Origin of the sequence: Streptomyces beigongshangae (assembly GCF_019710745.1) — a bacterium.
GTDB classification, from domain to species: Bacteria; Actinomycetota; Actinomycetes; order Streptomycetales; family Streptomycetaceae; genus Streptomyces; species Streptomyces beigongshangae.
Genome location: NZ_JAHKJW010000019.1, coordinates 57,672 through 112,347, shown reverse-complemented (window position 1 = coordinate 112,347; position 54,676 = coordinate 57,672). Strand labels below are relative to the sequence as shown.

The following is a 54,676-nucleotide window of genomic DNA, read 5'->3' as shown; positions in this document are numbered from 1 at the left end:
AGGAGGTCCAGCGCTACTGGGACCGCGGCCTGCGGGCGCCGGACGACGTGACGGTCGTCCTGACGGACGACAACTGGGGCAACATCCGCAAGCACCCGGATCCGGCGGAGGGCCCGCGGGCCGGCGGCTACGGCCTGTACTACCACTTCGACTACGTCGGCGTCGGCCGCAACTACAAGTGGGTGGACACCGCCTCGCTGCCGAACCTGTGGGACCAGCTCCACCAGGCGATCGCGTACGGCAACCGGGAGCTGTGGGTCACGAACGTCGGCGACCTGAAGGGCAACGAGCTGCCGACGGAGTTCTTCCTGAACTACGCCTGGCACCCGGAGCGCTGGCCGCTGGAGCGGCTGGGGGAGTGGGAGCGGCGGTACGCACGGCAGAACTTCGCCGGCGCGAGGGCGGGGGACCTTGCCAAGGACATCGCCGAGGTGCTGGCGCGGTACGGACAGCTCCAGTCGCGGCGCAAGCCCGAACTGCTGAACCGCCGCATCACGCTGGTGGACGGACGGGTCGTGTACGACGACCAGCAGACACCCTTCTACTTCGACCACCGCGAACTGGAGCGGGTCACGCGGGAGTGGCGGCGGCTGGGCGAGGAGGCGGAGCGGATCGGCCGACGCCTGCCGGCCGCGGACCAGGACGCGTGGTTCGAGCTGGTCGGCTACGAGGTGGCGGCGACGGCCAACCTGTACGAACTGAGGGAGGCGGAGTTCACCAACCTGCTGTACGCCCGCCAGGGCCGCGCCGCGACGAACGACCTGGCGGCCGCGGCGGAGGCGGGCCTGGCCCGCGATTTCGCGCTCGCCGACCACTTCAACAAGCGGGTGGCGGGCGGCAAGTGGCGGGGCTTCCAGACGCAGCCGCACATCGGGTACGGGGACGTGGCGCGGTACGGCCCGAACGCGCCCTGGCAGCAGCCCGAGCGGGACGACGTGGCGCTGCCGGACGAGATCTTCCCCGCGGTGAAGCGGATCGAGGTGCCGGAGAGGGCGGAGCTGGGGGTGGCGGTGGACGGCTCGGAGGAGTGGTGGCCGGGGACCGGGCCCGGTCCGGACCGGCCCGTGCTTCCACCGTTCAGCCCGTACCAGACGCGGCCCGACCAGTACGTCGAGGTCTTCAACCGGGGGCGTACGCCCTTCGACTACCGGATCACGGCGTCCGTGCCGTGGCTCCGGGTCGACCGCCCGCGGGGCCGGGTACGGCAGCAGGTGCGGGCCGTGCTGACAGTGGACTGGGCGAGGGCCCCACGGGGGCGGGCGGAGGCGTCGGTGACCGTGGAGGGGGCGGGCGCGGAGGTGACGGTCGGGGTGGTGACCGAGCGCCCGGCGGCGCGGGACCCGCAAGGGCTCGGGCTGTGGCGTCGCGGCCTGCGGGGCTTCGTGGAGGCGGGCGGTTACGTCGCCGTGGACGCCGAGCACTTCGCGCGCTCGGTGGGGAAGTGGCGGCGTATCGACGGCATCGGGCGCACGGGGGCCGGGATGACACCGTGGCCGGTGACGGCGCCGCGGCGGATTCCGGGGGGTTCGTCGCCGCACCTGGAGTACGAGGTGAGCCTGCTGTCGGCGGGGCAGGTCACGGTGTGGGCGTACCTGTCGCCACGGAACCCGACGCTGCCGACGGGCGGGATGAAGGGGACGGGCGGGCTGAAGTACGCGGTGTCGTTCGACGCCGACGCCCCGCAGATCGTCGACATCCACACGGCGACGGGCGCCGACGACGGCCTGATGAACATGGAGTGGGCCCGCAACACGTCGGACAACGTCAACCGCACGGCAACGCGTCACACGATCAGGGCGGCCGGGGTGCACCGGCTGAAGTTCTGGACGGTGGATCCGACGGTGGTGGTGCAGCGGCTGGTGATCGACACGGGCGGGCTGACGCCGACGTATCTGGGGCCGCGGGAGAGCTACCGCGTGCGCTGAGCAGGCCCCGCTCGCCTGGCTGGTCAGCCGTCACTCGTGGGTCGCCTCCTGTCCTCGTAGCGCGGCAGGCCGGCGGTCGGGATGGCCCACTCCGCGATGGTGACGTCCTCGCCGTAGAGGAAGTCCTTGCGGGTCGCGTAGCGCGGGCCGTCGGGGGTGGAATGGATGTCGGTGAGAACGGCGCCGGTGCCGGTACGGGGGTCGAAGATCGCGTACACAGGAATGCCGAGCAGGGGGTAGTCGCGCATCTTGCCGTCCCAGTCGTTGTCCGGGTTGGAACGGCTGACCACCTCGACGGCGGCGATGAGCGTACGGGGGTCGAAGGGGCCATCGCCCTCCATGTCCGCCATCGCGATCACCATCACGTCGGGGTGGCGCATGATGCCCTCGGGCTCGGCCTCCACGTCGGGTTCTCCCGTGTGGGCCACCAGCTCCTCCGGCATGACCTTCTCAAGGCGTTTCCGGAGATGCAGCACCGTGAGGCCGTGCTGCTTCACCGGCGACATCATGTCGTGGACGATCCCTTGCTTGGTGATCTCGAATTTCCCAGGAAGCGTGTCGTCCATCGCCGCAAGGAACTCGCGCATTGCCAGGTAACGGTGGTGAGCGCTGGACCGTGTGCCGTCCGAGAAGATGGCCATGGAGTTCGCTCCCTGAGTTTGGTGCCCGGTGAGGAGCTCGTTGTCGTTGTGCCGGGCGGCCTTTCCATGTCGGCCAGGAAAGCGGTAGGAGCAGTGCGGGCGGCTTCCTCCGCGCCGGAGGCGTACTCCCACTTCCAGCTCACGCGCGGACTGCCGTCATCGCCTCGTCCAGGACGGCGCTGAGTTTTCTCAGGGCTTCCTGCGCGACCGTGGAGTCCTCGTGTTCCAGGTTGTTCTTCGCGTCGGCGTAGCGGGCCGACAGATCAGGGCGGCGGATGATCTCGATCTCCCTGGCCCACATCAGGACCCAGCTCTGCACCGGAGTCAGGGACTGCCACTCCACCGCTTTCGCGAAGGCTTCGTCCTTCGTCAGCTGCATCTCCTCCAGACGATGGGGGCGATGACGGCGAGGGCCGCGCGCAGGGCTTCGGGAGTTTTCTCGGGGCGAGGGATCAGTTCGTGGTGAGCATTCACGCTAAGCGGCCTCCAGGAGATCGGACGCGGTGGAACGGCAGTCGCGGCAGCGGAGGCCGGGCTCCGGGGAGCGGAAGGCGCGGTCGCAGCCGTCGCAGTTCCGGAGGGGGAGCGGGCGTGCGGCTGCCGGTACGGGCGGCGGGGCCGGTGGCAGTGGGGGCGGGAGCAGTTCGGCGAGGCGGTGGGCCAGGAGGCCGGCCGGATGGTGGAGGGGCCCTTCGGGGAGGCCCGCAGTGAGCGTGCGGCGTACGACTTCGGGGGCGGCGCCGCGGTCCAGCCAGGTGCTGACGGCGGGGGCGAGGCGGTGTACGTCCCGTTGGGAGAGGAGCAGCCGGGGGTCGTCGCGGTGCAGGCCGGCGAGGAGGATGGTGGCGGGGACCGGGGGCACGTCGGTGTCCGGCGGCTGTACGACGGGACCGGGGGCGGGAACGGTCGCGGCGGGGGATGGGCGCGCGTCGCTGTCCGGCGGCTGTACGACGGGATCGGGGGCGGGGGCGGGGGCGGGAGCGGTCGCGGCGGCGGGCGTGGGGCCGGGGTTCGGCTCCGTGCGGGGAGCCGGACGAGGTGGGGGCTCCTCGGAGGGGGTGGCTCCCGGCTGGTTGTACGACACCGTCCGTGTGACGACCTGGCCGCTCGGCAGGCGGTGCCGGGTGCGGGAGAAGTAGCCGTGCGCCTCCAGCTCCCGCAGGGCCGCCGCGATCCTGTCCTCGCCCTCGGGGAACCGGTCCGTGAGCGTCCTGATGTCGACGCGGGCCCCGGCGGGCAGCGACTGGATGTGGACGCCGAGCCCGATCGCCAGCCCTGACAGATGCGCGTGCTGGGCGAGGTGGTTGCCGATCACCGTGAAACGGGAGGTGTGGGGGACGTTGACGTGCGTGATGCCTCGCGCATGCGGACGTGAATCCGGATGCGGAATGCGGGGCTGGGAGCAAGGAGGCGCGCTAGGGTTCTGCTTATCCATGGGGAAGGCTCTTCTCTTCCTCGGTGGTCAGGCCCTCGACCGGGATTGCAGTCCCGGCCGGGGGCCGTCGCATGTTCTGGGGTGGTCCGGGCGAGCATATGCCCGGCAACCGGATGGAAATCCAGCCGAGTTGGCGATTGTCACCCTTGTGGGCGACGCGGGTTCGCGGTGCTGACGGGACCCGCTACGGGTCAGGTGAAAGCCGGGCGGGGTTGGGTTGGGTCGGGTTCTTTCCTGGAGTTCTTGAAAAGCTTTTTGATGCCGTGCGGCACCGGGCGGCGAATTACCGGGACGGGAGAATCCGGGGACCGGGGCCGACGGGGCCGGCGGGACCGGTGGGGGCGGATGCCGGGGCCGGCTGCGGTACGACGTTGATCTCGGCCCAGACCGTCTTGCGCGGGGGCCTGCCGGAGGTGACGCCCCAGCGGTCGGAGAGTGCCTCGACGATGACGAGGCCGCGCCCCGACTCGTCGGCAGGGCTTCCGTGGCGGGAGTGGAGCACGGGCCGGTCGCCGCGGCTGTCGGTCACCTCGATGCGGAGGGTGCCGCCGACCACGTACAGCGTGAGCCGGAAGTCGCGGCCGGGCACGCGGCCGTGCGTGGCGGCGTTGGCGGCCAGTTCGGCCACGATGTGCTCCGCGCGGTCCGGGTCCACCGGCAGTTCCCAGGTGCGCAGTTGCTCCGCCGTGAGCCGCCGGGCCAGGCGGGCGCCGCGAGGGGTGGCGGAGAGGAGCAGGCTGAAGTTGCGGACGGTTTCTTCATTCACGTCACTCAGCGTGTCGGAGCGTGTCTACTCTGAACTGGGATGACGACTGTGCGTATCGCAAGAGTCCCGCCGTTGTCTCGTTCTGTCTCGGCTGTCTGAGTGCCGTACGGGGGCGGGTGGGCGTTGGAGGTGGGTGGGCATGAGCAGCGAAGGTGTGGACGAGGCGGGCTGGGACCTCGAACCGGGGGACGAGAGCGCGCCGTTGGTGGAGGCCGTGGGACGCCTGGTCAGGATGTGCCGGGAGGCGGCCGGGATGCGGGTCGCAGACCTCGGCGAGGTCCTTGGGTACGGCGAGGACATGGTCCGCAAGATCGAGCGCGGGGCGCGGATTCCCCGGCCGGAGTTCCTGGACCGGGCGGACGAGGTCCTGAAGGCGGGCGGGCATCTCAAGGCGTTCAGGGAGGACGTGGAGAAGGCCCGATATCCGAAGAAGGTGCGGGAGCTGAAGAAGCTGGAGGATCGGTCGGTTGAGGTGTTGTTGTACAGCAGCCACAACATCCACGGCTTGTTGCAGACACCGGAGTACGCACGGACTCTGTTCGAGATGACACAGCCCGCTCTCGCTCCGGAGGTGGTGGAGCGGGAAACCGCCGCGCGTATGGCGCGAAAGTCGATCTTTGACCGGGAGCCTGCCCCGACAATGAGTTTCGTGCAGGAGCAGGTGACGCTTGAACGCCCCCTTGGTGGGAAAATGGTGCTTCGCCGCCAGCTCGAACACCTGTTGCAGGTAGGCCGGTTGAGGCAGGTCACGCTTCAGGTCATGCCGACTGATCGGGAGGAGCACGCCGGAACGCAGGGGTTGATCGAGGTCTTGAAGTTCGTCGACGGCACGGCAGTCGGACGTTCGGACGGAGCATTCAATGGCCGTCCGGTCTCCAATCTCAGGGATCTTCGTATCCTTGAACTGAGGTACGGAATGATCCGGGCGCAGGCTCTCCCGCCGAGGGAGTCTCTGGCCTTCATCGAAAGAGCGCTGGGAGAACTATGAGCGCCAGAGAACTCCGTTGGTTCAAGAGCAGCTACAGCAGCAGTGGCGAGCCTGGCGACTGTGTTGAGGTGGCGTTGGAGTGGTTCAAGAGCAGCTACAGCGACAGCGGCGACATCAACGACTGCGTCGAGATAGCCGCAACCCCCGCCACCATCCATGTCCGCGACTCCAAGAATCCCGTCGGTCCCCGGCTGACGCTCGGCCTCTCCGCCTGGTCGTCGTTCGTGAGGACCCTGCCGACGGCATCGTGAAGAAGGCGGACAGGCAGGGCGAACGAGTGACACGGTGAACGAGAACGCCCAAGACATCGAGGACCTCCAGAGGGAAGTGGCTGGCCTCTTGCTGGACCATGTCTACGCATCCTTGTTGGAGGACCAGCACGTACGGGGAGTCCTGCCCGCACCGTCGAGGGCCCCGGCGGTCCGAGTCGTCCTCGGGGATAGGAACGAGTGCGTGCCGTCCCGGCTGACCGCGTACGAGATCCCTCTCGGGGCCGGTGAGGAACTGCGTACCGCGCACGACGTCGTCGCCCTGCTGCGCGCCGTGCACACCGGCACGCACATCTACTCGTCGGACCGGGTCACCAGCGTCATGGGGATGGACCTGTACCTGATCGACCCGGCGCAGGTGGAAGAGGCGCCGTTCACCACGGACGACTGGGCTTCCACCCTCCTGCGGTGCCTCGCCCATCCCTGGGCTCGCTCCTTCGCGGAACCGCCGGAGGTGCGTCTGCGTGGGTTCCTGTTCAGGGAAGGGGGCCTGTTGCGCCTTTACCTGGACAGCGAGGAGGCAGTGGGAGTGATCGCTGCCGACGTACGGCCGGGCGGTGCACTGACAGCCCTCCTGGCGGCGCTGCCTTCACTGCTGGGTGAGGAATGGCGGACCTCGGACGCGGTGGACGATCCGCACTGCCGGTATTCGGTGGATCTCACCGGCTGGTGAGCGATCGTCCTCCGGGGCATTCCGTCCTCCCCGGCCGTCCCGTCACCCCGAAGCCAACTGCTCCGCTATCTCCTGGATCCACCCGGCGGTCTTCGCCGGGTCGTTGAGGGACTCGGCCCATGCCTCCGCATCCAGCTTGTGCTGGGCGGGGCCGGATTTGAGAGCGTTGAGCAGGGCCCTGGCGGACGCCCGCATCTCGTCCGTCGTACCGCCGCTCCCGGCGATGTCGGGACCCGCCGCCAGGGCGTAGATCTCGCGCGCCATGGCCTGGCGTTCGCCCTTCGAGACCTTCTTCCAGAACTTCAGGGCGTGCTTCAGAGACTCCTTGCGGGAGGCGGCCTCCGCCGGGGTCTCGCCCTCCGGCGCCCAGCGGTCGGGGTGGTGGACCTCCTCGTAGCGCTTCGTGGCGGCGCGGAGCGCCTTGTACACGGTGACGCCGAGGACGAGACCGGCCCCGGCCCCGGCGAGACCCCAGCCGACCGGGTTGCTCGCCAGTCCGGCTGTTCCCGCCGCGACCGCCGTCACGACGACGGCCGCGGCCTTGGTGGACTCGCCCACCGCGCCGCCGACCGTCTCCTTGCCGATCTTGGTGAGCTGCTTCTTCTTCGCGTACGCCTGCGCCGTGCTCAGCTTCTCCACGTCCCTTTCGGCGCGCTGGAGGCTCTCGGTGGCGTCACGGGCTTCGCCCATCGCCTCCCAGGCGGCGTCGATGGCCTCGGAGACGAGTTCCAGGCGTTCCCGACCGTCGTGGTTCCAGTAGGCGTCCAGCGCGACGTAGGCTTCCGCCGCGGCCCAGCCGGCCTGTTCCCTCGCCTCGTTCAGCCGGGCCAGGGACCCTGCCTGGACGAGGTGGGGGTCTCCCAGTTTCTTGATCTCGTTGTACTTGCGGGCCGTCTTGCCGACGCGGAAGACGGCCCGCGCGCCCTTGATCCCGCCGATGGAGGCGCTGGCGATACCGCTCGCCTCGGACGCCACCGCGGCGTCCGCCGCCTTCTGGACCTTGGTCACTTCCTTGGCGATGGCGGCGCTGTAACTTCCGGAACTGGCGGCGCCGACCACCGCGTCGGTCCCCTTGGTCTTGGCCTTCTTCTGCGCCGTGTGGTGGCGGGCCCCGGTCTCGTGCTTCTTGGCGTCCTTCATGTTCTTGTACGCGTCCATACCGCTGACCACGGTGCCGGCGGCCTCCGTGAGGAGGTTCCCCGACGCCGCAGAGGTCCCCGAAGCGGCGGCGGAGTGCTTGAGGCCCTCGTTGGCCGTGACGGCGGCCTGCTGGGTGAAGGCCGCGTTGGTGGGGGTCTGGAAGCCCTTGATGAAGGTGTCGATGGGTTCGAGGTTCTTCTTGAACCTGTCGAGGAGCCCGGCGATCCGGTCGCGGTAGTTCTTCTTCGCGCTGGCGCCCTTCGCTCCGGCGCTCTCTGCTCCGGTGTTCCGGGCGCGCTGCACCGTCGCGGTTGCCGGCGCGGGACTGCATGTCGAGGAGGGCGCGCTCGGCCGGGCGTACGGACGTGCTCCCGGCCCTCCCGGTCCCCGGTCCGGTTCCCTTCCCGGCGCTGCGAGGCCGACATCAGGACGGCCGTGGACTGCCGTGTCGGGGTGCGGTGGACCGGGGAGCTCATGGACGTGCCTCTCCTGTACCGGACCGGACCGGGCGGGGCGAAGGTAGCGGGACCCGGCCGACAGGAGGGGTGCGGCGGGGAAACTCCTCACGGCTGCTGTGGGGCGCGTGCGATGGGCCCGACAGGCAGCTCCTGGACGCGGTAGACAGCTACACCCAGGCGATTTCGTTTGGATCACTCCCGCTGAGCGAGGCTGTCGGTGATGATGTCCGTGTGACCAACCGCATCAGCGCTCTGATCTCGGCCTTCGGCGTTCTTGCCGGCACGGTGTTGCTCGCCGGCGCCGTTCGCGAGTACCGCTCCGGGGCATCGGTTCTCTGGACCGCGGCTGGAGCTGTGATCTTTCTCAGTACCTTGTACGCGCTCGTGCGGGACGTGCGACGACTGCGTACAGGCCCGGCGACCTGACGAACGACACCGATCCTGGACCGTGTCCTTCGGCCGTTGGTCCGGGTATGCCGTTGACCGATGCTCAGCGCGGTGATCCCGGAACGGGCCGACCTGGCGGGGCTCCACATCGCAGGCATCTTCCTGTGGTCTGCCTGATGATCTGAACGAAACCGCCTAGTAAATTCGCTGCCGCGTACGGTTTCGTGCGGGGTGGTTGTGACGGGGGTTGCGGCATGGCGGGGTATCGGCCGACGGACTGGCATGTGCTGGATCTGGAGAGGGATCCGACGCCTGGTGATCCGGTCCGGGTGAAGTCCCTGGCCAAGAGCCTGCACGATTTCGCCGACGACGTGCAGGACGCTCTCCGCCTGGTACAGGGCATGGCGGGCGAGGACGCCGTGCTGTCGATGGTGGGCAAGACGGCCGAGGTGTTCCGGGACGAGTTCTCGGGTGTGCCGAAGAACTTGAAGAAGCTGAAGAAGTCCTATGACCTGGCCGGGGATGCGCTGGCGGCGTACTGGCCCAAGCTGGAGCGTGCCCAGGCGCTGGCGGACAAGGCGCTGGTCAAGGGGCGCGAGGCCCAGGCCGACCTCGCCTCGGCCAAGACCCGGCTCTCCTCCGCCGACTCCTGGGTGACCCGCGCCACCAAGGAAGCGGACAAGTACAAGGACGATCCCACCGGCGGCAAGGACGTCGAGAAGCCGGATGAGGCGAAGGTGCGGGCCGCCACCCGGGACGCGCAGAGCGCCAAGGACGCCCACACCGCGGCCCAGTCGGAGGTGACCTCCGCGCAGAGCGCGCTGGACGCGGCGAAGAAGATGGCCGCCGACGCCCGCGCGATGCGTGAGGAGGCGGCAGGCGAGGCCAAGCGCAAGCTCGACGAGGCGTCCGACGCGGGGATTCGGAACCGTAAGTGGTACGAGGAGGTGGGGGACTGGTTCGTCGACAACTGGGACACCATCGTCGCCGTCTGCAAGGTCGTCGTCGCGGTCCTGGGGATCATCGCGCTGATCATTGGCGGGCCCATCCTGGGCGCCATCGTGCTCATCGCCGCCCTCGTCGTCCTCGCCGACACCCTCAACAAGTACATGAAGGGCCAGGCATCCCTATGGGAGGTGGCCTTCGCCGCGCTGGACTGCATCCCCGGAATGAAGGGCTTGACGTCCCTCGGTGGCCTCGCCAGAGGACTTGCAGGTCTCAAGGCCGGGATGAAAGGCATGGCCGCAGGGCTCAAGGGGCTCGGTCCGCGTATGAGGAACCTCTACAAGGGGTTGCGGTCGGGGGCCGGGGACGAGGCCAAGGCAGGCAAGGCGATGGACGGGCGCTGCAAGGGTGGCGACCCCGTCGACATGATCACCGGCGAGATGCTGATGTCGCAGACGGACGTGCGTCTGCCAGGACTGCTCCCTCTGGTGATCGAGCGCCATCACGTGTCGAGCTTTCGCTCCGGACTCTGGTTCGGTCCGGCGTGGATGTCGACCTTCGACGAGCGTCTCGAACTCGACGCCGAGGGTGCGGTCTGCGCCGGCGCGGACGGCATGCTCCAGGTCTATCCCGTGCCCGAACCCGGATCCCCGGTGCTGCCCGGCTACGGTCCGCAGCGTCCCCTGAACTGGGACGGAACCCCCGACAGCATCGTCACGATCAGCGATCCCGTCACCGGACTGACCCGGCATTACGGCCCTGCTCCCGTCCCGGACGCTGCCGGAGCCGGAAACGGGACAGCGGTCGTACTTCCGCTTCATGCGCTCACCGACCCGAACGGTCACCGTCTCGAACTCCGGCGGACCCCCGAAGGCGTGCCGGTCGCGATCTGCCACTCCGGTGGTTATCACATCGCCGTCGACACCGAGGACGGCCGGATCACAGCCCTGCGCCTCCTGGAACCTTCCGGAGGCGATCCCACCGGCAACGACTCCATCGGGGGCGAGTCCGCCGACCACGGGACCGGCACACTCCCCGGTACGCTCCTGCGCAGCTACTCCTACGAGGGACCCGACCGCCACCTCGCCGCCATAGCCGACTCCGAAGGCCGCCCCTACCGGCTGACGTACGACGAACTCGGTCGCATCACGGCCTGGACCGACCGGAACGACCGCTGGTACCGCTACGAGTACGACGGCGCCACCGACCGCGTGGTGCGCGGCACGGGCCAGGACGGCGCGATGTCGGCGCAGTTCGCGTACGACGCGGTGTGGGGCGTCACCACGATGACGGACAGTCTCGGCCACCGCACCGAGTACCACTACGACGAGCAACTGCAACTCACCCGTGTCGTGGATCCGTTGGGCTTTGCCGTACACACCCGGCACGACAGGTACGGGCGACTGCTGTCCCGTACCGATGAGCTGGGCAACACGACACGTTTCGCTCTGGACGCGTACGGCCAGCCACTGCGCATGGACCGGCCGGACGGCACCAGCATTCACGTGGAGTACGGGGACGGCGTCCTGCCGACAGCCGTCGTCCAGCCCGACGGGGCCCGCTGGGAGGGCACGTACGACGACCGGGGCAACCTGCTCACCAGCACCGACCCGTTGGGCGCGGTCAGTTCGTACGGCTACGACGAGCGCGGATACCGGATCTCCGAGACCGACGCGCTCGGCAACACCGTCCGCTTCGACAACGACAAGGCCGGTCTCCCGGTGCGGGTCGTCGATCCGCGTGGCAGCGTCGTCACCGTGCGCAGGGACGCTTTCGGCCGCGTCGTGGAGATGCGTGACGCGGTGGGCGGGACCGTCCGCCAGGGCTGGAACGCCGAGGGCCTGCTGCTGTGGCGGGAGCGCGCCGACGGGAGCCGCGAGTCCTGGTCGTACGACGCGGAGGGCAACCTCACCGAACACCGCGACGCGGGCGGGTTCACCACCGCGTTCGAGTACGGGGCGTTCGACCTGCCCAGTGCCAGGACCGACCCGGACGGCACCCGCTACCGCTTCAGGCACGACTCCGAGCTACGGCTCACCGGTGTGCTCGACCCACGGGGCGACGAGTGGAGTTACCGCTACGACGCGGCGGGCACCCTGATCGGCGAGACGGACTTCCAGGGCCGCGCCCTCACCTATCTCTGCGACCCGACGGGACGCCAGGTCGAGCGGACGAACGGCACCGGCCAGACAGTACGCGTGACCCGTGACGCCGCAGGCCGGGTGGTGACCTCGCGCACCGACGACGGTACGGTCACCTCGCTGCGTTACGACCCGTCCGGGCGTCTTCTCGAAGCCGCGAGTCCTCGTGGGAGCGTCGCCTACACATACGACAGGGCCGGCCGGATCGTCTCCGAGACCGTCGACGGCCGGACCGTCACCAGCGCGTACGACCCGCTGGGCAGACGGGTGCGGCGGACCACACCCTCCGGTGCCACCTCGCACTGGTCGTACGATTCCGCGGGCCTCCCCGCCTCGCTGGTCACCGCGGGCGGCGAGCTGACCTTCGCGTACGACGCAGCGGGCCGGGAGACAGTTCGAGGTCTGGGCGCGGCTGCCACGCTCACGCAGTCCTGGGACGCGGGTCACCGCCTCGTCGAGCAGACCGTCCGGGGAACCATCGGCGCCGGTCACACGGCCGTCCGGCAGTCCCGTTCCTACGCCTACCGCGCGGACGGTTTCCTGACCCGGGTCACGGACCGCTTGGCCGGCACCCGTACGTTCGGCCTCGACCCCGCGGGCCGCGTCACCCGGGTGTCGGCCCGGACCTGGACCGAGACCTACGCCTACGACGATCTCGGCAACCTCGTCGCAGCCAGCCACCCTGGCCCCGACGGACAGGACGCGCAGGGCCCGGCCCGGCATTCCGGGACGAAGATCACCGCTGTGGGCCGCAGCACGTACGAGCACGACGCCCAAGGGCGTGTGGTCCGCGTGATCCGACGGACCCTCTCCGGTCTTCGCCGGATCTGGACGTATGTGTGGGACGCCGAGGACCGGCTCACCGAGGCCGGGACGCCGGACAGGGGGGTGTGGCGCTACCGCTATGACGTACTCGGTCGGCGCACGGCCAAATTCCGGTCGAACGAGGACGGTTCGGTCACCGAGGAGACTCTCTTCACCTGGGACGGCACCAATCTCGTAGAGCAGCAGTCGCTCCGGGACGGCTTCACCGAGACCGACACCTGGGACTGGGAGCCGGGCACCCACCGTGCGGCGGCCCAGACGCGCAGCCGGTGGCGTACCGCCGACCCGGAAGAAGTCGGCAGGCAGTTCTACGCGATCGTCACCGACCTGGTCGGCACCCCCAGCGAACTCGTCGGGGAGGACGGCACGATCGCCTGGCGGTCCGCGACCAGCCTGTGGGGCAGGTCTCTGATCGACGGTGGCGACGGCCTGTGCCCGCTGGCCTTTCCGGGCCAGTACCGGGACCCGGAAACCGGCTTGCACTACAACCTGTCCCGCTACTACGACCCGGACACGGCGAGCTACCTCTCACCCGACCCGCTGGGCCTGCTCCCCGCCCCGAACCACCACGCGTACGTCGGCAATCCTCTGCGCTGGAGCGACCCGCTCGGTCTGGAGGGCGACGAGCCGGTCCGCATCTATGACGACTCGGAGTACGACAAGCATGGTTCGAGCAGCAGTTCGTCGGCCAAGGGCGAAATCGGTCGCGCTCCCGCGAACGGTCAGGCCGCGCTGGACCGGTCCCTCCCGCTGGGCGACCCGAACAACCCGGCCAAGTTCCGACGTGTTGGCGTCGATCATGTCAACAACGAGATCGTTGTCCTCGACCGGCACCGCTTCGAAACCGACAAGAACGGCAAGATCGTCAAAGAGATCTACCACGGCCACGTGCAGGCCTCGTACCCGTCGAACGCTGTCAAGGAGAACGACCTGACCAGGCTGGTCAGGGAAGGAATGATCAATAATAAGAAGAAGCAGAAAGTGCTTCCGCCCAAGTGCGACGGGTGACGGGTGGGGAGGAAGACCGGTCATGGCATCCGAGTGGGACTGGGAAAGCGGCGAGGGCTTGCTGGGTATCGACGACCCCGCTGAGGTGGACGCGGCGTTCGAGCGTGGCGAAGGGCATCTCGGAACAGCGGTGATCGGGTTGGCCTTCAACTGTCCGCTGGAGGATGCCTCGCCTCGGATCGTCCGGGCGATGCGGTTGCCGGATGTCGCCCAGCGTGGGTTCGCGTTCACCGCGGCAGGCACCGCGGCCCGCATCAACGGTGAGCTGACGCCGGAGCTGTACGCGGCGCTGCGGGCAGAGGGCCCCGGCCGCAGGAGCATGGCAGTGCATGCCATCGACGACACCCTCGACTACGTGCCGTTCAGGCAGCTCCCGCTGTGGCTGAAGTCGTGGAAGGTCGTGTCGAAGGTGCAGGACAAACTGAAGACCTGGCAACTGGAGGCCACGTACGCGGTCGGTGATGCCTGGAGGGCCCTGCGGCGGCGCCGTTGAGTGAGTCAGGGATATGAAGGCCGGCTCTCCGGCAGCCTGAAAGGCGCGTCATGCGTAAGGATCCGCGTTTGCGTGTGGCGGTGACCGAGTGGATCAAGGACTGGGTGCGTTCTCGCTCGGAGGAGGTGAGTTCCCGGGACCGCTTCACCGGAACGGGCGATATCGCGTGCGAATCCCGGCCTGGCCGGGGCACACCCGGATGCCGCGGCGGGACGTCGTTGGACGACTTCCGAAGGGTGCTGCTCAGCTGGTGACGAACGCGCGAGGTCCCAGTGATCGAGAGAGGTGGCCGGTGGAGACTCCCCGTCTGGAGGAGGTACGCCTGACCTCTTTCAAGAGCTTCACCGACCAGCGTCTGCCGCTCCAGGACCTCACCGTGCTGATCGGGCGCAACGGCAGCGGCAAGTCCAACAGCCTGGACGCGTTGATGGTGCTGTCCCGGCTGGCGCTCGGTGAGCCGGTGCGGGATGCGCTGGACGGGCCGCGCAGCGGCGGGGAGGAGCCGATCCGCGGTGGAGCGGAAGGATGTGCTCCCCTCGGAGAGAGCCACTTCGCACTCGGCTGCCGGGTGCGTTCCGGCGGCGCGGTGTTCGACCTCGACGTCGAGATCGCGGTCTCCCCCGAGGTCCGGATCCTGCGGGAGGAGCTGACGGCTGTCGAAGGCGTGCCCTACGGGGGCCCGGCGTACTGGCCCAAGCTGGAGCGCGCCCAGGCGCTGGCCGACGAGGCCCTGGTCAAGGCGGGGAACATGGAATCTGCAGAATTTGTCAGTCTCGTTCGGCGCGTCATGCAGGAGGATGCGCGGCTGCGCGAAAGAGCGGTCGACGAGGTCACCGACTGGACGAGCGCGTACTCGGAGGCGGAGGCTGTGACGCTTGCGACGCTGCTTTCGGCGAGCGCCGCTCTGGAGGCAGATGCCTCCGCGCTTGAGGCACAGCTTCACGCGATCCTGGAGCTCACTTCCACCGGTCATGTCAGGGCGGAACACCTGGGGCATCTGCGCGAGATCGATCGTTCGGCACTGCCCGTCTCGCTCGGGGAATATGTCGCAGATCTGCTTGATGAGTAACTCACTCGGCGCGCGAGCCTCGCTCCCAGCGTCTCCACGGGCCTGGGTGCTCGGACGGTGGTGTGAGTGACGGATGACCGGACACGACGAGACTGGTTCCCGCAGACAGAAGACGTGCTGCGTCGTGCGGGCTGGCGTCCCGGGCGGGCGGTGCCGACGTCGACCTGGGAAGCGGTTCTGAGCGAGCGCGGGGCCTTCGTGGCGCACGACGCCGCGCGCCGGCTCCTCGCCGAGTTCGGCGGTCTGGTGACGTACGGCTGGCCCGCCGATTCGATCAGTACCTCCTCGGCCGTCCGTTTCGACCCCCTCGCGGCCGCGTGGCAGGAGGAGCGGTTCGCGCGAGCGGGCCGGGAGGCGGGGGCGCCTCTCTACCCCGTGGGTACGGCGGACGAGGGAGCGGGCTTGCTGGGCGTCACCGAAGAGGGGGTGTTGCACCTGGTGAGGGACCGGGCGGAACCGCTGGCGACGACCGTCGACCAGGCACTGGACCGCCTGGTGGCGGTGCAGGGGTCCCAGGCGGAACTGTGGAGGCCCGGCGTACCGGCGGCCCTCCCGCCGTTCTGGCAGAGGTTCGACGCGGTGCAGGCCGGCGCGGACGCCGGGGAGCGCTGGTCGGCGGAGACGGATCGGATGCTGCGGGCCGGGGGCTGGTACCCGGGCCGGGCAATCCCTACGCAGACCTGGGAAGACGCTCTCCTCCAGAGTGGCGAGTACGAGATCCACGACGCCGCGCGCCGCTTTCTGGCGGAGTTCGGCGCGGTGGGCGTGCCTCACCGCGATCCTCTGGACGCCACGTCATGGCTGGAATTCCGACTGGACCCGCTGCTGGCGTTCTGGGACGCGGAGATCATCGAGGATCTCGCCGAGCAGGCCGGCGTCGACAGCCTCTACCCCATCGGCATGCGCGACCGCGGGAACCAGTACCTGGCCATGGCGGCGGACGGCGCGGTCTACGCCGGCATGGACAGCGTCTGGCTGCTGGCCCCCACGCCCGACGAGGCGGTGCAGAGGCTCACCCGGCGGCTGGGCGATGGCTGACGGTCCTGGTGATCGGTTGTCGGCGCGCCCCGGCCCGCTCCGGGCGCGGACGGGGTGGGACGAGGTGCCTATTACGTTCCGCTGCCCTCGGGGGTGTGTCGTTCGCCCTCGTGTTTGAGCTACGTCACTCCCGGGGTAAAGTCTCCCCCTCGATTCGCCAGCCCCATGCCCCGTGTGGCAGACTATCGGGGTTGCTCGGTTGAGTGCCGATGCTGCGCGCCTCCCGCCGGGAGGACCGGAAGCGAGTCCCACAGTACTCGTCGCCCGAACTGCCCCAGGGCAGCGCTGGGGCGGACGTACGGGAATCTTCCGGGAAGTGTCAGCGGGGTGCCGGCCAGGCGCCCGGTGGGTGTTCGGCCCCCGGTCCTGCGGTCGTCCTGGGATGGGCCGCGTCCCTGGTGGGGAAATCCGTTGCCGGATATCTCTGCTCCGAGGATGCGACACACCCGACCGCGTGGGTCGGAGGCGGGGACGCGAACCCCCGGGTTGCAGAGCGTTTCACGAGACAAAGGACTACTGAGTAGCCATGGCGGGACAGAAGATCCGCATCCGGCTCAAGGCCTACGACCACGAGGTCATCGATTCGTCGGCGAAGAAGATCGTCGAGACGGTGACGCGCACTGGTGCGTCGGTCGCGGGCCCGGTGCCGCTGCCCACTGAGAAGAACGTGTACTGCGTCATCAAGTCGCCGCACAAGTACAAGGACTCGCGCGAGCACTTCGAGATGCGCACGCACAAGCGCCTGATCGACATCCTCGACCCGACCCCCAAGACCGTTGACTCTCTGATGCGACTCGACCTCCCGGCCGGTGTCGACATCGAGATCAAGCTCTAAGGGATGTGGTCTGAGAATGGCTAAGCAGATCAAGGGCATCCTGGGCGAGAAGCTCGGCATGACGCAGGTGTGGGACGAGAACAACCGTGTTGTTCCGGTCACCGTCGTCAAGGCCGGCCCGAACGTCGTGACCCAGGTCCGTACGAATGACTCCGACGGCTACGAGTCGGTCCAGATCGCCTTCGGCGAGATCGACCCGCGCAAGGTGAACAAGCCCCTCAAGGGCCACTTCGCCAAGGCCGACGTCACCCCCCGCCGCCACCTCGTCGAGATCCGCACCACGGACGCCTCCGAGTACACGCTGGGCCAGGAGATCTCCGCCGAGGTCTTCGAGTCCGGCGTCAAGGTGGACGTGACCGGCAAGAGCAAGGGCAAGGGCTTCGCCGGTGTCATGAAGCGTCACAACTTCAAGGGCCTCGGCGCCGGTCACGGCACCCAGCGCAAGCACCGCTCGCCCGGTTCCATCGGTGGCTGCGCCACCCCGGGTCGTGTGTTCAAGGGCCTCCGCATGGCGGGTCGCATGGGCAACGAGCGGGTCACCACCCAGAACCTGACCGTCCACGCCGTTGACGCGGAGAAGGGTCTGCTGCTCATCAAGGGCGCCGTCCCCGGTCCGAACGGCGGCCTCGTCCTGGTCCGCACCGCGGCCAAGGGGGCCTGAGGTAACGATGAGCACTGTTGACATCATTTCGCCGGCAGGCGACAAGACCGGGACGGTCGAGCTCCCCGCGGAGATCTTCGACGTCGAGAAGATCAGCATCCCGCTGCTCCACCAGGTCGTCGTCGCCCAGCTGGCCGCGGCCCGCCAGGGCACGCACAAGACCAAGACCCGTGGCGAGGTTCGCGGTGGCGGCAAGAAGCCGTACCGCCAGAAGGGCACCGGCCGCGCCCGTCAGGGCTCGACCCGCGCCCCCCAGTTCGCCGGTGGTGGCGTCGTGCACGGTCCCGTGCCGCGTGACTACTCGCAGCGGACCCCGAAGAAGATGAAGGCCGCGGCCCTGCGCCACGCCCTCACCGACCGGGCCCGCAACGCTCGCATCCACGTCGTCTCCGGCGTGATCGAGGGCGACAGCCCCTCCACCAAGGCCGCGAAGAGCCTGCTCGGCAAGATCTCGGAGCGCAAGAACGTGCTCCTGGTCATCGAGCGCTCCGACGAGGCCGCGCTGCTCTCCGCGCGCAACCTGCCCCAGGTGCACATCCTGGAGCCGGGCCAGCTGAACACGTACGACGTTCTCGTCTCGGACGACGTGGTCTTCACCCAGGCCGCTTTCGAGTCCTTCGTGTCCGGCGCGCCGCAGTCGTCGGCTGCTGACACCGAAGGGAGCGAAGCCTGATGGCTACGCGTCACCCGAGCATCGCCCCCAAGGCGGCCAAGGTCGCCAAGGCCAAGCGCGTCGCCAAGGCGAAGCGCCACGAGGCCGAGGGCAAGAACACGGTCGAGACGCCGCTGAGCAAGAGCTTCACGGATCCCCGTGACGTCCTCCTCAAGCCGGTCGTCTCCGAGAAGAGCTACGCGCTCCTCGACGAGGGCAAGTACACCTTCGTCGTCGACCCGCGGGCGAACAAGACCCAGATCAAGCAGGCCGTCCAGGCGGTCTTCTCGGTCAAGGTCACCGGAGTCAACACGATCAACCGCCAGGGCAAGCGCAAGCGCACCCGCACCGGCTTCGGCAAGCGTGCGGACAGCAAGCGGGCGATCGTGACCCTCGCTGAGGGCGACCGTATCGACATCTTCGGCCAGGCCTCCTAACGGAGCGCCCTGGTCCGAATATCGGACGAGGACTGAGAAATGGGAATCCGCAAGTACAAGCCGACTACGCCGGGCCGTCGTGGCTCCAGCGTCGCCGACTTCGTCGAGGTCACGCGGTCCACGCCGGAGAAGTCGCTGGTCCGCCCCCTGCACAGCAAGGGCGGCCGTAACAACGCCGGTCGTGTGACCGTTCGCCACCAGGGTGGCGGACACAAGCGCGCCTACCGCGTGATCGACTTCCGTCGTCACGACAAGGACGGCGTGCCGGCCAAGGTCGCGCACATCGAGTACGACCCCAACCGCACCGCGCGCATCGCGCTGCTGCACTACGCGGACGGCGAGAAGCGCTACATCCTCGCCCCCCGCAACCTGTCGCAGGGCGACCGCGTCGAGAACGGTCCCGGGGCCGACATCAAGCCGGGCAACAACCTGGCCCTCCGCAACATCCCGGTCGGTACCACGATCCACGCGATCGAGCTCCGTCCCGGTGGCGGTGCCAAGTTCGCCCGCTCCGCCGGCGCCTCCGTGCAGCTGCTCGCGAAGGAGGGCCAGATGGCCCACCTGCGCATGCCGTCCGGAGAGATCCGCCTGGTCGACGTGCGCTGCCGCGCCACCGTCGGCGAGGTCGGCAACGCCGAGCAGTCGAACATCAACTGGGGCAAGGCCGGCCGCAAGCGCTGGCTGGGCGTCCGCCCGACCGTCCGCGGTGTGGCGATGAACCCGGTTGACCACCCGCACGGTGGTGGTGAGGGCAAGACCTCCGGTGGTCGCCACCCGGTCTCGCCGTGGGGTCAGAAGGAGGGTCGTACTCGTTCGCCGAAGAAGGCTTCGAACAAGTACATCGTCCGCCGCCGCAAGACGAACAAGAAGCGCTAGGAGCGGGTTTAGATGCCGCGCAGTCTCAAGAAGGGGCCCTTCGTCGACGACCACCTCATCAAGAAGGTGGACGCCCAGAACGAAGCCGGTTCCAAGAACGTCATCAAGACCTGGTCCCGTCGCTCGATGATCATCCCGGCCATGCTCGGCCACACGATCGCGGTGCACAACGGCAAGACCCACATTCCGGTGTTTGTCACCGAGTCGATGGTCGGCCACAAGCTCGGCGAGTTCTCGCCGACGCGCACCTTCCGGGGTCACGTCAAGGACGACCGGAAGTCGAAGCGCCGCTAACGCGGGGTGGAATGACCATGACAGACACTGGAAGGACAACCATGGAAGCCAGGGCCCAGGCGCGGTACATCCGCGTCACGCCCATGAAGGCCCGCCGCGTGGTGGACCTTATCCGTGGCATGGATGCCACGGAGGCTCAGGCGGTCCTGCGTTTCGCCCCGCAGGCCGCGAGCGTGCCCGTCGGCAAGGTGCTGGACAGCGCCATCGCCAACGCCGCACACAACTACGACCACACCGACGCCGGCAGCCTCGTCATCTCCGAGGCGTACGTCGACGAGGGTCCGACCCTGAAGCGGTTCCGTCCGCGCGCCCAGGGCCGCGCCTACCGGATCCGCAAGCGGACCAGCCACATCACCGTGGTCGTCAGCAGCAAGGAAGGAACCCGGTAATGGGCCAGAAGGTTAACCCGCATGGGTTCCGGCTCGGCATCACCACGGACTTCAAGTCCCGGTGGTACGCCGACAAGCTGTACAAGGACTACGTCAAGGAAGACGTCGCCATCCGCCGGATGATGACGTCCGGCATGGAGCGCGCCGGCATCTCGAAGGTGGAGATCGAGCGCACCCGTGACCGTGTGCGGGTGGACATCCACACCGCGCGTCCCGGCATCGTCATCGGCCGCCGCGGCGCCGAGGCCGACCGCATCCGCGGCGACCTCGAGAAGCTCACGGGCAAGCAGGTCCAGCTCAACATCCTTGAGGTGAAGAGCCCGGAGACCGACGCCCAGCTGGTGGCCCAGGCCGTCGCCGAGCAGCTGTCCTCCCGCGTCTCCTTCCGCCGTGCCATGCGCAAGAGCATGCAGGGCACGATGAAGGCCGGCGCCAAGGGCATCAAGATCCAGTGCGGTGGCCGTCTCGGCGGCGCCGAGATGTCCCGCTCGGAGTTCTACCGCGAGGGCCGTGTGCCCCTGCACACGCTCCGTGCGAACGTCGACTACGGCTTCTTCGAGGCCAAGACGACCTTCGGCCGCATCGGTGTGAAGGTCTGGATCTACAAGGGCGACGTCAAGAACATCGCCGAGGTCCGCGCCGAGAACGCCGCCGCCCGTGCGGGCAACCGCCCGGCCCGCGGTGGCGGCCCCGGCGGCGACCGCCCGGCCCGCGGTGGCGGTCGTGGTGGCGAGCGTGGCGGCCGCGGCCGCAAGCCGCAGCAGCAGTCCGCGCCGGCAGCCGAGGCCCCCAAGGCCGACGCTCCCGCCGCCGCTGCCGCTCCGGCCGAGAGCACCGGAACGGAGGCCTGACCGACATGCTGATCCCTCGTAGGGTCAAGCACCGCAAGCAGCACCACCCCAAGCGCCGTGGTCAGGCCAAGGGTGGTACGACGGTCGCGTTCGGCGAGTACGGCATTCAGGCCCTCACGCCGGCGTACGTCACGAACCGCCAGATCGAGGCGGCTCGTATCGCGATGACCCGCCACATCAAGCGTGGCGGCAAGGTCTGGATCAACATCTACCCGGACCGCCCGCTGACCAAGAAGCCCGCCGAGACCCGCATGGGTTCCGGTAAGGGATCCCCCGAGTGGTGGATCGCGAACGTGCACCCGGGTCGGGTCATGTTCGAGCTGTCCTACCCCAACGAGAAGATCGCCCGTGAGGCCCTCACTCGCGCAGCCCACAAGCTGCCGATGAAGTGCCGGATCGTCAAGCGCGAGGCAGGTGAAGCGTGATGTCGGCCGGTACCAAGGCGTCCGAGCTGCGCGAACTGGGTGACGAGGAGCTTCTCGCGAAGCTCCGCGAAGCCAAGGAAGAGCTGTTCAACCTCCGCTTCCAGGCGGCGACCGGTCAGCTCGAGAACCACGGTCGGCTCAAGGCCGTCCGTAAGGACATCGCGCGGATCTACACCCTGATGCGTGAGCGCGAGCTGGGCATCGAGACGGTGGAGAGCGCCTGATGAGCGAGAGCAACGTGACTGAAGAGACCAAGAGCAGCCGCGGTTTCCGCAAGACCCGCGAGGGTCTGGTCGTCAGCGACAAGATGGACAAGACCGTCGTCGTCGCCGTCGAGGACCGCGTCAAGCACGCGCTGTACGGCAAGGTCATCCGCCGTACGAACAAGCTCAAGGCCCACGACGAGCAGAACGCTGCCGGCGTCGGCGACCGTGTCGTCATCATGGAGACCCGGCCGCTGTCCGCGACGAAGCGCTGGCGCATCGTCGAGATCCTCGAGAAGGCCAAGTAATCCCTCCTAGGGGGGCACCCTAGGAACAGTTCCGCCAGGCTCGGGACGGGCCGCCGCCGCATCACCAGGCGGCCCGCCCCGGGAACCGGCAGACAATCAGGAGATAGACGTGATCCAGCAGGAGTCGCGACTGCGTGTCGCCGACAACACTGGTGCGAAGGAGATCCTTTGCATCCGTGTGCTCGGTGGCTCCGGTCGCCGCTACGCGGGCATCGGTGACGTCATCGTCGCCACCGTCAAGGACGCGATCCCCGGCGGCAACGTGAAGAAGGGTGACGTCATCAAGGCGGTCATCGTTCGCACCGTCAAGGAGCGCCGCCGTCCGGACGGCTCGTACATCCGCTTCGACGAGAACGCCGCCGTCATTCTGAAGAACGACGGCGACCCTCGCGGCACCCGTATCTTCGGCCCCGTCGGCCGTGAGCTGCGCGAGAAGAAGTTCATGAAGATCATCTCGCTCGCGCCGGAGGTGCTGTAAGCATGAAGATCAAGAAGGGCGACCTGGTCCAGGTCATCACCGGTAAGGACAAGGGCAAGCAGGGCAAGGTCATTGCCGCTTACCCGCGCGACGAGCGCGTCCTGGTCGAGGGTGTCAACCGGGTCAAGAAGCACACGAAGGCCGGTCCCACCGCTCGCGGCTCGCAGGCCGGTGGCATCGTCACGACCGAGGCGCCCGTCCACGTCTCCAACGTCCAGCTGGTCGTGGAGAAGGACGGCGACAAGGTCGTCACGCGCGTCGGTTACCGCTTCGACGACGAGGGCAACAAGATCCGCGTTGCCAAGCGGACGGGTGAGGACATCTGATGGCTACCACCACCACTCCGCGTCTCAAGACGAAGTACCGCGAGGAGATCGCGGGCAAGCTGCAGGAAGAGTTCTCGTACGAGAACGTCATGCAGACCCCGGGCCTCGTCAAGATCGTGGTCAACATGGGTGTGGGCGACGCCGCCCGCGACTCCAAGCTGATCGACGGCGCCATCCGCGACCTCACCACGATCACCGGTCAGAAGCCGGCCGTCACCAAGGCCCGCAAGTCCATCGCGCAGTTCAAGCTGCGTGAGGGCCAGCCGATCGGTGCCCACGTCACGCTCCGTGGCGACCGCATGTGGGAGTTCCTGGACCGCACCCTGTCGCTCGCGCTGCCGCGCATCCGCGACTTCCGCGGCCTGTCTCCCAAGCAGTTCGACGGCCGTGGCAACTACACCTTCGGTCTCACCGAGCAGGTCATGTTCCACGAGATCGACCAGGACAAGATCGACCGCGTCCGGGGTATGGACATCACCGTGGTCACCACGGCGACCAACGACGCCGAAGGCCGTGCCCTTCTCCGTCACCTCGGCTTCCCCTTCAAGGAGGCGTAAGCGAGATGGCGAAGAAGGCTCTGATTGCCAAGGCTGCTCGTAAGCCCAAGTTCGGTGTGCGTGGCTACACCCGCTGCCAGCGCTGCGGCCGCCCGCACTCCGTGTACCGCAAGTTCGGCCTGTGCCGCGTGTGCCTCCGTGAGATGGCTCACCGTGGCGAGCTGCCGGGCGTGACCAAGAGCTCCTGGTAGTCCAGTACTTCTGGACACCCAGGGCTCTCGGTAAGCAGAGGGTCCGGTCAGGTGCCCGTCTCTCCATGGCTTAGGCTGGGAGGGTTGGGCGTCTGACCGCCCGTACGACTTACTACGCCGTAGGTCCCCGCACCGCACCCGTCCCGCCACTGAGTGGGGAGAGGGATGGCGCATACAGGAAACCCCGGCGAGAGAGGCCGAAGGCCAATTCATGACCATGACTGATCCCATCGCAGACATGCTTACCCGTCTGCGTAACGCGAACTCGGCGTACCACGACGATGTCGCGATGCCGCACAGCAAGATCAAGTCGCACATCGCGGAGATCCTCCAGCAGGAGGGCTTCATCACCGGCTGGAAGGTCGAGGACGCCGAGGTCGGCAAGAAGCTCGTCCTCGAGCTGAAGTTCGGCCCGAACCGTGAGCGCTCCATCGCGGGCATCAAGCGGATCTCGAAGCCGGGTCTGCGTGTGTACGCGAAGTCCACCAACCTGCCGAAGGTGCTCGGCGGCCTGGGCGTGGCGATCATCTCCACGTCGCACGGTCTCCTCACCGACAAGCAGGCCGGCAAGAAGGGCGTAGGCGGAGAAGTCCTCGCCTACGTCTGGTAGCGGAAGGGAACGGAGGAAACAGCTATGTCGCGTATTGGCAAGCTCCCCATCACGGTTCCCGCCGGCGTGGACGTCACCATCGACGGCCGTACGGTCCAGGTGAAGGGCCCCAAGGGCACCCTCACCCACACCGTCGCGGCGCCGATCGAGGTCGCCAAGGGTGAGGACGGCATTCTCAATGTCACCCGCCCGAACGACGAGCGTCAGAACAAGGCCCTGCACGGCCTGTCCCGCACGCTGGTGGCGAACATGATCACCGGCGTGACCACGGGTTACGTGAAGAAGCTCGAAATCAGCGGTGTCGGTTACCGAGTCCTGGCGAAGGGCTCCAACCTGGAGTTCTCGCTCGGCTACAGCCACTCCATCACTGTCGAGGCCCCCGAAGGCATCACCTTCAAGGTCGAGAACCCGACGCGGTTCTCGGTCGAGGGCATCGACAAGCAGAAGGTCGGAGAGGTTGCGGCCAACATCCGCAAGCTGCGCAAGCCCGACCCGTACAAGGCCAAGGGCGTCAAGTACGAAGGCGAAGTCATCCGCCGCAAGGTCGGAAAGGCGGGTAAGTAAGCCATGGCATACGGTGTCAAGATTGCTAAGGGCGACGCTTACAAGCGTGCTGCCATCAAGCGTCGCCACATCCGGATCCGGAAGCACATCTCCGGTACGGCTGAGCGTCCGCGCCTGGTCGTGACGCGCTCGAACCGCCACATCGTGGCCCAGGTGATCGACGACGTGAAGGGTCACACCCTCGCGTCCGCGTCCACCCTGGACACGTCGATCCGCGGCGGCGAGTCCGACAAGTCGGCTCAGGCCAAGTCGGTCGGCGCCCTGGTCGCCGAGCGCGCCAAGGCCGCCGGTGTCGAGGCTGTCGTATTCGACCGTGGTGGAAACCAGTACGCCGGGCGCATTGCCGCTCTGGCGGACGCCGCCCGCGAAGCCGGACTCAAGTTCTGAGTCCTGGTTCCGTAGCTAGCGGAAACAGAGAGAGGTAATTCCAATGGCTGGACCCCAGCGCCGCGGGAGCGGTGCCGGTGGCGGCGAGCGGCGGGACCGGAAGGGCCGTGACGGCGGCGCTGCTGCCGAGAAGACCGCGTACGTAGAGCGTGTCGTCGCGATCAACCGTGTCGCCAAGGTTGTGAAGGGTGGTCGTCGCTTCAGCTTCACCGCGCTGGTCGTGGTGGGTGACGGTGACGGCACCGTGGGTGTCGGTTACGGCAAGGCCAAGGAGGTGCCGGCCGCCATCGCCAAGGGTGTCGAGGAGGCCAAGAAGCACTTCTTCAAGGTCCCCCGCATCCAGGGCACCATCCCGCACCCGATCACGGGCGAGAAGGCCGCGGGCGTCGTCCTGCTCAAGCCTGCCTCCCCCGGTACCGGCGTCATCGCCGGTGGCCCGGTGCGTGCCGTGCTCGAGTGCGCCGGCGTCCACGACATCCTGTCGAAGTCGCTCGGCTCGTCCAACGCGATCAACATCGTGCACGCGACCGTGGAGGCCCTCAAGGGCCTGCAGCGTCCCGAGGAGATCGCGGCCCGCCGTGGTCTGCCCCTCGAGGACGTCGCCCCCGCGGCTCTCCTGCGTGCGCGTGCGGGAGCGGGTGCGTAATCATGGCTCAGCTCAAGATCACGCAGACGAAGTCGTACATCGGCAGCAAGCAGAACCACCGCGACACCCTTCGTTCGCTTGGCCTCAAGCGGATCAACGATGTGGTCGTCAAGGAGGACCGCCCCGAGTTCCGCGGAATGGTGCACACCGTCCGCCACCTCGTGACGGTTGAGGAGGTCGACTGATCATGGCGGAGAACAACCCGCTCAAGATCCACAACCTCCGTCCCGCCCCGGGCGCCAAGACCGCGAAGACCCGTGTCGGTCGTGGTGAGGCGTCGAAGGGTAAGACGGCCGGTCGTGGTACCAAGGGCACGAAGGCCCGTTACCAGGTTCCGGAGCGCTTCGAGGGTGGCCAGATGCCCCTCCACATGCGTCTCCCGAAGCTCAAGGGCTTCCGGAACCCGTTCAAGACCGAGTACCAGGTCGTGAACCTCGACAAGCTGGCGTCGCTGTACCCGGAGGGTGGCGAGGTCACCGTCGAGGGGCTCGTCACCAAGGGTGCCGTTCGCAAGAACAGCCTCGTCAAGGTCCTCGGCCAGGGCGAGATCTCCGTGGCGCTGCAGGTGACGGTCGACGCCGTCTCCGGTTCCGCCAAGGAGAAGATCACCGCCGCCGGCGGTACCGTCACCGAGCTCGTCTGAACACTCCAGGCGAACCGATGACCTGAGCGATCCCGACCGGGGGTGCCCCACAAAAGGGGCATCCCCGGTTGGTCATTCCTAGGGAAGCCGTGTCGCCGGTATGGTGGCCTGCGCTGCTAATTTTCGCCCGCTGCGCCGCCAGGGAACTTCAGGTGGCTCCTGACTGTTAGTTAGCTGTCCGTCACTTATTCGTCGAACCTCAAGACCGTCACCTCTGACGCACTTGCGCGGGGGTCGCAGGAGGCACCGTGCTCACCGCGTTCGCCCGGGCGTTCAAGACGCCCGACCTGCGCAAGAAGCTGCTCTTCACGCTCGGCATCATCGTGGTCTATCGGGTGGGCACCCACATCCCGATTCCCGGTGTCGACTACAAGAACGTCCAGATCTGTATCGACAACGCGAGCCAGAACACCGGCCTCTTCGGCCTGGTCAACATGTTCAGCGGTGGCGCCCTGCTGCAGATCACGATCTTCGCGCTGGGCATCATGCCGTACATCACGGCGAGCATCATTCTGCAGCTGCTGACCGTGGTGATCCCGCGCCTGGAGGCCCTCAAGAAGGAGGGACAGGCGGGTACCGCGAAGATCACGCAGTACACCCGGTACCTCACGGTGGCCCTGGCGGTCCTCCAGGGCACCGGTCTGGTGGCCACCGCCCGCAGTGGCGCGCTGTTCACCAGCTGCCCGGTCGCGAACGAGATCGTGCCCGACCAGTCGGTCTTCGTCACCGTCACGATGGTCATCACCATGACCGCCGGTACGGCCACGGTCATGTGGCTCGGTGAGCTCATCACCGACCGCGGCATCGGCAACGGCATGTCGATCCTGATGTTCATCTCGATCGCCGCCACCTTCCCGTCGGCGCTGTGGGCCATCAAGGAGCAGGGCAGCCTGGCGGACGGCTGGATCGAGTTCGGCACCGTGATCGCGGTGGGTCTGGTCATGATCGGCCTGGTCGTCTTCGTGGAGCAGGCCCAGCGCCGCATCCCGGTCCAGTACGCCAAGCGCATGATCGGCCGCAGGTCCTACGGCGGCACCTCGACGTACATCCCGCTGAAGGTCAACCAGGCGGGCATCATCCCGGTGATCTTCGCTTCGTCGCTGCTCTACATCCCGGCGCTCATCGCGCAGTTCGCCGGGGGGACCGCCGGCTGGAAGACCTGGATCGAGCAGAACCTCGCGGACACGGCCGCGCCGCCGCACATCATCCTCTACTTCTTCCTGATCGTTTTCTTCGCGTTCTTCTACGTGGCGATCTCGTTCAACCCCGAGGAAGTCGCGGACAACATGAAGAAGTATGGTGGTTTCATCCCGGGCATCCGGGCCGGCCGGCCGACCGCCGAGTACCTGTCGTACGTGCTCAACCGGATCACCTGGCCAGGTTCGCTGTACCTGGGTCTGATCGCTCTCGTGCCGACGATGGCGTTGGCGGGCTTCGGTGCCAACCAGAACTTCCCGTTCGGTGGCACCAGCATCCTCATCATCGTGGGTGTCGGTCTGGAGACGGTGAAGCAGATCGAGAGCCAGCTCCAGCAGCGCAACTACGAAGGGTTCCTCCGCTGATGCGAATCGTCCTCGTCGGGCCTCCCGGGGCGGGCAAGGGAACGCAGGCCGCTTTCCTCGCCCAGAACCTGTCGATCCCGCACATCTCCACGGGCGACCTCTTCCGGGCGAACATCAGCCGGCAGACGGAACTGGGCAAGCTGGCGAAGTCGTACATGGACGAGGGCAACCTCGTGCCGGACGAGGTCACCATCGCGATGGCCAAGGACCGCATGGAGCAGCCGGACGCCGTGAACGGCTTCCTGCTCGACGGCTTCCCGCGGAACGTCTCGCAGGCCGAGGCGCTCGACCAGGCGCTGAAGGCCGACGACGTGGAGCTGGACGGGGTGCTCGACCTGGAGGTCCCCGAGGACGAGGTGGTCAAGCGCATCGCCGGCCGCCGCGTCTGCCGACTGGACTCCAGTCACGTCTTCCACGTGGCGTACAGCCCGTCGCGGAAGCCGGACGTCTGCGACGTCTGCGGCGGCGAGCTGTACCAGCGCGACGACGACACCGAGGAGACCGTCCGCAAGCGCCTGGAGGTCTACCACACCCAGACCGAGCCGATCATCGACTACTACCGGGCCCAGGGCCTGGTCGTGACGATCTCCGCGCTCGGCAAGGTGGACGAGGTCACCCGGCGTGCGATGGAAGCCCTCAAGGTCCAGGCCGAGGGCAGGACCGACGCCGGGGAAGACAGCAAGGACGACAGCCGGGGCGACGGCAAGTAGCCGTCCCGGCCGGACCGGCCGCGGTGCCCAGGGTGGGCGCCGCGGCCGTACTGTTGTGTACGTGACCGGGCGGGCACGGTGGCCGGGCGGGCACGGGAGCCCAGCAGGCACGGAAGCCGAACAGGCAGAGCAGCCGAGCAGGCACAGAAGCCGGACAAACAGAGAAGACGGAGAGCGCGGGCCCTCATGGTGCAGATCAAGACCCCCGAGCAGATCGCCAAGATGCGTGAGGCGGGCCTGGTCGTCGCCGCCGTCCACGCGGCGACGCGGGAAGCGGCGGTGCCCGGTGCCACGACGCGCGACCTCGACCAGGTCGCCCGCAAGGTGCTCGACGAGCACGGCGCGAAGTCGAACTTCCTGGGGTACGGCGGCTTCCCCGCCACGATCTGCACCTCGGCGAACGAGGTCGTCGTGCACGGCATCCCGAGCGACGACGTCGTCCTGAAGGACGGCGACATCATCTCGATCGACGCGGGCGCGATCGTCGACGGCTGGCACGGGGACGCCGCGTACACGGCGTTCGTGGGGTCCGGTCACGCCCCGGAGCTCGTCGAGCTCTCCCGGGTGACCGAGGAGTCGATGTGGGCCGGCATCGCGGCGATGAAGCTCGGGAACCGGCTCGTCGACGTCTCCCGCGCCATCGAGACGTACATCCGGCGCCAGCCGAAGCCCGGCGGCGGCAAGTACGGGATCGTCGAGGACTACGGCGGTCACGGCATCGGGACCGAGATGCACATGGATCCGCACCTGCTGAACTACGTGGAGCGGCGGCGCGGCAAGGGGCCGAAGCTGGTGCCCGGGTTCTGCCTCGCGATCGAGCCCATGGTGTCGCTGGGCACGCCGCGGACGAAGGTGCTGGCCGACGACTGGACCGTCATCACGACGGACGGCACGTGGTCGTCCCACTGGGAGCACTCCGTCGCCCTGACGGAGGAGGGGCCGCTGGTGCTGACCGCCCCCGACGGGGGCAGGGCGAAGCTGGCGGAGTACGGGATCACGGCTGCGCCCGATCCCCTGGGGTAGCCCTCCGGGGGCGCTGGGTGCCTCGGGGGAGGGTGGGTTGACGTGAGCGGCGCGTCCGCGGCCCGGTGGGGGCTGGTCGCGCAGTTCCCCGCGCCCCTTGAGGGGCGGCCCCTGAGGGGCGCCTCCTGAGGGGCGCCCCAAAAGAGGCGCGTCCCCGCTTAGGGATCTCTTTCGTAGGGCAGACTTTCTCGATTCGTCTTTCCGAGGGCCCTGGCGTAGACTGACTCGTCGGCTCTCGTGCATCCGCATGTCTGCATGTGGTAAGCGCGGAGTCGATCAAGGTAGTCGATTCGAAGGGCGAAGCGTGGCCAAGAAGCAAGGTGCCATCGAGATCGAGGGCACTGTCGTCGAGTCTCTTCCGAACGCCATGTTCAAGGTCGAGCTCCAGAACGGCCACCAGGTCCTGGCGCACATCAGCGGCAAGATGCGTATGCACTACATCCGTATCCTCCCTGACGACCGGGTCGTGGTGGAGCTGTCTCCGTACGACCTGACGCGTGGCCGGATCGTCTACCGATACAAGTAGATCTTGCCTGTGCTCCGCTTCGGCGGGGTGGTGGCACTGACCCGGAGAACCTCACCAATGAAGGTCAAGCCGAGCGTCAAGAAGATCTGCGACAAGTGCAGGGTGATCCGCCGTCACGGCCGGGTCATGGTCATCTGCGAAAACCCGCGCCACAAGCAGCGCCAGGGCTGACGCACGACCGCACCCTCTGCACCCGCAGAGCTTCGCGCGACGCAGCAGTACATGTTCATACGCAGGACCCGGATCCGCTGTTCACAGGGATCCGACACCCCCGGTCGGAGGCCGGGGACCCGATCCGTACCGAATCCCCGCTGCATTCGTCGCGTTGCGCCGAGGCCGAAGGGGACGACGGCGGGTGGGATCCGGTTCTGCGGAAGACCTCCGAACGACAACTGGAGCCATTGAATGGCACGCGTTTCCGGTGTTGACATCCCGCGCGAAAAGCGCGTGGAGGTTGCCCTCACCTACGTGTTCGGCATCGGCCGGACCCTCTCGCAGAAGACGCTGGCCGACACCGGCGTCAACCCCGACACCCGCGTCCGTGACCTCTCCGAGGAGGAGCTGGTCCGGATCCGCGAGTACGTGGACAACAACTTCAAGACCGAGGGTGACCTCCGCCGTGAGGTTCAGGCCGACATCCGCCGCAAGGTCGAGATCGGCACCTACCAGGGTCTGCGCCACCGCCGTGGACTGCCGGTCCGCGGTCAGCGCACCAGCACGAACGCCCGTACCCGCAAGGGCCCGCGTCGCGCCATCGCCGGCAAGAAGAAGCCGGGCAAGAAGTAGTCCTCAGCGGACAACGCTTCATCAGCGGTCTTCGCTGTAGGACCGACCACCTCCCCGTAGGAGTTATAGATGCCCCCCAAGGGTCGTCAGGGCGCTGCCAAGAAGGTGCGCCGCAAGGAAAAGAAGAACGTCGCTCACGGGCACGCGCACATCAAGAGCACGTTCAACAACACGATCGTCTCGATCACGGACCCCTCGGGCAACGTGATCTCCTGGGCCTCCGCCGGCCACGTCGGCTTCAAGGGCTCGCGCAAGTCCACCCCCTTCGCCGCGCAGATGGCCGCCGAGTCGGCCGCCCGCCGCGCGCAGGAGCACGGCATGCGCAAGGTCGACGTCTTCGTGAAGGGTCCGGGCTCCGGTCGCGAGACCGCGATCCGCTCCCTCCAGGCCACCGGTCTCGAGGTCGGCTCGATCCAGGACGTGACGCCCACGCCGCACAACGGCTGCCGTCCGCCCAAGCGCCGTCGCGTCTGACGCACGGTCGTCCCACGTTTTTCCCGGGCCCGGGCGGCACGGCTCCTCGGAGCCGTGCCGCCCGTACCCTTGAAGTACTCAAGGGCATCAAATAGTGGGTGCCCATGACTGAAGGACTCACTTCATGCTGATCGCTCAGCGTCCCTCGTTGACCGAAGAGGTCGTCGACGAATTCCGCTCCCGGTTCGTGATCGAGCCGCTGGAGCCGGGCTTCGGCTACACCCTCGGCAACTCCCTCCGCCGTACGCTCCTCTCCTCGATCCCCGGTGCCGCCGTCACCAGCATCCGGATCGACGGCGTCCTGCACGAGTTCACCACCGTGCCGGGCGTCAAGGAGGACGTCACCGACCTGATCCTCAACATCAAGCAGCTGGTCGTCTCCTCGGAGCACGACGAGCCGGTCGTGATGTACCTGCGCAAGCAGGGCCCGGGTCTGGTCACCGCCGCCGACATCGCGCCCCCGGCCGGTGTCGAGGTGCACAACCCGGACCTCGTCCTCGCCACGCTCAACGGCAAGGGCAAGCTGGAGATGGAGCTGACCGTCGAGCGCGGTCGCGGTTACGTCTCCGCCGTGCAGAACAAGCAGGTCGGTCAGGAGATCGGACGCATCCCGGTCGACTCGATCTACTCGCCGGTCCTCAAGGTCACGTACAAGGTCGAGGCGACCCGTGTCGAGCAGCGCACCGACTTCGACAAGCTGATCGTCGACGTCGAGACCAAGCAGGCCATGCGTCCCCGTGACGCCATGGCGTCGGCCGGCAAGACCCTGGTCGAGCTGTTCGGCCTGGCCCGCGAGCTCAACATCGACGCCGAGGGCATCGACATGGGCCCGTCCCCGACGGACGCCGCCCTCGCCGCCGATCTCGCCCTGCCGATCGAGGAGCTGGAGCTCACCGTTCGGTCGTACAACTGCCTCAAGCGCGAGGGCATCCACTCCGTGGGTGAGCTCGTGGCGCGGTCCGAGGCCGACCTGCTCGACATCCGCAACTTCGGTGCGAAGTCGATCGACGAGGTCAAGGCGAAGCTGGCCGGCATGGGCCTGGCCCTGAAGGACAGCCCGCCCGGATTCGACCCCACCGCTGCGGCGGACGCCTTCGGGGCGGACGACGACGCGGACGCCGGGTTCGTCGAGACCGAGCAGTACTAGTCGCTCGGCCGGACCGGCTGAGTTCTGGCTGCGGGCCCGCCGTGGCTGGTCGCGCAGTTCCCCGCGCCCCTGACGGGGCACGGGTCCTCCGGAGCCTTGAAAAAAGTCCGGATCTTCGACAGGCGATCGCCTGCTCGGACACTGACCCCGGTACCTGATACGGCCGGGGCAGACACCTAGGAGAAACATCATGCCGAAGCCCACCAAGGGTGCCCGTATGGGCGGCAGCGCCGCGCACGAGAAGCTGCTTCTCGCGAACCTCGCGAAGTCGCTCTTCGAGCACGGCAAGATCACGACCACCGAGGCGAAGGCCCGCCGCCTGCGGCCGTACGCCGAGCGTCTGGTCACCAAGGCGAAGAAGGGCGACCTTCACAACCGCCGTCAGGTCCTCTCGGTCATCACGGACAAGAGCATCGTGCACACGCTCTTCACCGAGATCGGCCCGCGCTACGAGAACCGCCCGGGTGGCTACACCCGTATCACCAAGATCGGTAACCGCCGTGGCGACAACGCGCCCATGGCCGTCATCGAGCTGGTGGAGGCCCTGACCGTGGCCCAGGAGGCCACCGGTGAGGCCGAGGCGGCGACCAAGCGGTCCGCCAAGGAGGACAGCCTGAAGAAGTCCTCCGAGGACACGGCTCCCAAGGACGAGGCCGCCGAGGCCAAGTCCGACGAGGCCGTCGAGGACGCCAAGCCGGCCGAGGACGCCGCCGAGGAGTCCAAGAAGGACGCGTAAGCGTTCTGCCGGGGACCACGCGTCGGCGGGCCCGCTCCTTTCCAGGAGCGGGCCCGCTCTCGTATTTCTGAAAGGATCTCCAGGTGAGTGACGAAGCAGCGCCCGGTCATGTCCGTGTCCGGATGGATCTCTCGTACGACGGGAGCGAGTTCTCCGGGTGGGCCAAGCAGGCCCGGGGGCGCAGGACCGTGCAGGGCACGATCGAGGACGCCCTGCGGACCGTGACGCGGTCGGGCGAGGCCGTGTACGAGCTGACCGTGGCCGGACGGACCGACGCCGGGGTGCACGCCCGGGGGCAGGTGGCACATGTCGACCTGCCCGGGGAGCTGTGGGCCGAGCACCGGGAGAAGCTGCTGAAGCGGCTGGCCGGGCGGCTGCCCAAGGACGTGCGCGTATGGGCGCTGACGGAGGCGCCCGGCGGCTTCAACGCGCGGTTCTCGGCCGTCTGGCGGCGGTACGCCTACCGCATGGCCGACCACCCGGGCGGGGTCGACCCCCTGCTGCGCGGCCATGTCCTGTGGCACGACCGGCCGCTCGACGTCGACGCCATGAACGAGGCCGCCCGGGGACTGCTCGGGGAGCACGACTTCGCCGCGTACTGCAAGAAGCGCGAGGGCGCCACGACCATCCGTACGCTCCAGGAGCTGAGCCTGGAGCGGGGGAGCGACGGGGTCGTGACCGCCACCGTGCGCGCCGACGCCTTCTGCCACAACATGGTGCGCTCGCTCATCGGGGCGCTGATCTTCGTGGGGGACGGGCACCGCGGCGCCGACTGGCCCGCGAAGGTGCTCGCCGCGGGGATACGGGACTCCGCCGTGCACGTGGTGCGGCCGCACGGGCTGACGCTGGAGGAGGTCGGGTACCCGGCCGACGAGCTGCTGGCGGCGCGGAACAAGGAGGCGCGGAACCGGCGGACGCTGCCGGGGGCGGGGTGCTGCTGAACGGCCCGCGCAAGAGGCACAATCAGTGATGTCTGCCCACTGTGGCGGGTGACGAAACCCCGGCGTAACAGATCCGTTCGGACGTACCCCCTGAAACTCGGTTATGCTTTCGCTGCTCGGTTGAAAGTTCGATCAAGGGTCGCCGAGCTCAGGTGGGGGTTACGGGCCTGATCGGCCCCGGGGGTTTCGCATGGGTGCGGTGGGCACTGCTCGCGTTCCGCAGAACAGGAAACGAAAGAAGGCGCCGCGGAGCCGTGAACTCCGTGGGCTCCGTGAACTCCATGAGATCCATGGGCTCCTGCCGACGCCGCCGGACGACGTCGAGAAGTACTCGTACTCACGCCGGTACCTGTGGGTGCTGACGGTCGGTTCGCTGATCAGCTTCGCGTGCCTGGCCGTGAGCCAGTTCCTGTTCACGGCCTCCAGCCCGTGGTTCTGGCTGACGCTGCCGCTGCTGGCGTTCGTCATCGCGGACTACCTGATCTCGCTGTACCTCGACGGGCTCAGCAAGGACTTCGACATCAAGGGCCACAAACGCCTCGTGCGCACGTGGCGGCCCCCGGTGTACCCGAGCGTGGACATCTTCCTGCCGGTGTGCGGTGAGCCGCTGGAAGTGCTGCACAACACCTGGGTCCATGTGAACCGGCTCGCCGGCAGCTACCGGGGCGCCGTGAGGACGTACGTCCTGGACGACGCGGCCGAGGCCGAGGTCGGGGCCATGGCCGCCGACTTCGGCTTCCACTACGTGGTGCGGCCCGACCGCGGCTGGTTCAAGAAGGCCGGCAACCTCAACCACGCCTTCGAGAAGACCGGCGGCGACCACATCCTGATCCTGGACGCCGACTTCGCGCCGCGCGCCGACCTGCTCGACGAACTGCTGCCGCACATGGACGCCGACGAGAAGGTCGCGATCGTGCAGTCGCCGCAGTTCTTCCGCATCGTCGACCGGCAGAACTGGATCGAGCGCGGCGCGGGGGCCGTTCAGGAGCAGTTCTACCGCTCCGTGCAGACCTCCCGCGAGGACCTGGACGGTTCCATCTGCGTCGGCTCGTGCGCCGTGTACCGGCGCGCGGCCCTGGAGCAGACCGGCGGCATCACCCTGATCGAGCACTCCGAGGACATGTACACCGGGTTCGACCTGCGGGCCCTCGGCTGGAAGCTGCGCTACGTGCCCGTCGCGCTGTCCGCCGGGGTGTGCCCGGACACGGCCGGAGCCTTCCACAACCAGCAGTACCGCTGGTGCATGGGCTCGCTCGAACTGCTCACCAGCAAGCGGTTCTGGGAGATGGACCTCAAGTTCAAGACCCGGCTCTGCTACGTGTCGGGCTTCCTCTACTACCTCCAGACCGCGCTCGCCACCTTCATCGCGCCGGTCATCCCGCTCGGCCTGCTGGTCCTGCGCCCCGACCTGCTGCGCGCCGAGGCCGCCCTGTGGGTGCTGCCGAGCATCGCGTACGTAACGCTGGTGCTGCCGCTGTGGCACCGGGCGCCGTACCGGCTGGAGGCATGGGCCGTGCGGGTCATGTACGGCTGGTCGCACGTCTTCGCCGTCTGGGACGTGCTGCGGGGCCGCCCGATGGGCTGGAAGCCCACGGGTTCGGCGGGCGCCAAGAAGAACGGCATGCGCCGCTACTGGAACTGCATGATCCTCTGGACCGGCGGCACGGCCGTGGTCTGGGTCGCCGTCGCCGCCTGGCGCATGCTCACCCTCTATCCGCCGGACTTCGCGCTGATGCTGTCGGCCGGACTCTTCTACGCGATGGTCGTCGGCCGGGTCCTCGTGCAGCCGCGCGCCCAGGAAGCGCGGGAAGTACCGGAAGCACAGGAAGTGCAGGAAGCGACCGCATGAGTTCTTCCGTACGCCGCGTGCGGGCGCTCGCCGCCGTGCTCGTCGCCGGTGCGCTCCTGGCCGGGTGCAGCACCTTCTCCGAGGAGGGCCGCGACCAGTACGAGCGCAGCCGGGGCGCGCAGCCGGGTGCCGTGGACGGCGGTGACTCCGGCGGGTCCGCGAAGCCGGAGCCGCCGTACGACGTGCGGCCGCTGCTCGAACCGGAGAAGAAGTACCTGGGGGTGGCCGCCGACGGTGCTCCCGCCAGGATGGGGGCCGTCGAGGACTTCGCCGGGCGGGCCGGCAAGAAACCCAACCTGGTGGAGTTCTACTCCGCGTGGGGCGACCGGTACGAGCAGGCGCTCGTGCGGAACTCCTGGGACTACGGGGCGCTGGCGTTCATCGCGTGGGAGCCCTTCGGGACGAGCATGAAGGACATCGCCTCCGGCAAGGAGGACGCGTACATCCGTGAGTACGCGCAGTCCGTCAGGGAACTGAACCTGCCCGTCGCGCTCAGTTTCGCGCACGAGATGAACGGCTTCTGGTACCCCTGGGGCACCGAGAGGACGAGCGCGGCCGACTTCACCGCCGCGTACCAGCACATCCACGACCTCTTCGGCGAGGAGGGCGCCACCCAGGTCATCTGGGTGTGGAGCCCGAACGTCACCCACCCGATGCCGAAGGTGAAGCTGGAGCCGTACTGGCCGGGCGACGACTACGTCGACTGGGTCGGTGTCGTCGGCTACTACGCGGACACGGGTCCCTCGACCTACCAGTCGCTGTACGGGCCGACGATGGCCCAGATCCGGGGCTTCACGCGCAAACCCCTCATCATCGCGGAGACGGCGGCGCAGGCCGGTGAGCGCAAGCCCGCCGCCATCAGGTCCCTCTTCCGGGGGACCGCGGAGCGCGACGACGTCATCGGGTTCGTCTGGTTCAACTTCGACAAGGAGACGGACTGGCGCATCGAGAGCGGTCCGCTGTCCGAGAAGACCTTCAAGCAGGAGGCGGCCGACCCGCGCTTCGGATTCGACGTGACCAAGCCATGAACGACCGAGGCACGCCCACGCGGGCGGACGGCCCCGAGACGCACGACGAGTACGGGCACGGGTACGGGTACGGGTACGGGCAGCAGTACGGCCGGGAGGACCAGCCGTACCACGGTCACGGTCACGGCCAGGGCCAGGTCACCGAGACCGGCGGCTGGCGTTTCGACGCCCACGACCTGACGTCCTCGTACACGGACCAGCAGGCGTACGAGACGTACGCGCCCTTCGACCCGTACGCGTCGTACACCGAGCCCCGGCCCCGGCCCGGACCCGAGCAGGCTCCCGCGGCCGTCGCGCCCGAGCCGGCGAAGCCCGGTTACACCCTGCCGCCCGTACAGGAGTCGGCGTGGTCGGTGGACGGAGGACGCAGCAGGCTGCTGGGGCGCTGGGTGCTCCTGTGCGTGCTGCTGATCCAGGCGGGGCTCTCGCTGCGGCTGCGCGGCACCGCCTTCCAGGACGAGGCGCTCTACATCGCGGCCGGTCACCACGAGATCGGCAACATCCTGAACGGCACGCCCGTGCCGGGCGACTTCGAGGGCTACTTCTCGGGCTACCCGAAGCTGTACCCGGTGCTCGCGGCCATGGTCGACAGCGTGGCCGGGCTCGCCGGAGTGCGCGTCGTCAGTCTTCTCCTCATGCTCGGCGCGACCGCGCTGCTGTACGCGACGACCCGCCGGATGTTCAACGTCCGGGCGGCGCTCGGGGCGGCGGCCCTGTTCTCCGTCATCCAGTCGACGGTGTTCCTCGGCAACTTCGCCACCTTCGACGCCCCGGCGGTCTTCCTGCTGGCCCTGTCGTTCTGGATCGTCGTAAGGACCGGCCGGTCGCACATCGCGGCGGTCGTGCTCGCGGCGCCCCCGGCGTTCCTGGCCTTCGGCACGAAGTACGCGGCGGGCCTCTACCTGCCGACCCTGGTGGTCCTCGCGGTGCTCACCGCGTACCGGCACCGCGGCGTGCTCGCGCTCGTCCGCGGCGTCCTGCTCGGCGGGGCGATGCTCCTCATGCTGGGCGTCGCTTACGTCTTCGCCGGTTCGCTCGGCGGTATCAGCCAGACCACCACCGACCGTGCCAAGGGCGCCGACACGGCGATGACGATCCTGCGGCACAGCTCCGAATGGGGCGGGCTGATGTTCCTCGCCGCGCTCGGGGGCTCGATCGCCTATGTGGTCCGCCCGCACATGGGCGAGATGCCGTGGGTCGACAGACAGGGGCCGGGAAGGTTCCGGCGGATCTCGCTCGGCGTGGTGCTGACCGGGACGGCGCTGCTCGCCCCGGCCTACCAGATCCACCTGCAGACGGAGATCTCGCTCTTCAAGCACGTGGGCTTCGGACTGCTCTTCGCCGGCCCGATGGCGGGCCTGGGCATGTCCCGGCTCGTCGGACCGCACTTCAGGCACCCGCAGCTCGGGATCATGCTGTACGTGCTGACCCTGGTGTTCGGCATGGTGCAGTCGCAGCAGGCGTACAGCTTTCCGGACTCCAGGGAGATGACGGCGATCCTGCGCACCATGGTCGACCGCGAGGGCAGTTACCTCGCCGAGGAGCACGAGGTCCCCGCGTACTACCTGCGGGACAAGACCGACTACGGCCAGTGGCAGAGCACGTTCGGCATGGACTACCAGGACAGGAAGGGCAGGCAGCACTCCGGCCCCGATGCCTACCGTGCCGCGGTCGAGGACGCGAAGTTCGACGTCATCGTGTTGCGCGGGACCGTCACGCCGGAGGTCGACCAGGCCGTGGCCGACGCGTTGCGCGGCAATCCCCACTACCGCCTGGCCGCGGTGTCGCGCTTCACGACGAGCAAGGGCGACGGTGCGTTCCGGATCTGGGTGAAGCGATGAGTGGCGACGCCTTTCCGCCGTACGAAGGCGGACGTCCCGAGGCCCAGGGGGACCACGACCTGTACACGGGACGGAGTGCCTATGCCGGGCAGGGCTCGTACACGGGGCAGGGCTCCTACGCGGGGCAGGGCCGGTACGCGGGCCAGGACGGTCACGCCGGTCCCGGGCAGGACGCGTACGCCGGTCCCGGGCAGGCCCCGTACGGCGGCGGGCACCGTAGTCACACGGTCACCGGCCCCGCGGAGCCGGCGACCACCTCCGCGGGGCCGGCGGCCGTCTCCCCGGAGCCGCCCGAGGGCGGGACCGGCGACGAGGGGTCCGGGCGCCCCGGGGGCGGGGGCCGACTCGCCACGGCGGTGACCTTTCTGCTGCCCATGGCGGTCGCCCTCGCCCTGATCCTGCGCGGCATCGGCGACCGGCAGCTCTGGCGGGACGAGCACGCCACCTGGTGGGCGGCCTCGCTGTCGTTGCACGACCTGAGCCTGCTGATCCGGTCGATCGACGTCGTGTTCACGCCGTACTACGTGTTCATGCACGGCTGGGTGGCCCTCGCCGGGGACTCCCCGACCGCGCTGCGCATCCCGGGCGCGGTGGCCATGGCGGCCTCCGCCGGGCTGCTCGCCCTCCTGGGGCGGCGGCTGTTCACCCCGCAGACGGGGATCCTCGCGGGGCTCGCCTTCGCCGTCGTCCCGGTCACGACCCGGTTCGGGCAGGAGATACGGCCGTACGCCTTCGCCGTGGCGGCCGTACTGCTGTCGACGCTGCTGCTCGCACGGGCCCTGGACAGGCCGTCCTTCAAGGTGTGGGTCGCCTACACCCTGTCGGTGCCGCTGATCGGCTGGAGTCACCTGGCCTCGGTGGCGGTGCTCGGCGCGCATCTGGTGATGATCGTGGCGGCGCGGCGCGCGGGTGACAGGATCGTCGGCTGGGCCTACGCCGCGGCCTTCACCCTGGGCATGTCCTTCGTCGTTCCGATGGCCGTCTCGGGCTCGGGGCAGAGCGGGCAGATCGCCTGGAACAACCCCGGGGTCGAGGACCTGCTGGACTTCCCGGAGAACCTCTTCGGTTCCCGGGCGGTGGCCGTGCCGGTGATGGTGCTCGGAGTGATCGGGCTGTTCTTCGCGGGCCGGTCGGCCCTGCCGCTGGCCGTCTGGGTCGTGGTGCCGCCGGTGGCGACCTATGTCACCGCCGCGCAGCTGCACCTCTTCCTGCCGCGCTACCTGCTGTTCACGGCGCCCGCCTGGGTGCTGCTCGCCGCCGTCGCCGTGGTCCGGATCGCGGGGCCCGTGGCCGGGACCGGGGCCGTGGCCGGGACCGGGACAGGCACCGGGACGGCCGCGCGGCGCGGCCTGGGCCGGGTGCTCGTGGCGGTCGCGGTCGCCGCGATCGCCTTCCAGTCGCTGCCGGGCATCCGTGAGACCCGGCAGAACGCGCTGGGCGAACCGGACTTCCGCGGTGCCGCGCGGATCATCGAGGCCGGACAGAGGAAGGGCGACGGCATCGTCTTCAGCGGTGTGATGACGGAGCGCCGGGCCATGGCCTACGAATTGCGCGACGTCGCGGGCCGTCCGAAGGACCTGCTGATGTCCCGCACCCCGCAGGAGCGGGGCTCGTTCGACGCGGCCGAGTGCGCGCATCCCGCCGAGTGCCTGGCCGGGACCGACCGGCTGTGGCTCGTGTCGACGACGCCCGACGGGCAGCCGTTCAGCGGTATGCCGAAGGCGTCGGCGGCCGGGATCCGCAAGGGCTTCGAGGTCGTGAGGACCGAGAGGCTGCCATACCTCCAGCTCGTGCTCCTCGAGAGGACACGCGCCGCGACGGACGACTCGCCCCTGGAAAGGGACGACGCCGCCAAGCGCAGGGTGCACACCTGAGTTGGGTTCCGCAGTTCCGGACGCGGGGGACCCCGTGTCCGGACGGGGGCAATCGAATGGGGAGGGCGAAAGAGATGACGTACGACCTGGGGGCGGACGTGGCCGTCACGGTGGTGATGCCCACGTACAACGAAGCGGCCAATCTGCCGGGAATGGCCGAGGCCGTGCTGCAACTGCCGCTGGCCGGGCTGCACCTGAAGGTGGTGGACGACTCCAGTCCGGACGGTACCGGACGGATAGCCGAGGAGCTCGCGGAGAAGTACAACGGCGACGGGCCCCACCGGATGAGCGTGCTGCACCGGACCGCGAAGGACGGGCTCGGGCGCGCGTACGTCGCGGGCATGAGCGCCGCGCTCGACGAGGGCGCCGAGTACGTCGTGCAGATGGACGCCGACGGCAGCCACCCCGTGGAGGCGGTCCCCCGCATGCTCGGCACCGCCGTGGCCTCGGGTGTCGGCCTGGTCGTCGGCAGCCGGTACGTCGAGGGCGGCTCGCTGGACGAGGAGTGGAGCGCGCACCGCGTGCTGCTGTCCCGCTTCGCCAACAGCTACGCGCGCACCGTGCTCGGCACGAAGATCCGCGACATCACCGCGGGCTTCAACCTCTGGTCGGCCCGGACCCTGCGCGACGTGGACCTGCACTCCCTGGACAGCGCCGGGTACAGCTTCCAGGTCGAGCTCAAGTACAAGGCCGTACGCGCGGGGCACAGCGCCGTGGAGATCCCGATCCGCTTCGAGGAGCGGACCGAGGGGGTCTCGAAGATGACCCTGCGCACCCAGCTGGAGTCGGCCCTGGTGCCGGTGAGGCTGCGGCTCAGACACCGGTGAACCGGTGACGGCGGACGGGTGGGCGGTCGTCCTACCGGCCGGCCTCGGCCGCGGCCGACGCCTGGGCCTCGCCGCGGCGGCGGATCTGGCGGAACGTGAACTCGGCCAGGTCGTCGCCGGTCCTGAAGACCTCGGCGTCCTTCGGGGTCACGTCCTTGCCGTTCGTGAAACCGGCGACCGTGAAGTAGGCGTAGCGGCCGTACGAGTTGGTCGTCGAGCGGCAGATCGCGGAGCGGCAGAAGACCGGGACGTCCTCACCGGGCAGGGACTGCACGACGCTCTGCTTGTCGGCGTCGGTCTTCGCCTTCAGCGCCCTGGCCTCGGTGTCGAAGACGGCCACGCCGACCGTCACCGCCACCCCGTCCTTCGCGTACGTGACGCGCATCAGGCGGGTGCAGCCGTTGTCGGTCAGGACGGCGCCGAGCGTGCCCTGCGCGGCCGCCGCGCAGTTCTTCGTGGACGCCAGCGCGCCCTTCTTGTAGACGGTCTCGCCCATCGTCAGCCGCGTGCCCGGGAAGAGGAGGTCCGGGCCGAGCGTCGCGGTGTCCTTCTTCACATCGGATATGAAGTCCTTCGGGTCCAGCGGCGGCGGCGCCGAGGTCTCCTCGAAGGACGGACCGGGCCCGGTGGTGTCCGCCGGGACGTCCGCGGTGGCGGGCAGCTGGGAGGCCGGTCTGTTCGAAGCCTGCCCGTTGCCGTCCGCCGAGACCACCGCCAGGGCGACGGCCGCGCCCACGGCCACGGTGGCCAGGGCGCCGCCGCCTATCAGCATCCACCTGCGGCGCCGGTTGCGTGCCTCGGCCGCCTCGGCCAGCGCCGCCCAGTCCGGCGAGCTGTTGCTCCACCGAGGCGGCTGAGAACCCGATCCCCCGGAGCCCCACTGGGGTCCTCCCTGCCCAAAGCTCATGGGCCGCATCTTAGACGGGGCAAGGGGAGTACCGGGCCCCGCGGGTCCGCCCGGTACCGTCCCGGAACCCGGCGGAAACCCGGTGGGGGACCGCGGACGGCCCCGCGTTTTGACCCGTACGGGCCACCGCGGGTATTCTTGCGGTTCGTTATGTGTATTGGCTTGCTCATTCTCACGTGAGGGGCCCTTACACCGGTCCACCGGGCCGATGACCAGCGGCAGGACTCGGTTGCGTCACCGAGGTCCGCCAGGGCTGTCGTACATCGTCCGTGGTGGCCCATTGTCAGGACCCACTCACTGAAGAAGCGAAGGCTACGACCGTGCGTACGTACAGCCCCAAGCCCGGCGACATCACTCGCCAGTGGTACGTCATCGACGCCCAGGATGTCGTCCTGGGTCGTCTGGCGACCACCGCCGCGAACATCCTGCGGGGCAAGCACAAGCCGATCTACGCGCCGCACGTCGACGCTGGTGACTTCGTCATCATCATCAACGCCGACAAGGTGCACCTCTCCGGCAACAAGAAGACCCAGAAGCTGGCGTACCGCCACTCCGGTTACCCGGGTGGTCTGCGCTCCGTCCGCTACGACGAGCTGCTGGCGAAGAACCCCGAGAAGGCCGTCGAGAAGGCCATCAAGGGCATGATCCCCAAGAACACCCTGGGCCGTCAGGTGCTCTCGAAGCTGAAGGTCTACTCGGGCGACCAGCACCCGCACGCTGCCCAGCAGCCGGTGCCGTTCGAGATCACCCAGGTCGCGCAGTAGTTCCGGCCACCCCCTAAGACGAAAAAGAATCTGAGGAGAATCGTGGCCGAGACCACCGTTGAGCAGCCGGTCGACGACAACGACAGCGAGCTCGTCGACGTCGAGCAGTACACCACCGAGTCCGAGGTGCCCGTCGAGGGCGAGTACACCTCGGAGTCCCTCGCCGGCCGCTTCGGCGACCCGCAGCCGGCCGCCGGCCTGGGCCGTCGCAAGAACGCCATCGCCCGCGTCCGGATCGTCCCGGGCTCCGGCAAGTGGAAGGTCAACGGGCGCACGCTCGAGGACTACTTCCCGAACAAGGTCCACCAGCAGGAAGTCAACGAGCCCTTCAAGGTGCTCGAACTCGACGGCCGCTACGACGTCGTCGCCCGCATCTCCGGCGGCGGTGTCTCCGGTCAGGCCGGTGCCCTGCGCCTCGGCGTGGCCCGCGCGCTGAACGAGGCCGACGTGGACAACAACCGCGGCGCCCTCAAGAAGGCCGGTTACCTGCGGCGCGACGACCGTGCGGTCGAGCGCAAGAAGGCCGGTCTCAAGAAGGCCCGCAAGGCCCCGCAGTACAGCAAGCGCTAAATCCCGCGCGGGTACGGGCGGGCACCCTCGGTGCCCCCCGTGCTGTTCTGCACGAATCGCCCCGGCGGCACGTTCTGTGCCGCCGGGGCGTTCGTTTACCACAACCTTTGTCCCGGTCCGTGGGTCACACCCTGTGTGCCATACCGTGCGGCACGGATTTTCGGCCACGGCTTCTTTTCGGCCATGGCTCCGGAACGGACCCGGGAGACGGACGGGTCCGGGGGATATACCTGACATGGGGCCGGAGCCGGACCCCGGTCGGCGCTTTCGGCCGGGCCGCACCTTCCCGGGCCCGCACTTTCCCGGGCCCGCACCTTCTCGGGTACAGCGGACCCGGGCACACCTGAACAACCCTGAGCAAGTTCGGAGGACACCAGTGGGACGACTCTTCGGGACGGACGGCGTACGCGGTGTCGCCAACGCGGATCTGACGGCCGAGCTCACGCTCGGTCTCTCCGTGGCGGCGGCGCACGTACTGGCCGAGGCGGGAACCTTCGAGGGCCACCGGCCGACCGCGGTGGTCGGGCGGGACCCGCGCGCGTCCGGGGAGTTCCTGGAGGCCGCCGTGGTCGCGGGTCTCGCCAGCGCCGGCGTGGACGTGCTGCGCGTCGGCGTCCTGCCGACCCCGGCGGTGGCGTACCTCACCGGCGCCCTCGGCGCCGACCTCGGCGTGATGCTCTCCGCGAGCCACAACGCCATGCCGGACAACGGCGTCAAGTTCTTCGCCCGCGGCGGGCACAAGCTCGCCGACGAGCTGGAGGACCGGATCGAGTCCGTCTACGAGGAGCACCGCACCGGTGCGCCCTGGGACCGGCCGACCGGCTCGGGCGTCGGACGCGTCCGCTCGTACGAGGAGGGCTTCGAGCAGTACGTCGACCACCTCCTCGCCGCCGTCCCGAACCGTCTCGAAGGTCTGAAGGTCGTCCTCGACGAGGCGCACGGCGCGGCCGCCCGGGTCTCGCCCGAGGTCTTCACCCGCGCGGGCGCCGATATCGTCACGATCGGCGCCGAGCCCGACGGCCTCAACATCAACGACGGCTGCGGCTCCACCCACCTCGACCTGCTGAAGGCCGCCGTCCTGGAGCACGGCGCCGACCTCGGCATCGCGCACGACGGGGACGCCGACCGGTGCCTGGCCGTGGACCACACCGGCGCGGAGGTCGACGGGGACCAGATCCTGGCCGTCCTCGCGCTCGCCATGCGGGAGCGCTCCGAGCTGCGGTCCGACACCGTCGTCGCCACGGTCATGTCGAACCTCGGGTTCAAGCTGGCCATGGAGCGCGAAGGGGTCTCCCTCGTGCAGACCGCGGTCGGCGACCGGTACGTGCTGGAGGAGATGAAGGAGCACGACTACGCGCTCGGCGGCGAGCAGTCGGGCCACGTGATCATCCTGGACCACGCGACGACGGGCGACGGCACGCTGACCGGGCTGCTGCTCGCGGCCCGGGTCGCGCAGACCGGGCGTACGCTGCGGGACCTCGCGTCCGTGATGGAGCGGCTGCCGCAGGTCCTGATCAACGTGCCCGACGTCGACCGGTCCCGGGTGTCGACCTCCGCGGAGCTGGCCTCCGCGGTGGGCGAGGCGGAGCGGGAGCTCGGCTCCACCGGGCGGGTACTGCTGCGTCCCTCCGGGACCGAGCCGCTGGTACGGGTCATGGTGGAGGCGGCCGACATCGACCAGGCCCGCGCGGTGGCGGGGCGGCTGGCGGACGCGGTGAAGTCCGCGCTGGGGTGATTTTCGGGGCCGGGTGGGGGGTGGGAGGGATCTGGGCGTCGCGGGGTGCGGGTGGGTGGGGGCCGGTCGCGCAGTTCCCCGCGCCCCTGAAGGGCGCCCCCCGGGGCTTCGCCCCCGAAGGGCCGCCCGGGGGCCGTGGTCAGAGTTTCCGCAGACTCAGCTTCCGGACCTTGTGGTCCGGGCCCTTGCGCACGACCAGGGTGGCGCGGCCCCGGGTCGGGGCCACGTTCTCCAGGAGGTTGACCCTGTTGACGGTCCGCCAGGTCGTACGGGCGTAGTCCAGGGCCTCCTCCTCGGAGACCTGGGTGTACTTGCGGAAGTACGAGGACGGGTCCTGGAAGGCCGTCTCGCGCAGCCGGCGGAAGCGGTTCAGGTACCAGCCCTCGATGTCCTCGGCCCGCGCGTCCACGTACACGCTGAAGTCGAAGTAGTCGGCGAGGCCGACCCGGGTGCGGCCGTCCTTGCCGGGCAGGGCGGGCTGCAGGACGTTCAGCCCCTCGACGATCAGGATGTCGGGGCGGCGCACGGTGAGCAGCGCGCCGGGGACCCGGTCGTAGATGAGGTGCGAGTAGACGGGGGCCGTCACCTCGTCCTTGCCCGCCTTGATGTCCGCGACGAACCGGGTCAGCGCCCGGCGGTCGTACGACTCCGGGAAGCCCTTCCGCGCCATCAGGCCCCGCTCCTGGAGCTCCTTGGTGGGCAGCAGGAAGCCGTCCGTGGTGACCAGCTCGACCCGTGGGTGCTCGGGCCAGCGCGACAGCAGGGCCTGCAGCAGACGGGCGACGGTGGACTTGCCGACGGCGACCGAACCGGCCACGCCTATCACGAACGGCGTACCGGACTGGGAGCCCTTCTCGCCGAGGAAGGTGTTGAGGGCGCCGCGCAGGCCGTCGGTCGCGCCCACGTACAGGTTGAGGAGCCGGGACAGCGGCAGATAGATGTCCCGTACCTCGTCGAGGTCGATGACGTCGCCCAGACCGCGCAGCTTCTCCACCTCCTCGGCGGTCAGCGGCAGCGGGGTCTTCTCACGCAGCGCGCTCCACTGGGCGCGGGTGAGGTCGACGTAGGGAGTCGCCTCCGGCCTGGGCCGGTGGGCGCTCCGCGGCAACGGAGAGGCCGGTGGGGTCACAGTCCATTGTTACGGCAGTTCGAACGGGCCGCCGGGTGGAGTCGGTCACTTCGGTGCGTTCCGCTCGCGTCCGGGCCCTGTACCAGGGGTCCATAGGGGGATAGCGTCCCGCGGACCGGGAGCGAGCCGCCTTCCGGGACACCGGTGAGGGAGATGGTCGTCATGACCGCACGTTCCCGAATGCGTGGCCTGGTCCGGCGCGGACCCCGGCACGGCCCGGCCGACGTGGTGGGCCGGGTGTGCAGCGAACTGGCGCTCGACCTCCCCGACGAGGACCTGGGGGAGTACCTCCACGACTGCGTCGACCTGTACGAGATGGGCAGCAGGCCCCGCTGCGAGGAGGCCGAGTTCCTCGGCATGGTGCGGGAGGCGATCGACCGGATCGAGCGGGGGGAGTAGCAGGGGGGCTGCGGGAGTGGCGGGGGCGGGGATTTCCGATATCGGGTCCGCGGTGCCCCGACAGGACGGGCGTCCGCCTCTAGGCTGCCGTCCATGTGCGGAATCGTGGGATACGTGGGGTCGCAGTCGGCGCTCGATGTCGTGGTGGCCGGACTGAAGCGGCTGGAGTACCGGGGTTACGACTCGGCGGGCGTCGCCGTCCTCGCGGACGGCGGGATGGCCGCCGCGAAGAAGGCCGGCAAGCTCGCCAACCTGGAGAAGGAGCTGGTCGAGCGGCCGTTGCCGGCCGGTTCGACGGGGATCGGCCACACGCGCTGGGCCACGCACGGCGGGCCCACCGACGCGAACGCGCATCCGCACCTCGACAACGCCGGACGTGTCGCGGTCGTCCACAACGGCATCATCGAGAACTTCGCCGCCCTGCGGGCCGAGCTGGCCGGACGGGGGCACACGCTCACCTCCGAGACCGACACCGAGGTCGTCGCGCACCTGCTCGCCGAGGAGTTCTCCGCGTGCGCCGACCTCGCCGAGGCCATGCGGCTGGTGTGCCGGCGCCTGGAAGGGGCCTTCACCCTGGTGGCCGCGCACGCCGACGAGCCGGACGTGGTCGTCGGGGCGCGGCGCAACTCGCCGCTCGTCGTGGGCGTCGGGGAGGGCGAGGCGTTCCTCGCCTCGGACGTCGCCGCGTTCATCGCCCACACCCGGTCCGCGATCGAGCTGGGCCAGGACCAGGTGGTCGAGCTGCGGCGCGACGGCGTGAACGTCACCGGGTTCGACGGGGCACCGGCCGGGACACGTTCGTACCACGTCGACTGGGACGCGTCCGCCGCCGAGAAGGGCGGCTACGACTACTTCATGCTCAAGGAGATCGCCGAGCAGCCGAAGGCCGTCGCCGACACGCTGCTCGGCCGCGTCGACGCCGACGGGTCGCTCACCCTCGACGAGGTGCGGATCCCTCCGGGGGTGCTGCGGGAGGTCGACAAGGTCGTGGTGGTGGCGTGCGGGACCGCGTTCCACGCCGGGCTCATCGCCAAGTACGCCATCGAGCACTGGACCCGCGTCCCCTGCGAGGTAGAACTCGCGAGCGAGTTCCGCTACCGGGACCCGATCCTGGACGCCCGGACCCTGGTGATCGCCATCTCGCAGTCCGGCGAGACCATGGACACGCTGATGGCCCTGCGGCACGCGCGCGAACAGGGCGCCAGGGTGCTGGCCGTCTGCAACACCAACGGCTCGACCATCCCGCGCGAGTCGGACGCCGTCCTCTACACGCACGCCGGGCCCGAGGTGGCGGTCGCCTCGACGAAGGCGTTCCTGACCCAGCTCGTGGCCTGCTACCTGGTGGCGCTGTACCTGGGGCAGGTCCGCGGGACGAAGTGGGGCGACGAGATCCAGGCCGTCGTACGCGACCTGTCCCGCATCTCCGACGAGGTCGAACGGGTCCTGGAGACGATGGAGCCGGTACGGGAACTGGCGCGTTCGCTCGCCTCGAAGGACACGGTGCTGTTCCTGGGCCGGCACGTGGGCTACCCGGTGGCCCTGGAGGGCGCCCTGAAGCTCAAGGAACTCGCCTACATGCACGCCGAGGGCTTCGCGGCGGGCGAGCTGAAGCACGGGCCGATCGCCCTGATCGAGGAGGACGTACCGGTGGTCGTGGTCGTACCGTCACCGCGCGGTCGGTCCGTCCTCCACGACAAGATCGTGTCGAACATCCAGGAGATCCGGGCGCGGGGCGCCCGCACGATCGTGATCGCGGAGGAGGGTGACGGGGCGGTGGTCCCCTACGCGGACCACCTGATCCGCATCCCCGCCACGCCCGTGCTGCTCCAGCCGCTGGTGGCGACGGTCCCCTTGCAGGTGTTCGCCTGCGAACTGGCCACCGCCCGCGGCAACGAGGTGGATCAGCCACGCAACCTGGCGAAGTCGGTGACGGTGGAGTAGGGCACGTCTCTGACTCCGTCAAGGAAGGCGGCGAAGGCTCCGGCCGGGAAGGTGAGGGGGGCCCTGGCCGGGGTCTTGGAGTCGCGGACGGCTATGTGGGTGGATGAGCTCGCGATCTCCACGCAGTCGTTGCCGTCATCGGGACCGGAGTAGGACGACTTCCGCCAGTTGTCCATGGTGCCTCACAGCTCTTTTGTCAGTCGGTGGATGAAGTCACGCGACCGCTCGGGGTCGAGTGCCACTTCTTTCAGCTTAAGGAAGCGCGTTCGAAAAGCGCCGAGTTGTGCTTCGGAATCAATGAAGGCCGAGCCGTGCGGGACGTCGCGCACCACGGTGTCCAGCCTGGGTACGGCGCCACCCACGTACGTCATGGTGCTGGCCGCCCTGCCGAAGCCGTCCAGGTCGAAGGGGATGGCGCGCACGGTGATGTCGTCCGCCCCGGAGAGGTCGAGAAGCTTGGTGAGCTGTGCCCGGGAGGCGGCGCGGTCACTGACTCTGATGCGCAGGGCCGCCTCGTGGATCACCAACTTGTAGGGGACGGCGATCTGCTGGCGTCTCAACCGGTGCTGGACGCGCAGCTCCAGTTCCTCGTGTGCGAGTTCCGGGACGCGCGATGAAAAGACTGCTCGTGCGTAGTCCTCTGTCTGGAGGAGACCCGGTACGTGCAGGACCGCCACCTCGTACATGAACGTGGCGTGGTGATCCAGTTCGGCCAGGTCCAGGAACGACGTGGGCAGCAGGCCCCGGTACTCCTCCCACCAGCCGCGTGTCCGGTCCGTGGCCATGGCGACCAGGGCGTCGACGAACTGGTCCTCGACCGCATGGACGCCTGGCTGGAGCGTTCCCGGACGGTCGAGCGGGCCGAGGACCTGTTCGCCGACGACCCGGACCCGCATCCGGTGGACGGATCGTAGAGTGCGCGGATGAGCATCATCGGGGTCGGGATCGACGTGGCGGAGATCGAGCGGTTCGCGGTGTCGCTGGAGCGGACGCCCGGGATGGCCGAGCGGCTGTTCCTGCCGAGCGAGTTGCTGCTGCCCAGCGGGGAGCGGCGGGGGGTCGCCTCCCTCGCCGCCCGCTTCGCGGCGAAGGAGGCGCTCGCCAAGGCGCTCGGTGCGCCCGGGGGGCTGCGCTGGAGCGACGCCGAGGTGTACGTCGAGGACAGCGGGCAGCCGCGGTTGCGGGTCACGGGGACCGTTGCCCTGCGGGCGGCCGAGCTGGGGGTTTCCTCTTGGCACGTGTCGCTCAGCCATGACGCGGGGGTCGCGTCGGCTGTGGTGATCGCGGAGGGGTAGGGGGTCGGCTGCGGGTGCGTGGGGGCTGGTCGCGCAGTTCCCCGCGCCCCTGAGGGGTCCGGGGCCGGGCTGGGTTGCCGGGTGCGGGTCCGTCGTTGCCGGTGGCGCGGTTCCCCGCGCCCCTGGGCAAGTCCCGGCCGGGCGGGGTTGTCGGGTTCGGCGGCCGGAGGGGGTGGGGCGGGATGTGCGGCCGCAGCGTACGACGACTCCCACCCACCTCCACCCACAGGTGAGGGGGCCGACGCGTTTCCGGCTGCGGACGCATGTCCCGACACACCCCCGACCCCCGACCGACGACCCCCGCCCCCACCCACCAAAGGGGCGCGGGGAACTGCGCGACCAGCCACACACCACCCGCACCCGCATACGGGACACTCGTCCCATGCGTACTGCGTACAGCGTGGACATGGTCAGAGCCGCCGAGCGCGAACTCATCGCGCGGCTTCCGGACGGGACGTTGATGCAGCGGGCCGCCGCCGGACTCGCCGCCGCCTGCGTCGATCTGCTGGGGCGGCGCGTCTACGGCAGCCGCGTCGTGCTGCTCGTCGGCAGCGGCGACAACGGCGGCGACGCCCTGTACGCCGGCGCCCGCCTCGCAAGGCGCGGCGCCGGCGTCACCGCCGTCCTCCTCGCCCCCGACCGCACCCACCCCGGCGGACTCGCCGCACTGCGGCGCGCCGGAGGGCGGGCCGTACCAGGGACAGGGACGGAGGGCGACGACGCCGCCGAGGAGTTCATCCGCCGCGCCGACCTCGTCGTCGACGGCATCGTCGGGATCGGCGGCAAGGGCGGCCTGCGCCCCGACGCCGCCGCCCTGGTCGACACCGTCGGCGAGACCCGCGCCGCCGTCGTCGCCGTCGACCTGCCCAGCGGCGTCGAGGCCGACACCGGCGAGGTGCACGGCGCCGCCGTGCGCGCCGACCTGACCGTGACCTTCGGGACCCACAAACCGGGCCTGCTCGTCGACCCGGCACGCGAGTACGCCGGCTCCGTACGGCTCGTCGACATCGGCCTCGCCCTGCCCGGCGAAGCCGCGCTGGAGGCGCTCCAGCACGCCGACGTGGCCGCGCTGCTGCCCGTACCCGGTGCCGGGAGCGACAAGTACCGGCGCGGCGTCGTCGGCATCGCGGCCGGCTCCGCCCGCTACCCCGGCGCGGCCGTCCTGGCCGTCGCCGGAGCCCTGCGGGGCGGCGCCGGCGCCGTGCGGTACGTCGGGCCCGCCGGGGACGCGGTGCTCGCCCGCTTCCCCGAGACACTGGTGTCGACGGGAACGCCGGAGCAGGCCGGCCGGGTCCAGGCATGGGTCGTGGGCCCCGGCGCCGGGGACGACGCCGGCGCCGTGACCGCCGTACTGAAGGCGGACGTACCCGTGCTCGTCGACGCCGACGGACTGCGGCTCGCGGACCGCGACGCCGTACGGGCCCGCCGGGCGCCCACCCTGCTGACCCCGCACGCCGGAGAGGCCGCCGCGCTGCTCGGCGTCCCGCGGGAGGAGGTCGAGGGGGCACGGCTGCACGCCGTACGGGAACTCGCCGAGCGCTACGGGGCGACCGTCCTGCTGAAGGGGTCCACGACGCTCGTCGCCTCCCCGGGCGGCGGACCCGTCCGGGTGAACCCCACCGGCACCGGCTGGCTGGCCACCGCGGGCAGCGGGGACGTGCTGTCCGGGCTGGCCGGGTCGCTGCTCGCCGCGGGGCTCGACGCGCTGGACGCCGGGAGCGTGGGGGCGTACCTCCACGGACTGGCGGGACGGCTCGCGGCGGACGGGGCCCCCGTCGGGGCGCACGACGTGGCGGAGGCGGTCCGCGAGGCATGGCGGGACGTCACGGGCTGAGAAGCCGCCGCCGTGAAGACATGAAAGCAGGTGAAGGGCCTGCCGGAACCCTCCGGCCCCTCTGAGAGACTGGGCGCGATGACTGAGACAGCACCCGCGCGTGCCCGCGCCGAGATCGACCTGGCCGCCCTGAGGGCCAACGTGCGGACCCTGCGCGCCCAAGCGCCGGCCGCGGCCCTCATGGCGGTGGTCAAGTCCGACGCGTACGGGCACGGGGCCGAGCAGTGCGCCCGCGCGGCCCTCGACGCGGGCGCGACCTGGCTGGGCACGGCCACCCCCGAGGAAGCCCTCGCCCTGCGCGCGGCCGGTCTGCCGGGCCGGATCATGTGCTGGCTGTGGACCCCGGGCGGCCCGTGGCGGGAGGCCGTCGAGGCCGACCTGGACCTGGGGATCGGCGGACTGTGGGCCCTGCGCGAGGCGGTGGAGGCCGCGCGGGCGGCGGGCCGTACCGCCCGCGTCCAGCTCAAGGCCGACACCGGCCTCGGACGCAACGGCTGCCAGCCCGCCGACTGGCCCGAGCTCGTCGCCGAGGCACGGCGCGCCGAGGCCGCGGGCCTGGTGACCGTCACCGGCCTCTGGTCCCACTTCGCCCGCGCCGACGAACCGGGGCACCCCTCCGTCGCCGCCCAGCTCACCCTCTTCCGCGAGATGCTGGCCCACGCCGAGGGACAGGGCCTGCGCCCCGAGGTGCGGCACATCGCCAACTCGCCCGCCACGCTCACACTGCCCGAGTCCCACTTCGACCTCGTACGGACCGGGATCGCCACGTACGGCATCTCGCCCGGCCCCGAGATCGGCACCCCCGCCGATCTCGGACTGCGCCCCGTGATGACGCTGTCGGCGTCGCTCGCGCTGGTGAAGCACGTCCCGGCGGGCCACGGCGTCGGCTACGGGCACCACTACGTCACGGCGGGCGGTACGACCCTCGGTCTGGTGCCCGTCGGGTACGCGGACGGCATCCCGCGCCACGCGTCAGGCACCGGTCCCGTCCTGGTGGGCGGCAAGTGGCGGACGATCGCGGGGCGGGTGGCGATGGACCAGTTCGCGGTCGACCTCGGCGGGGACGAGCCGCAGGTCGGCGACCGGGTGGTCCTGTTCGGGCCGGGCGACCACGGGGAGCCGACCGCGGAGGACTGGGCCCAGGCCGCGGGCACGATCGCGTACGAGATCGTCACCCGCATCGGAACCCGCGTACCGCGCGTACACGTGAACGCCTCACGTACGTGAACAGGGGACAAGCGGGGTAACCGCACAGGTGCCGGGCAAGGTACAGCGGGAACTCGCCGTACCGGAAACGGCGGCGACGGCGGCAGCGGACACGGGCAGGGGCCCGGCGAAGGGGAGCGGTTCGTGAGCGAGAGCAGTGCGGAGGCAGCGGTGGAGGCGGCCGTGGCCGCGTCCTCGGCCGTTTCCGCGGCCGGGCCCGCGAGCTGGCGCAGGGCCGGTGTCGCCGGCACGGCGATAGGAGTGGTCGCCGCGGGCGCCGCGGCCGGTGTCGCGATCGAGCGGCTCACGGTCGGCCGCGGCATACGCCGCAAGGCGCGGCTGGCCCTCGACTCGGCCGGCCCGTACGGTGCGCTGCGCGGCACGCCGGGCATGGCCGCCGCGGACGACGGCACCGAGCTGTACTACGAGGTCGACGAGGTCGACGAGGTCGGCAAGGTCGGTGAAGTCGGCAAGGTCGGTGAGGTGGAGACCGACGAGACCCTGGCCCCGCGCCGCCGCCGGCTCTTCGGCCGCAGGACGCCCGCCCCGGTCACCGTCGTCTTCAGCCACGGCTACTGCCTCAGCCAGGACTCCTGGCACTTCCAGCGGGCCGCGCTGCGCGGTGTCGTGCGCACCGTCCACTGGGACCAGCGCAGCCACGGCCGTTCCGGGCGGGGCGTGGCCCAGACCGAGGACGGCATACCGGTCACCATCGACCAGCTGGGCCGGGACCTGAAGGCCGTCATCGACGCGGCCGCACCCGAGGGCCCGCTCGTGCTCGTCGGCCACTCGATGGGCGGCATGACGATGATGGCCCTGGCCGACCAGTACCCCGACCTGATCCGCGAGCGCGTGGCGGGCGTGGCCCTGATCGGCACGTCGTCCGGCCGGCTCGGCGAGGTCAACTTCGGGCTGCCGGTCGCGGGCGTCAACATGGTGCGGCGGATACTGCCCGACGTGCTGAAGGCGCTGGGTCAGCGGGCCGAACTGGTCGAGCGGGGACGGCGGGCCACCACCGACCTGTTCGCGGGGATCATC

General features: G+C 69.4%; 63 protein-coding genes (2 of these 63 only partly in view). 54 read left to right on the top strand and 9 right to left on the bottom strand.

Annotated features, from left to right (window positions below; genetic code table 11):
• Positions 1-1,925: the 3' portion of a glycosyl hydrolase 115 family protein gene (locus KM933_RS17175; RefSeq protein ID WP_221353056.1), read on the top strand. It extends 1,255 nt beyond the left edge of the window; 1,925 of the gene's 3,180 nt are visible here — the last part of the coding sequence; its start codon lies beyond the left edge, outside the window; the stop codon is at positions 1,923-1,925.
• Positions 1,926-1,948: 23 nt separating this feature from the next.
• On the opposite strand, the gene KM933_RS17170 is transcribed toward KM933_RS17175, so the two are convergent.
• From KM933_RS17170 to KM933_RS17155, 4 genes are all read right to left on the bottom strand, one after another.
• Positions 1,949-2,566 carry a Uma2 family endonuclease gene (locus KM933_RS17170; protein WP_221353054.1) on the bottom strand — a complete coding sequence of 206 codons (618 nt, stop codon included), beginning with the start codon at positions 2,564-2,566 and terminating at the stop codon, positions 1,949-1,951.
• A 139-nt stretch (positions 2,567-2,705) separates the two neighbouring features.
• On the bottom strand, positions 2,706-2,945 hold the full coding sequence (locus KM933_RS17165) for a hypothetical protein (RefSeq protein ID WP_260333676.1): 240 nt from the start codon (positions 2,943-2,945) through the stop codon (positions 2,706-2,708).
• A gap of 96 nt (positions 2,946-3,041) precedes the next feature.
• Positions 3,042-4,001, bottom strand: coding sequence for a helix-turn-helix domain-containing protein (locus tag KM933_RS17160; protein WP_221353052.1), 960 nt, complete (start codon positions 3,999-4,001; stop codon positions 3,042-3,044).
• A 283-nt stretch (positions 4,002-4,284) separates the two neighbouring features.
• The gene (locus tag KM933_RS17155) at positions 4,285-4,767 is read right to left on the bottom strand and encodes an ATP-binding protein (protein WP_221353050.1); all 483 of its coding nucleotides are present in this window, start codon (positions 4,765-4,767) and stop codon (positions 4,285-4,287) included.
• 139 nt (positions 4,768-4,906) lie between these two features.
• Between KM933_RS17155 and KM933_RS17150 the strand changes: the two genes are divergently transcribed.
• The 3 genes from KM933_RS17150 (at position 4,907) to KM933_RS39385 (ending at position 6,697) form a co-directional block, all read left to right on the top strand.
• Positions 4,907-5,755 carry a helix-turn-helix domain-containing protein gene (locus KM933_RS17150; protein WP_221353048.1) on the top strand — a complete coding sequence of 283 codons (849 nt, stop codon included), beginning with the start codon at positions 4,907-4,909 and terminating at the stop codon, positions 5,753-5,755.
• Positions 5,752-6,006, top strand: a complete 255-nt coding sequence (locus KM933_RS17145; RefSeq protein ID WP_221353046.1) for a DUF397 domain-containing protein — start codon at positions 5,752-5,754, stop codon at positions 6,004-6,006. Before KM933_RS17150 ends, KM933_RS17145 begins: the two co-directional genes overlap by 4 nt.
• A gap of 202 nt (positions 6,007-6,208) precedes the next feature.
• The gene (locus tag KM933_RS39385; protein WP_260333675.1) at positions 6,209-6,697 is read left to right on the top strand and encodes a hypothetical protein; all 489 of its coding nucleotides are present in this window, start codon (positions 6,209-6,211) and stop codon (positions 6,695-6,697) included.
• 42 nt (positions 6,698-6,739) lie between these two features.
• Here KM933_RS39385 and KM933_RS17135 read toward each other — a convergent pair whose 3' ends face one another.
• The gene (locus tag KM933_RS17135) at positions 6,740-8,140 is read right to left on the bottom strand and encodes a hypothetical protein (RefSeq protein WP_260333674.1); all 1,401 of its coding nucleotides are present in this window, start codon (positions 8,138-8,140) and stop codon (positions 6,740-6,742) included.
• 386 nt (positions 8,141-8,526) lie between these two features.
• On the opposite strand from KM933_RS17135, the gene KM933_RS17130 reads away from it, so the two are divergent.
• The 41 genes from KM933_RS17130 to KM933_RS16930 all read left to right on the top strand — a co-directional run bounded on the left by KM933_RS17130 (position 8,527) and on the right by KM933_RS16930 (position 41,858).
• Complete coding sequence (locus tag KM933_RS17130) at positions 8,527-8,721, top strand: hypothetical protein (protein WP_221353043.1); 195 nt, start codon at positions 8,527-8,529, stop codon at positions 8,719-8,721.
• Positions 8,722-8,936: 215 nt separating this feature from the next.
• Positions 8,937-13,601: a DUF6531 domain-containing protein gene (locus KM933_RS17125; RefSeq protein WP_430727330.1), complete on the top strand. Its 4,665-nt coding sequence runs from the start codon at positions 8,937-8,939 to the stop codon at positions 13,599-13,601.
• A gap of 22 nt (positions 13,602-13,623) precedes the next feature.
• On the top strand, positions 13,624-14,094 hold the full coding sequence (locus tag KM933_RS17120; RefSeq protein WP_221353039.1) for a hypothetical protein: 471 nt from the start codon (positions 13,624-13,626) through the stop codon (positions 14,092-14,094).
• Between the two features lie 292 nt (positions 14,095-14,386).
• Positions 14,387-15,163, top strand: a complete 777-nt coding sequence (locus KM933_RS17115; protein ID WP_221353036.1) for an AAA family ATPase — start codon at positions 14,387-14,389, stop codon at positions 15,161-15,163.
• Between the two features lie 114 nt (positions 15,164-15,277).
• On the top strand, positions 15,278-16,201 hold the full coding sequence (locus tag KM933_RS17110) for an SUKH-3 domain-containing protein (protein WP_430727329.1): 924 nt from the start codon (positions 15,278-15,280) through the stop codon (positions 16,199-16,201).
• Positions 16,202-16,727: 526 nt separating this feature from the next.
• On the top strand, positions 16,728-17,036 hold the full coding sequence (gene rpsJ, locus KM933_RS17105; RefSeq protein WP_003948644.1) for a 30S ribosomal protein S10: 309 nt from the start codon (positions 16,728-16,730) through the stop codon (positions 17,034-17,036).
• A gap of 16 nt (positions 17,037-17,052) precedes the next feature.
• Positions 17,053-17,697: a 50S ribosomal protein L3 gene (rplC, locus tag KM933_RS17100; RefSeq protein WP_149511976.1), complete on the top strand. Its 645-nt coding sequence runs from the start codon at positions 17,053-17,055 to the stop codon at positions 17,695-17,697.
• A gap of 7 nt (positions 17,698-17,704) precedes the next feature.
• Positions 17,705-18,370, top strand: coding sequence for a 50S ribosomal protein L4 (gene rplD, locus KM933_RS17095; RefSeq protein ID WP_221353032.1), 666 nt, complete (start codon positions 17,705-17,707; stop codon positions 18,368-18,370).
• Positions 18,370-18,786, top strand: a complete 417-nt coding sequence (rplW, locus tag KM933_RS17090) for a 50S ribosomal protein L23 (RefSeq protein WP_221353030.1) — start codon at positions 18,370-18,372, stop codon at positions 18,784-18,786. Before rplD ends, rplW begins: the two co-directional genes overlap by 1 nt.
• A 39-nt stretch (positions 18,787-18,825) precedes the next feature.
• On the top strand, positions 18,826-19,662 hold the full coding sequence (rplB, locus tag KM933_RS17085) for a 50S ribosomal protein L2 (protein ID WP_028805741.1): 837 nt from the start codon (positions 18,826-18,828) through the stop codon (positions 19,660-19,662).
• 12 nt (positions 19,663-19,674) lie between these two features.
• Positions 19,675-19,956 carry a 30S ribosomal protein S19 gene (rpsS, locus tag KM933_RS17080; protein ID WP_010986346.1) on the top strand — a complete coding sequence of 94 codons (282 nt, stop codon included), beginning with the start codon at positions 19,675-19,677 and terminating at the stop codon, positions 19,954-19,956.
• 41 nt (positions 19,957-19,997) lie between these two features.
• On the top strand, positions 19,998-20,345 hold the full coding sequence (gene rplV, locus KM933_RS17075; protein ID WP_006604878.1) for a 50S ribosomal protein L22: 348 nt from the start codon (positions 19,998-20,000) through the stop codon (positions 20,343-20,345).
• Positions 20,345-21,196, top strand: a complete 852-nt coding sequence (rpsC, locus tag KM933_RS17070) for a 30S ribosomal protein S3 (protein ID WP_055614925.1) — start codon at positions 20,345-20,347, stop codon at positions 21,194-21,196. Before rplV ends, rpsC begins: the two co-directional genes overlap by 1 nt.
• Before the next feature lie 5 nt (positions 21,197-21,201).
• Positions 21,202-21,621, top strand: coding sequence for a 50S ribosomal protein L16 (rplP, locus tag KM933_RS17065; RefSeq protein WP_004927269.1), 420 nt, complete (start codon positions 21,202-21,204; stop codon positions 21,619-21,621).
• On the top strand, positions 21,621-21,845 hold the full coding sequence (gene rpmC / locus KM933_RS17060; RefSeq protein WP_003998824.1) for a 50S ribosomal protein L29: 225 nt from the start codon (positions 21,621-21,623) through the stop codon (positions 21,843-21,845). The genes rplP and rpmC overlap by 1 nt, the downstream gene beginning before the upstream one ends.
• Positions 21,845-22,132 (top strand): 30S ribosomal protein S17, encoded by a 288-nt coding sequence (gene rpsQ, locus KM933_RS17055; RefSeq protein WP_221353028.1) that lies wholly within the window; start codon positions 21,845-21,847, stop codon positions 22,130-22,132. The genes rpmC and rpsQ overlap by 1 nt, the downstream gene beginning before the upstream one ends.
• Before the next feature lie 109 nt (positions 22,133-22,241).
• Positions 22,242-22,610, top strand: coding sequence for a 50S ribosomal protein L14 (gene rplN, locus KM933_RS17050; protein ID WP_003992364.1), 369 nt, complete (start codon positions 22,242-22,244; stop codon positions 22,608-22,610).
• Positions 22,611-22,612: 2 nt separating this feature from the next.
• Positions 22,613-22,936, top strand: a complete 324-nt coding sequence (gene rplX, locus KM933_RS17045) for a 50S ribosomal protein L24 (protein WP_221353026.1) — start codon at positions 22,613-22,615, stop codon at positions 22,934-22,936.
• Entirely contained in the window at positions 22,936-23,493 is a 558-nt protein-coding gene (gene rplE / locus KM933_RS17040) for a 50S ribosomal protein L5 (RefSeq protein WP_010986351.1), read from the top strand. The genes rplX and rplE overlap by 1 nt, the downstream gene beginning before the upstream one ends.
• 5 nt (positions 23,494-23,498) lie before the next feature.
• Positions 23,499-23,684, top strand: a complete 186-nt coding sequence (locus KM933_RS17035) for a type Z 30S ribosomal protein S14 (RefSeq protein ID WP_003948630.1) — start codon at positions 23,499-23,501, stop codon at positions 23,682-23,684.
• Between the two features lie 211 nt (positions 23,685-23,895).
• Positions 23,896-24,294, top strand: coding sequence for a 30S ribosomal protein S8 (rpsH, locus tag KM933_RS17030; protein ID WP_006376041.1), 399 nt, complete (start codon positions 23,896-23,898; stop codon positions 24,292-24,294).
• Between the two features lie 24 nt (positions 24,295-24,318).
• A complete protein-coding gene (gene rplF / locus KM933_RS17025) occupies positions 24,319-24,858 on the top strand; it encodes a 50S ribosomal protein L6 (RefSeq protein ID WP_221353024.1) in 540 nt (179 codons plus the stop codon).
• A 3-nt stretch (positions 24,859-24,861) separates the two neighbouring features.
• Positions 24,862-25,245, top strand: a complete 384-nt coding sequence (gene rplR / locus KM933_RS17020) for a 50S ribosomal protein L18 (protein ID WP_149511967.1) — start codon at positions 24,862-24,864, stop codon at positions 25,243-25,245.
• Between the two features lie 43 nt (positions 25,246-25,288).
• The gene (rpsE, locus tag KM933_RS17015; RefSeq protein ID WP_221353022.1) at positions 25,289-25,891 is read left to right on the top strand and encodes a 30S ribosomal protein S5; all 603 of its coding nucleotides are present in this window, start codon (positions 25,289-25,291) and stop codon (positions 25,889-25,891) included.
• A 2-nt stretch (positions 25,892-25,893) separates the two neighbouring features.
• Positions 25,894-26,076 carry a 50S ribosomal protein L30 gene (gene rpmD / locus KM933_RS17010; RefSeq protein ID WP_033319647.1) on the top strand — a complete coding sequence of 61 codons (183 nt, stop codon included), beginning with the start codon at positions 25,894-25,896 and terminating at the stop codon, positions 26,074-26,076.
• Positions 26,077-26,078: 2 nt separating this feature from the next.
• Positions 26,079-26,534: a 50S ribosomal protein L15 gene (gene rplO / locus KM933_RS17005; protein WP_221353020.1), complete on the top strand. Its 456-nt coding sequence runs from the start codon at positions 26,079-26,081 to the stop codon at positions 26,532-26,534.
• Between the two features lie 248 nt (positions 26,535-26,782).
• Positions 26,783-28,096, top strand: coding sequence for a preprotein translocase subunit SecY (secY, locus tag KM933_RS17000; protein WP_221353018.1), 1,314 nt, complete (start codon positions 26,783-26,785; stop codon positions 28,094-28,096).
• The gene (locus KM933_RS16995; protein WP_221353016.1) at positions 28,096-28,806 is read left to right on the top strand and encodes an adenylate kinase; all 711 of its coding nucleotides are present in this window, start codon (positions 28,096-28,098) and stop codon (positions 28,804-28,806) included. Before secY ends, KM933_RS16995 begins: the two co-directional genes overlap by 1 nt.
• Positions 28,807-28,992: 186 nt before the next feature.
• Positions 28,993-29,829 (top strand): type I methionyl aminopeptidase, encoded by an 837-nt coding sequence (gene map / locus KM933_RS16990; RefSeq protein ID WP_221353014.1) that lies wholly within the window; start codon positions 28,993-28,995, stop codon positions 29,827-29,829.
• A 304-nt stretch (positions 29,830-30,133) separates the two neighbouring features.
• Positions 30,134-30,355 (top strand): translation initiation factor IF-1, encoded by a 222-nt coding sequence (gene infA, locus KM933_RS16985; RefSeq protein ID WP_003948620.1) that lies wholly within the window; start codon positions 30,134-30,136, stop codon positions 30,353-30,355.
• Positions 30,356-30,412: 57 nt separating this feature from the next.
• Positions 30,413-30,526: a 50S ribosomal protein L36 gene (rpmJ, locus tag KM933_RS16980; RefSeq protein WP_003998809.1), complete on the top strand. Its 114-nt coding sequence runs from the start codon at positions 30,413-30,415 to the stop codon at positions 30,524-30,526.
• 234 nt (positions 30,527-30,760) lie between these two features.
• Complete coding sequence (gene rpsM / locus KM933_RS16975) at positions 30,761-31,141, top strand: 30S ribosomal protein S13 (protein ID WP_221353012.1); 381 nt, start codon at positions 30,761-30,763, stop codon at positions 31,139-31,141.
• A 69-nt stretch (positions 31,142-31,210) separates the two neighbouring features.
• Entirely contained in the window at positions 31,211-31,615 is a 405-nt protein-coding gene (rpsK, locus tag KM933_RS16970) for a 30S ribosomal protein S11 (RefSeq protein ID WP_003956432.1), read from the top strand.
• 124 nt (positions 31,616-31,739) lie between these two features.
• A complete protein-coding gene (locus tag KM933_RS16965) occupies positions 31,740-32,762 on the top strand; it encodes a DNA-directed RNA polymerase subunit alpha (RefSeq protein ID WP_003966937.1) in 1,023 nt (340 codons plus the stop codon).
• Between the two features lie 190 nt (positions 32,763-32,952).
• Entirely contained in the window at positions 32,953-33,498 is a 546-nt protein-coding gene (rplQ, locus tag KM933_RS16960) for a 50S ribosomal protein L17 (RefSeq protein ID WP_221353010.1), read from the top strand.
• 83 nt (positions 33,499-33,581) lie between these two features.
• Positions 33,582-34,439, top strand: coding sequence for a tRNA pseudouridine(38-40) synthase TruA (gene truA, locus KM933_RS16955; RefSeq protein WP_221353007.1), 858 nt, complete (start codon positions 33,582-33,584; stop codon positions 34,437-34,439).
• A 190-nt stretch (positions 34,440-34,629) separates the two neighbouring features.
• A complete protein-coding gene (locus tag KM933_RS16950) occupies positions 34,630-36,288 on the top strand; it encodes a glycosyltransferase family 2 protein (protein WP_221353005.1) in 1,659 nt (552 codons plus the stop codon).
• Positions 36,285-37,316: a glycoside hydrolase family 26 protein gene (locus tag KM933_RS16945; protein ID WP_221353003.1), complete on the top strand. Its 1,032-nt coding sequence runs from the start codon at positions 36,285-36,287 to the stop codon at positions 37,314-37,316. The genes KM933_RS16950 and KM933_RS16945 overlap by 4 nt, the downstream gene beginning before the upstream one ends.
• Positions 37,313-39,157 (top strand): ArnT family glycosyltransferase, encoded by a 1,845-nt coding sequence (locus KM933_RS16940; protein ID WP_221353001.1) that lies wholly within the window; start codon positions 37,313-37,315, stop codon positions 39,155-39,157. The genes KM933_RS16945 and KM933_RS16940 overlap by 4 nt, the downstream gene beginning before the upstream one ends.
• Positions 39,154-41,031 carry a glycosyltransferase family 39 protein gene (locus KM933_RS16935; protein ID WP_221353000.1) on the top strand — a complete coding sequence of 626 codons (1,878 nt, stop codon included), beginning with the start codon at positions 39,154-39,156 and terminating at the stop codon, positions 41,029-41,031. The genes KM933_RS16940 and KM933_RS16935 overlap by 4 nt, the downstream gene beginning before the upstream one ends.
• Positions 41,032-41,105: 74 nt before the next feature.
• On the top strand, positions 41,106-41,858 hold the full coding sequence (locus KM933_RS16930) for a polyprenol monophosphomannose synthase (protein WP_221352998.1): 753 nt from the start codon (positions 41,106-41,108) through the stop codon (positions 41,856-41,858).
• 31 nt (positions 41,859-41,889) lie between these two features.
• Here the strand turns inward: KM933_RS16930 and KM933_RS16925 are convergent, their stop codons facing one another.
• On the bottom strand, positions 41,890-42,765 hold the full coding sequence (locus KM933_RS16925) for a hypothetical protein (protein WP_221352996.1): 876 nt from the start codon (positions 42,763-42,765) through the stop codon (positions 41,890-41,892).
• A 320-nt stretch (positions 42,766-43,085) separates the two neighbouring features.
• Here KM933_RS16925 and rplM point away from each other — a divergent pair, with 320 nt between their 5' ends.
• The 3 genes from rplM to glmM all read left to right on the top strand — a co-directional run bounded on the left by rplM (position 43,086) and on the right by glmM (position 45,834).
• A complete protein-coding gene (gene rplM, locus KM933_RS16920) occupies positions 43,086-43,529 on the top strand; it encodes a 50S ribosomal protein L13 (RefSeq protein WP_010986363.1) in 444 nt (147 codons plus the stop codon).
• A 42-nt stretch (positions 43,530-43,571) separates the two neighbouring features.
• Positions 43,572-44,099, top strand: a complete 528-nt coding sequence (rpsI, locus tag KM933_RS16915) for a 30S ribosomal protein S9 (protein ID WP_221352994.1) — start codon at positions 43,572-43,574, stop codon at positions 44,097-44,099.
• Positions 44,100-44,475: 376 nt separating this feature from the next.
• Positions 44,476-45,834: a phosphoglucosamine mutase gene (glmM, locus tag KM933_RS16910; protein ID WP_221352992.1), complete on the top strand. Its 1,359-nt coding sequence runs from the start codon at positions 44,476-44,478 to the stop codon at positions 45,832-45,834.
• 139 nt (positions 45,835-45,973) lie between these two features.
• Here the strand turns inward: glmM and coaA are convergent, their stop codons facing one another.
• Positions 45,974-46,963: a type I pantothenate kinase gene (gene coaA / locus KM933_RS16905; protein ID WP_221352990.1), complete on the bottom strand. Its 990-nt coding sequence runs from the start codon at positions 46,961-46,963 to the stop codon at positions 45,974-45,976.
• Positions 46,964-47,125: 162 nt separating this feature from the next.
• Here coaA and KM933_RS16900 point away from each other — a divergent pair, with 162 nt between their 5' ends.
• Both KM933_RS16900 and glmS read left to right on the top strand, forming a co-directional pair.
• Positions 47,126-47,362 carry a hypothetical protein gene (locus KM933_RS16900; protein WP_221353139.1) on the top strand — a complete coding sequence of 79 codons (237 nt, stop codon included), beginning with the start codon at positions 47,126-47,128 and terminating at the stop codon, positions 47,360-47,362.
• 93 nt (positions 47,363-47,455) lie between these two features.
• Positions 47,456-49,303, top strand: coding sequence for a glutamine--fructose-6-phosphate transaminase (isomerizing) (gene glmS / locus KM933_RS16895; RefSeq protein WP_221352988.1), 1,848 nt, complete (start codon positions 47,456-47,458; stop codon positions 49,301-49,303).
• On the opposite strand, the gene KM933_RS16890 is transcribed toward glmS, so the two are convergent.
• Together KM933_RS16890 and KM933_RS16885 are read right to left on the bottom strand one after the other, a co-directional pair.
• The gene (locus tag KM933_RS16890) at positions 49,264-49,479 is read right to left on the bottom strand and encodes a DUF397 domain-containing protein (protein ID WP_221352986.1); all 216 of its coding nucleotides are present in this window, start codon (positions 49,477-49,479) and stop codon (positions 49,264-49,266) included. The genes glmS and KM933_RS16890 overlap by 40 nt on opposite strands.
• A gap of 6 nt (positions 49,480-49,485) precedes the next feature.
• A complete protein-coding gene (locus KM933_RS16885; RefSeq protein ID WP_221352984.1) occupies positions 49,486-50,199 on the bottom strand; it encodes a DUF5753 domain-containing protein in 714 nt (237 codons plus the stop codon).
• A 27-nt stretch (positions 50,200-50,226) separates the two neighbouring features.
• Between KM933_RS16885 and KM933_RS16880 the strand changes: the two genes are divergently transcribed.
• The 4 genes from KM933_RS16880 to KM933_RS16865 all read left to right on the top strand — a co-directional run.
• Positions 50,227-50,598 carry a holo-ACP synthase gene (locus KM933_RS16880; protein ID WP_221352982.1) on the top strand — a complete coding sequence of 124 codons (372 nt, stop codon included), beginning with the start codon at positions 50,227-50,229 and terminating at the stop codon, positions 50,596-50,598.
• Between the two features lie 382 nt (positions 50,599-50,980).
• Positions 50,981-52,432, top strand: a complete 1,452-nt coding sequence (locus KM933_RS16875; RefSeq protein WP_221352980.1) for an NAD(P)H-hydrate dehydratase — start codon at positions 50,981-50,983, stop codon at positions 52,430-52,432.
• A gap of 78 nt (positions 52,433-52,510) precedes the next feature.
• Positions 52,511-53,659 (top strand): alanine racemase, encoded by a 1,149-nt coding sequence (gene alr, locus KM933_RS16870; RefSeq protein WP_221352978.1) that lies wholly within the window; start codon positions 52,511-52,513, stop codon positions 53,657-53,659.
• A 123-nt stretch (positions 53,660-53,782) separates the two neighbouring features.
• Positions 53,783-54,676 carry the 5' portion of an alpha/beta fold hydrolase gene (locus tag KM933_RS16865; protein ID WP_221352976.1) on the top strand. The gene runs 402 nt beyond the window's last position, so 894 of the gene's 1,296 nt are visible here — the first part of the coding sequence; it begins with the start codon at positions 53,783-53,785; its stop codon lies beyond the right edge, outside the window.

Excerpts from the sequence above, each read along its gene's own strand:
- KM933_RS17170 (WP_221353054.1), bottom strand. The coding sequence starts at position 2,566 with ATGGCCATCTTCTCGGACGGCACACGGTCCAGCGCTCACCACCGTTAC.
- KM933_RS17165 (WP_260333676.1), bottom strand. The coding sequence starts at position 2,945 with ATGCAGCTGACGAAGGACGAAGCCTTCGCGAAAGCGGTGGAGTGGCAG.
- KM933_RS17160 (WP_221353052.1), bottom strand. The coding sequence starts at position 4,001 with ATGGATAAGCAGAACCCTAGCGCGCCTCCTTGCTCCCAGCCCCGCATT.
- KM933_RS17150 (WP_221353048.1), top strand. The coding sequence starts at position 4,907 with ATGAGCAGCGAAGGTGTGGACGAGGCGGGCTGGGACCTCGAACCGGGG.
- KM933_RS17145 (WP_221353046.1), top strand. The coding sequence starts at position 5,752 with ATGAGCGCCAGAGAACTCCGTTGGTTCAAGAGCAGCTACAGCAGCAGT.
- KM933_RS17125 (WP_430727330.1), top strand. The coding sequence starts at position 8,937 with ATGGCGGGGTATCGGCCGACGGACTGGCATGTGCTGGATCTGGAGAGG.
- KM933_RS17120 (WP_221353039.1), top strand. The coding sequence starts at position 13,624 with ATGGCATCCGAGTGGGACTGGGAAAGCGGCGAGGGCTTGCTGGGTATC.
- rpsJ (WP_003948644.1), top strand. The coding sequence starts at position 16,728 with ATGGCGGGACAGAAGATCCGCATCCGGCTCAAGGCCTACGACCACGAG.
- rplC (WP_149511976.1), top strand. The coding sequence starts at position 17,053 with ATGGCTAAGCAGATCAAGGGCATCCTGGGCGAGAAGCTCGGCATGACG.
- rplD (WP_221353032.1), top strand. The coding sequence starts at position 17,705 with ATGAGCACTGTTGACATCATTTCGCCGGCAGGCGACAAGACCGGGACG.
- rplW (WP_221353030.1), top strand. The coding sequence starts at position 18,370 with ATGGCTACGCGTCACCCGAGCATCGCCCCCAAGGCGGCCAAGGTCGCC.
- rplB (WP_028805741.1), top strand. The coding sequence starts at position 18,826 with ATGGGAATCCGCAAGTACAAGCCGACTACGCCGGGCCGTCGTGGCTCC.
- rpsS (WP_010986346.1), top strand. The coding sequence starts at position 19,675 with ATGCCGCGCAGTCTCAAGAAGGGGCCCTTCGTCGACGACCACCTCATC.
- rplV (WP_006604878.1), top strand. The coding sequence starts at position 19,998 with ATGGAAGCCAGGGCCCAGGCGCGGTACATCCGCGTCACGCCCATGAAG.
- rpsC (WP_055614925.1), top strand. The coding sequence starts at position 20,345 with ATGGGCCAGAAGGTTAACCCGCATGGGTTCCGGCTCGGCATCACCACG.
- rplP (WP_004927269.1), top strand. The coding sequence starts at position 21,202 with ATGCTGATCCCTCGTAGGGTCAAGCACCGCAAGCAGCACCACCCCAAG.
- rpmC (WP_003998824.1), top strand. The coding sequence starts at position 21,621 with ATGTCGGCCGGTACCAAGGCGTCCGAGCTGCGCGAACTGGGTGACGAG.
- rpsQ (WP_221353028.1), top strand. The coding sequence starts at position 21,845 with ATGAGCGAGAGCAACGTGACTGAAGAGACCAAGAGCAGCCGCGGTTTC.
- rplX (WP_221353026.1), top strand. The coding sequence starts at position 22,613 with ATGAAGATCAAGAAGGGCGACCTGGTCCAGGTCATCACCGGTAAGGAC.
- rplE (WP_010986351.1), top strand. The coding sequence starts at position 22,936 with ATGGCTACCACCACCACTCCGCGTCTCAAGACGAAGTACCGCGAGGAG.
- KM933_RS17035 (WP_003948630.1), top strand. The coding sequence starts at position 23,499 with ATGGCGAAGAAGGCTCTGATTGCCAAGGCTGCTCGTAAGCCCAAGTTC.
- rpsH (WP_006376041.1), top strand. The coding sequence starts at position 23,896 with ATGACCATGACTGATCCCATCGCAGACATGCTTACCCGTCTGCGTAAC.
- rplF (WP_221353024.1), top strand. The coding sequence starts at position 24,319 with ATGTCGCGTATTGGCAAGCTCCCCATCACGGTTCCCGCCGGCGTGGAC.
- rplR (WP_149511967.1), top strand. The coding sequence starts at position 24,862 with ATGGCATACGGTGTCAAGATTGCTAAGGGCGACGCTTACAAGCGTGCT.
- rpsE (WP_221353022.1), top strand. The coding sequence starts at position 25,289 with ATGGCTGGACCCCAGCGCCGCGGGAGCGGTGCCGGTGGCGGCGAGCGG.
- rpmD (WP_033319647.1), top strand. The coding sequence starts at position 25,894 with ATGGCTCAGCTCAAGATCACGCAGACGAAGTCGTACATCGGCAGCAAG.
- rplO (WP_221353020.1), top strand. The coding sequence starts at position 26,079 with ATGGCGGAGAACAACCCGCTCAAGATCCACAACCTCCGTCCCGCCCCG.
- KM933_RS16995 (WP_221353016.1), top strand. The coding sequence starts at position 28,096 with ATGCGAATCGTCCTCGTCGGGCCTCCCGGGGCGGGCAAGGGAACGCAG.
- map (WP_221353014.1), top strand. The coding sequence starts at position 28,993 with ATGGTGCAGATCAAGACCCCCGAGCAGATCGCCAAGATGCGTGAGGCG.
- rpmJ (WP_003998809.1), top strand. The coding sequence starts at position 30,413 with ATGAAGGTCAAGCCGAGCGTCAAGAAGATCTGCGACAAGTGCAGGGTG.
- rpsM (WP_221353012.1), top strand. The coding sequence starts at position 30,761 with ATGGCACGCGTTTCCGGTGTTGACATCCCGCGCGAAAAGCGCGTGGAG.
- rpsK (WP_003956432.1), top strand. The coding sequence starts at position 31,211 with ATGCCCCCCAAGGGTCGTCAGGGCGCTGCCAAGAAGGTGCGCCGCAAG.
- KM933_RS16965 (WP_003966937.1), top strand. The coding sequence starts at position 31,740 with ATGCTGATCGCTCAGCGTCCCTCGTTGACCGAAGAGGTCGTCGACGAA.
- rplQ (WP_221353010.1), top strand. The coding sequence starts at position 32,953 with ATGCCGAAGCCCACCAAGGGTGCCCGTATGGGCGGCAGCGCCGCGCAC.
- KM933_RS16950 (WP_221353005.1), top strand. The coding sequence starts at position 34,630 with ATGGGTGCGGTGGGCACTGCTCGCGTTCCGCAGAACAGGAAACGAAAG.
- KM933_RS16945 (WP_221353003.1), top strand. The coding sequence starts at position 36,285 with ATGAGTTCTTCCGTACGCCGCGTGCGGGCGCTCGCCGCCGTGCTCGTC.
- KM933_RS16940 (WP_221353001.1), top strand. The coding sequence starts at position 37,313 with ATGAACGACCGAGGCACGCCCACGCGGGCGGACGGCCCCGAGACGCAC.
- KM933_RS16935 (WP_221353000.1), top strand. The coding sequence starts at position 39,154 with ATGAGTGGCGACGCCTTTCCGCCGTACGAAGGCGGACGTCCCGAGGCC.
- KM933_RS16930 (WP_221352998.1), top strand. The coding sequence starts at position 41,106 with ATGACGTACGACCTGGGGGCGGACGTGGCCGTCACGGTGGTGATGCCC.
- KM933_RS16925 (WP_221352996.1), bottom strand. The coding sequence starts at position 42,765 with ATGAGCTTTGGGCAGGGAGGACCCCAGTGGGGCTCCGGGGGATCGGGT.
- KM933_RS16900 (WP_221353139.1), top strand. The coding sequence starts at position 47,126 with ATGACCGCACGTTCCCGAATGCGTGGCCTGGTCCGGCGCGGACCCCGG.
- glmS (WP_221352988.1), top strand. The coding sequence starts at position 47,456 with ATGTGCGGAATCGTGGGATACGTGGGGTCGCAGTCGGCGCTCGATGTC.
- KM933_RS16890 (WP_221352986.1), bottom strand. The coding sequence starts at position 49,479 with ATGGACAACTGGCGGAAGTCGTCCTACTCCGGTCCCGATGACGGCAAC.
- KM933_RS16885 (WP_221352984.1), bottom strand. The coding sequence starts at position 50,199 with ATGCGGGTCCGGGTCGTCGGCGAACAGGTCCTCGGCCCGCTCGACCGT.
- KM933_RS16880 (WP_221352982.1), top strand. The coding sequence starts at position 50,227 with ATGAGCATCATCGGGGTCGGGATCGACGTGGCGGAGATCGAGCGGTTC.
- KM933_RS16875 (WP_221352980.1), top strand. The coding sequence starts at position 50,981 with ATGCGTACTGCGTACAGCGTGGACATGGTCAGAGCCGCCGAGCGCGAA.
- alr (WP_221352978.1), top strand. The coding sequence starts at position 52,511 with ATGACTGAGACAGCACCCGCGCGTGCCCGCGCCGAGATCGACCTGGCC.